The sequence below is a fragment of the Chryseobacterium echinoideorum genome (assembly GCF_007474535.1).
GTDB classification, from domain to species: domain Bacteria; phylum Bacteroidota; class Bacteroidia; order Flavobacteriales; family Weeksellaceae; genus Chryseobacterium; species Chryseobacterium echinoideorum.
The window spans coordinates 57,672-115,342 of record NZ_VKNW01000001.1 but is presented as its reverse complement, the minus strand read 5'-3'; the positions used below and the strand labels follow the sequence as shown (position 1 = coordinate 115,342).

Sequence of the window (57,671 nt, the reverse complement as noted above, 5' to 3'; positions counted from 1 at the left end):
TTCCAGAGCTAAAAACAAAGGATGGCGTTTAGATTACAACTTCACTTCGTATTCACTAAAAGACCAGTTATCCCGCGCTGTGATTTTAAAAGAGGCAGTGCATTCAGATCACTGCCCCGCTTTGGTTGAAATTATGATATAATTGATTGATGCTTTTAACCAATTTTAAATTATTTATTAAAAAAATTATTGATCATGGTTTTGATTCTTTTGCGATCTTCATCCGTAAGATTGGATCCTGAAGGCAAACAAAGACCATCATTAAATAATTTTTCGGAAACATCTGTTCCGTAATAAGGTGCATCAGCGAAAACAGGCTGCAAATGCATCGGCTTCCATAAAGGGCGTGATTCTATATTATCTTCCATGAAAGCCAGTCTTAAATCTTCTCGTGTTTTCCCGGTAATCTCCGGATTTACAACAATTGCAGAAAGCCAATGATTAGAAAAATAATCAGCAGTTGGTTCTGAAAACACTTCAACACCTTCGATGTTTTTAAATATTTCAACATAGAAATCATGCATCTTTCTGCGTGCTTCTACTCTATCATTCAAAACTTCCATTTGTCCACGACCAATTCCCGCTACAATATTGCTCATACGATAATTATAGCCGATGTGAGAGTGCTGATAGTGAGGAGCATTATCTCTTGCCTGAGTTGAAAGGAAAACCGCTTTATCTTTATCTTCCTGGTTATGACAAACCAAAGCTCCACCTCCGGAAGTTGTTATGATTTTATTTCCATTAAAAGATAAAATGCCGAATCGTCCAAAAGTTCCGCAGGATTTACCTTTATAAGTTGATCCTAAAGCTTCGGCAGCGTCTTCAATAACAGGAATTTCATATTCCGAAGCAATTTTTAAAATCTCATCCATTTTTGCAGGCATACCATACAAATGAACAACAATAATTGCTTTGGGCTTTTTCCCTTTAGAAATTCTGTCTTCCACAGCTTCTTTTAAAGCAACCGGGCACATATTCCAGGTATCTTTTTCGGAGTCAATGAAAACGGGAGTTGCGCCGCAGTAAGCGATTGGGTTTGCGGAGGCAGAAAATGTCATTGACTGGCAAATCACTTCGTCCCCATGTTGAACTCCACATTCAATCAAAGCTAAATGCAACGCTGCCGTCCCTGCAGAAAGTGCTGCAACTTTCACATTTTCGTTTAAAAAGGTTTCCAAATCTTTTTCAAAGCAATCAACATTTGGTCCCAAAGGGGCAACCCAATTAGATTCAAAAGCTTCATTTACGTATTTTTGTTCGTTTCCACCCATATGTGGCGAGGAAAGCCATATTTTTGAGTTCATATATTTAATGTGAAATATTACTAATTATTTTTAATTTTTATAATTCTTCCGGGATTCCCAACCACTGTAGCTCCGTCAGGAATATCTTTAATTATAACAGCTCCTGCTCCGATTGTACACCACCTTCCTATTCTTATGCCCTGAATTATATTTGCTCCAATTCCAATATGAGTACCTTCACCTACTTTTACATCACCTGCTAATGCTACATTTGGAGAAATATGTACAAAGTCCTCAATAATACAGTCGTGATCTATCGAAGAGTTGGTATTAATAATGCAATGTCTGCCAATTTTTGATTCAGGATTAATGGTAACACCTCCCATTACAACAGTTCCAATATTGATTACACATCTTTTAGAAATAATTGATCTCGGATGAAATAATTTCATAAAATTCAGAGTAGGATTTGAATCGGCAATTTTTTTTCGAGTAAAATTATTTCCTATAGAAATTATAAAATCTGCATCCATATCAGGAATGCCGTGCAAAACTTTGTATTCTAAAAACTTGGTTTTTAAAACATTTTGATCTATAAATGCGTCTATAGCAATATTATTTTCTTCAGCAATTTCAGCAATTACCTTTCCGTGTCCGCTTGCTCCGTATAAGTACATTATAGGATGTTAATTTAGTTAATTACTTCCATTAAAAGCTTCCATTGTAGCCTGACCTTCCTGTGAAATACCTTCACTTTTAAAAACTTTTTTAAATGTCATCAAAAAAACTTTTAAATCTGTCATGAAACTTAGATTATCGACGTACCAAACGTCCAGTTCAAACTTCTTTGTCCACGAAATAGCATTTCTGCCATTTATTTGTGCCCAACCTGTAATTCCTGGTCTAACTTCATGACGACGCTTTTGAGTATGATTATATAAAGATAAATATTCCGGCAACAAAGGTCTGGGACCAATCAATGACATATCTCCTTTTAAAACATTAATTAATTGTGGAAGCTCATCTAAAGATGTTTTTCTGACAAAAGCTCCTATTGGAGTAAGCCTTTTTGCATCGGAAAGAAGGTTTCCATGAATATCTTTTTTGTCGTTCATTGTTTTGAACTTAATAATATTAAAGATACGATCATCTTTTCCTGGTCTTGCCTGAAAAAAGAATGGTTTGCCGCTATTGGCAAAGTATAAACTCACCATCACTAATACAAATATCGGACTGAGTAGCAACAGCCCAAATAAGGCTACGAAAAAATCGAAAAGGCGTTTAAAATAGTTTTTGTACATCTCTATATTTTTTCTATAATCAGATTATAAGATCTATCAACTAAATATTCTTTCTCTAATAACCTAAATGCATTATTTCCTAAAGTCTGTACATCATCATGTATTAGATTTTTAAGTTTTATCTGCATTTCGGCTTGATCTCCGGCAATGACTTTGTAACCACAATTTGCATCTTCAATGATATCTCCAATATCCGTATTGGGATCTGTAGCTGAAATTACCGGCATTTTCATTTCCAGATAGGATAAGAGGCGAGATGGGAAGTTAGGAATTAAAAAATTTCTGTCCAAAAATATTAAACCTACATCACAGGAAGATAAAAGCTGATCATAATCATCCTTTGGCAAACGTTGCAGGAGTTTTGCATTATACGGTTTTATATTATTAAACCACTCCTGAACTTTTGAAAATTCTGTACCATCTCCTACAATTAAAAAAAATATACTTTCAATTTTAGTTGCCCCAATAGTTTCCAACAGAAAATCTAAACCTTGTGGTTTTCCTAAATTGCCACCATATATCAAAACCTTTTTGTCAACAGGAACTCCATATTTTTTACGAATGGCAATTTTCTGATCTTCTGAATAATTGAAATCTTTAGGCTCAATTGTATTCGGATTCACTTCAACTTTGCTTTTCTCAATCTCCGAATTATGCCTCAAAATAAAATCTGCGTTTGCAGGAGACATACATCCGATGGTATCTGAAATCTTATATAATTTTTTCTCCTTCCTTACAAACTGTCTATGCAAAAAACCATTCTTTTTGATCATATTCATATCTACAGCATTCTGCGGAAAAATATCTTTTAAAAGTAAATAAGACTTTGCATGATCTCTTTTTTTTATATATTCAATTACTTTGACAAATGTAATTGGCGGGGTAGAATATAATACCAAATCAAATTTTTTATTGGCAAGGTGTTTTTTAATCGCTGAAAGATATTGATATTCAATAGCCAAAGTTCCTATACCTTTTTCGATGATATTGGTTTTCTGAATATTAAATGTTTTTACCTGAAGAATAGAAACATTTTCTTTTTCACTGAAATTAGTTGGAATTCCTTTCCTTCTTTCAACAGGTGTTACAATGGTAACATCATGACCTTCATTGCGAAATTTCCGCAACAAATCCTGATAAATACCTCTATCTTCTACAGAATTGATTTCAACTAAAGTCAAAAAAAGTATATTCATTTTTAAATTTCTTCCGACCAAACTGTTCTTTTAATATAATCTGTATAAGAAATGATAATTCTTACCACTTTCTCAGAAACATTCGGCATTGAATAATCAGAGACAGATCTGAAATTTCTCTCCATTCCTACTTTTTGCTGCAAAACCTGCGTTAAACCCTGTAAAATCCTTTCCGGAGACAAACCTACCATCATCACACTTGCTTCTTCCATTGCTTCCGGTCTTTCATGAGCCTGACGAATATTTAAGGCTCTGAAGTTTAATATTGAAGATTCTTCTGAAATAGTTCCGGAATCTGATAAAACAGCGTATGCTCTTTTCTGCAATGCGTTATAATCATGAAATCCCAAAGGTTTTAAAAACTGAATTTCCGGACGCATTTCAATCCGCATCTTATCAATCATGTTTTGAGTACGCGGATGCGTTGATACAATAATCGGATATTGGTATTTTTCGGCAATTGCATTTAATGAAGTCATCAGTCCTCTGAAATTTTTCTCAGAATTGATATTTTCTTCTCTGTGAGATGAAACTACAAAGAATTTACCTTCCTCTAAATTTAATTTTTTAAGAACATTTGACGCATCAATTTGCGGTAAATAATGAGTCAAAACTTCAAACATTGGAGAACCCGTTTTGATGATTCTATCTGCAGGAAGACCTTCTCTTAAAAGGTATTCTCTTGCAATATCAGAATAAGTTAGGTTAATATCTGAAGTATGGTCTACAATTTTACGGTTGGTTTCTTCCGGCACTCTCTGATCAAAACATCTGTTTCCTGCCTCCATGTGGAAGATAGGAATATGTCTTTTCTTTGCAGGAATTGCACACAAACAAGAATTGGTATCTCCTAAAACCAAAAATGCATCCGGTTTTAGTTCTTCCAATAAAGGATCTATTTTAATTAAAATATTTCCTACTGTTTCTGTTGCTGTTTTTCCGGCAGCTTCAAGAAAATAATCCGGTTTACGAAGTCCTAAATCTTCAAAAAAGATCTGATTTAATTCGTAATCGTAATTTTGTCCAGTATGTACAATGATATGTTCTACTGCTTCGGATGCGTCTAAAGCATCTAATACTCTTGATAATCTAATAATCTCCGGTCGTGTTCCAACAACCGTCATTACTTTTAGTTTTTTCATATAGCTATTTGCTGTTATCCTTTGATTCAGCCTTAATTTAAATAAAATTTAAACTTCTACAAAATAAGTATCTGCATTTTCAGGATTGAATGCTTCGTTGATCCAAAAAATTGTGTACAATTCTTCTTCTCCAATATTTTTGATATTGTGCGTGTACCAGACTGGCATATCAACATAAGCAGGCTCATCTCCATCCAAATAAAAATCTAAAACCTCATCAGAATCAATTTTTCTAAGTTGGATTAAAGCTTTTCCTTTGATCACTGCAAATCTTTCAATTTTTCTTGTATGAAAATGATTTCCGCGGGTAATTCCCGGAACGGTTGTTGAAAATGAACATTGTCCGCCAATTCCCAAACGAATGACTTCCACAAAAGCCCCGCGCGGATCTGTATGCTGCGTAAATTTTACCGGATAATGAGTTTTATAGTCAATGTATGAACGATAAGTATTGAATAAATTATGTTCAAACGTATCATTAATTACTGGAATTTCGCCGCCGTCAAAGTATTTCGTTTTATAGTCATTTAATAATGCTAAAACTTCAGAAACTTTTTTTGTTGCGGTAGGTTCAATGAAAAACTCAGATTTGCTGTTGCCTTCTCTTATTTCAGAAATGATGATATCAACCAATTCCTGAACATAAATTAATTTCACTTCTCCATCTGTAGCAATTGTAGGAGTTTCTCCGTGGGTTAATTGATGACAGAAAGTAGCAATGAAAGAATTGTAAAAAGGTTTTCCGAAAGCTCCGAAAACATTGGGAATGATTAATCCTGTAATTTTTCCTCCATTCTTTTCAGCCCAGTCGGCTAAAGTTTCTCTTCCTTCTTTTTTTGATTTTCCGTATAAATTATCTCTTTCTTCCTGAGTTGAAGAAGAAATCATAACGTGAGCTTTTGATGCTGTTCTTACAAGTGAATCAACTAACTTTTTTGCTAAACCAACATTGGTTTCATAGATGAATTCCTCGTTTTCGTGTCGGTTCATTGCAGCAAGATGTACAATAACATCACACTGTTTCACAAATTGATCAAGTTGGTTTTGATCTTCAAAATATTCTTTTTTGAAATCTATAAGTTTAAATTCTTCAGGAAACAAACCTAAAGTATTGTATAAATGTCTTCCGACAAAACCATTCTGACCGGTAATTCCGATTTTTTTCATTTTTTAAATGCTTTTGGCAAACTTAAACTATTGAGAAATATCAATTAGTTAAAAATCTTATGCTTATATATTATTAAAATAATCTAAACTATATCTGTACTCATCACTAATTTCCCCCAAACCATAATCGGCTAAAACCAATAGCTTACTGTCTTCTTCTTTTGACTGAATTGCAGTGATACAGCCGGAAGGAATATGCAGGTAAGTTAATACTTCCTCTGTTAAAAGATATTTCTGAATTGTTAAATCTTTAGACGGATTTTCAAAATCATCTATTCTGATTACAGAAATTTCAAAACTTCCTTTCATACATGCAAACCATCTCTGCTCTACTTTATGACCTTGCCAACCACGAATAAATTCTGTTGAGGTGTTTTCTATAGTGTAAATTCTTTTGATTTGTGATGCATTAAAATCATTATTATAAGTAATGATTCCTCGTTCGTCCTGATGTCTGCTACCAGTAATTTGTAATTGGTTATTGGTCATTAGTTCCTTCGGTTTTTCTTTACTTCTAAATATTTACGCATTCTCATATCTCGTCAAATCCTCAAATACTAATTACTAATCACTAATCACTATTTACCAATCATCAAGTGCTAATAAGGATACTGCATAACATCTTCCCCAAAAACTTCTTTTCGGATCAATGGTAAGGTGGAAATTAGTTTTTTTAATCCTTCTACCCCTTGTTGTTCTGTATTATGAGAGTGATAATCTTCAATCTTTGAAATATCTTCTTCACCTTCAGAAAAATACTGTGCATAATTCAGATCTCTATTATCTGCAGGTATGCGATAAAAATCGCCCATATCTTCTGCTTTAACCATTTCCTCACGTGTACAAAGTGTTTCATACAATTTTTCTCCGTGACGGGTTCCTATTACTTTTACAGGAACTTCTTTACCTGTTAATTCAATTAATGCTTTTGCCAGATCACCAATGGTTCCCGCAGGAGCTTTGTTTACAAATAAATCTCCAGGATTTGCGTGTTCAAAAGCAAACAAAACCAAATCTACCGCATCTTCTAAAGACATAAAGAAACGAGACATATTAGGATCTGTAATGGTAATCGGCTCTCCTTTCTGAATCTGATTCAGAAACAAAGGAATTACAGATCCTCTGGAAGCCATTACATTTCCGTAACGAGTAAGACAAACTACAGTTTCAGAGGTATTTCTGGATTCTGCAACGGCTACTTTCTCCATCATTGCTTTGGAAATTCCCATTGCATTGATAGGATAAGCTGCTTTATCCGTAGAAAGGCAGATTACTTTTTGTACTTTATTCGCAGTAGCTGCACGTATCACATTTTGAGTACCTTCAACATTGGTTTTCACTGCCTGCATCGGAAAAAACTCGCACGAAGGCACCTGTTTTAATGCTGCAGCGTGAAAGATATAATCTACACCTATTGTAGCCGGCTCAACACTGGAAAAATCTCTAACATCACCGATATAATATTTAATTTTATCGTTTTTGTATAGGTTTCTCATGTCATCCTGCTTTTTCTCGTCACGAGAAAAAATACGGATTTCTTTAAAATGGTCGGTTTGTAAAAAACGGTTGAGAACAGCTGTCCCGAATGAGCCTGTACCTCCCGTTATTAAAAGTGTTTTATTTTGTATTTTCATTTATGATTGTTTTGCTATTGTAGATAAAAAATAGAAAGTCTTATCAGAGCATTCTTTCCAAGTATAGGAAATTGAATTATTGTATGAAATTAACGATTTTTGTTGACGAAGTTTCTCATTATCTAACATTTCTTTTAATGCCAAATAAATGGAATTAACATCTAAAGGATCAAAATAAAATCCTCCATCTTTTAGTACTTCTGGCATAGGTCCCATATTAGATGACGAAATAGGTAAACCAGCTGTCATAGCTTCAATTAAAATTATAGGCATATTTTCACATGAAGACGCAAAAATAAAACCGTCCGCATTCTTATAAATAGATGCAAGTTCCTCATAAGGAATTAAGCCTTTATAATTAATACAATTGTATTTATCTGTACTTTTAATTTTGTTTACTTTTTCTAAGGAATCATTTATAAAATCACCCACTAAATCCAACTCCACAGGATATCCCTCTTTATTTAACCTAATTACAGCTTCAGCGACATTCCATTGATGTTTATAAACAGTAACAATCGAAACATATAATAATTTAAAAGGTTGTGTTTTTGAATAAAAACTTATAGGATTCTGTGTTTTTGGCTCATTAAGAAAGTTAAGATTAATACCATGAGGAATAATTTCGTATCTATTCTTTAATTTGATTTTTTTAATTATGTAGTTTTTTGCATAGCTCGTTAAAAAAATAACTGCTTTTGATTTTTTAAAGGTTATTGATTGAGTGAAATAAAGTACTTGAAATCTTAATTTTGTCTTCCAAGCTGTAAATCTGTTTTGTTCCAACTTTTCAAATGGCAACATATTCTGGCTCATTGATACAATCTTTCTAAATGTACCTAAAAAGGTTCCACCAGGTACGAAAATAAGATTACAATTTTCTTTTTTTGCTTTATTTGAGAGAATAAAAATTTGAAAAATGAAAGACCAAAATGATGATTTGTTGAGATAAGGGTGAGTTCTCTTCACTAGCCAAGTATTATCGGGTAGTGCTTTTAAAGTATTATTATTTGACCAGACAATTACTTTATTAATACCAAATTTTTCTGGGTTTCCACATTTAATAATTTCTTTTAGATGTGTCAATCCACCACCTGCTTTTATATTCGAAGCATCTATTCCTAAAATCATTTTCAATAATTTATTATATTATAAGTATGTAAATAAAAAAATCTAAATCACAGAAATAAATGATGCAGCAACTAATTTTGGAGTAATTACAGTAGACTTCTCCAAAGCATTTTTAGCTAAATCTACAAGTTTCTCTTCTTCAAGATTTATAATATAATTTATTTTATTTTTTAATTCTTCAATATTATTAGGATTGATCAGAAAACCATTGAAATTATTTGTAATAAATACTGGCGCAGCACCACATAGATTAGATGCAATTACTGGGAGTCCAGATGCCATAGCCTCTTGTATAACTAATGCCCAAGGCTCCTCTAGACTAGGTAAGATTAAAATTCCATAATTTTTTAATAAGATTGATAATTTTTCTGGCGGAAGAAAATCAATAACTTCTATATTACGCGACAAAATAGTATTTTTCAAACTGCCATTGCCTACAAAAGTTAGGGTTGAATCTTTTTTATCACTAATTGCCTTCCAAGCATCAAGTAATATTTCGACTCCTTTAATTTGTTCTAATCTTCCAACAAAAATAAATTTTTTGGGAACTATTTTTTTTGGAGATTGAAGACTGAATAAAGTGATATCTGCCGATAGACAATTAAAAATAATTTCATTTTTAGTGAAACCTAATTTTCTTGCATACTCATATTGATAAGGTCCAGCGACCCAAATATAACTAAAGTATTTTTTCAAAAACAATTTAAAATAAATCACACCAAGTTTTTGTTTTAATGTTTTTTTTACTTGGGTATCACTTCCTGCTACAATTGGAATTCCTCTTAGTTTTAGAATTTTACAAATTCTCAGATATCCTTTATCCATCCAACCAGAGACGTAAACAATATCCGGCTTAATCTCCGATACCAATTCCTCAAGCGCTATATGTTCATATTTAGATCTTGCATAATAAAATACATCATCAATTTTTGGAGGTTGATACGGTGTTAATTTATTTTTATCCCAGTGAACTACATGAACCTTAGCTTTGTATTGTTCGACGTATTCTTTAAAAACAGGAATTTGGTATCCCATTAGCTCTGCGTAAAGATATAAAATCGTCATACGACTTTTGTTTTTAAAAAGTTTATGTATTTATCAATCATTATTTTTTTACTAAACATTGATTCATAAGAATTTATAGAATTAATGCTTATTTCATTTCTTATTTCTGACTTATTAATTAGCTCTTCGATTTTACATGCGATATTATTTTTGTCGGTACTTGTAAGAAAGCCATTTACATTATTGATAATAATATCATTAAGCCCACCTGATTGTTTTAAGCCCACACAAGGAATTCCAAACGCCATAGCTTCTACAACTACACGCCCAAAACCTTCTGAGAGAGAACATGACAATAAAATATCTGTATTTTCATAAATATTCTTTACATCAGACTTAAATCCTTTGAAATTAATTCTATTATCCAGCTCAAGTTCTTTAATTTTTAGTAATAATTTATTCTTATATTTTTTATCTGAATCTGCTACAGCAAGACCATAAATATTCAATTCTACGTCATATCCTTTTTTAATAAGTGATTTTAAAACTTCTACTGCTAAAATCTGATTTTTATTTTCACTTATATAGCCTACGATTGATAATCTTATTCTATTTTGTTTTTGAAACTGATATTGATACCCTAAGCTTCTATTAATATCAATACCATTATTAATAATTGTTATTTTACTTTTAATAATACCGATATTTTCGAGGATATCTGACTGGTGTTTTGATGTTGCAACAAAATGTTTGATGCTGTTAAATCCTTTTTTAATAAAGTAGCCTGTTTTCCCTTCATAACATCCACCTCTTGAAACAAAAATCCGATTTAAAGGTACAGCTGGTAAAAATCCAAATCCTGAAAATATTAATTCACTTCCTACATTATTTGTAAAGACGATAGTATTTTTTTTATTGAAGCTTTTTAAAAGCTGTCTCACCTTAAAATATGTTTTGAGTGTCTTTATTGGTTTATTTATAGAAATTGACCAATTTGTTTTTAAAACCAAAGGTTTTATTTTATTATTAAATTTCAATACTTCAGCTTCCTTATTTGCTAATACATATACATTATAATTTTCAGTTAATGCTTCTGCTAAATCCATTACGGAATGTATCATCCCTCCTGAAAAATGATTAAATTCAATAGGAAATATTATATTTTTAACATTGCTTTCTTTCAACTCCATACATTTTTATTTTATTAATATCTGCCATAATATATGCCATTATGACAGAAGATAAATATGCTGCAAATGGCAAATATGCAGAAACATTGGTAACAAAATCATTTATTAAAATAATAATAACTAAGAGTAATAACATTTTTGCTTTTTTAGTTTGCACCTTTTTTTTAATACTTGAATATAAATATTTTATTATATAAATATATCTTTTTAAATATATAACAAACCCAATAATTCCTGTAACAATAAGTGTATGGGAAAAAAAGCTATGCTGAACTGAGACACCGTCCCCAATAAACGCCTGAATAGGATTGAATTTTTCGTAGTTTTCGATAAGAGGTTCAATATTAATAATATAAAATCTAGTGTTAATAAGATCATCTCCATAATTACCAGATTTTTTATCAATAAAATCTAATGCCGCATCAGAAGTTTTAATTCCTAGTGTTTCCCATAATAGATATACTATACTTATAAAAAGTACAGGAATAATGATATTTCTTATGTTTCTTTTGTTTACGAAAAGAAATGTCCATACAATTGATAAAATAGAAAGACTGTATGCTGTTCTACTGTAACTGAAAAATATAAAGATTAAAATTACAGCACTAAACATTAGGCTAAATTTTGTATAAATATTACTGATTAAACAGTAAAATGTAAATACCAAAAATAAAACTAAAATATAACCCCAAGTATTTAGATTCAATGAGGATTCAAATAAATCAACGTTTGTAAAGCCAGTATCTATGTTGCTGAGTTTACTTTGCATCTCTCCCCATGTTTTTACTAAAAAAAAACTACACAGAATAATAGTATATATACAGAATGTTTTTATTTTTATTTTATTTTTCAGTATGTATGAATAGACCATAATATATAATACTAAGCTAAAGAAATAGGTTTTAAATATATTCAAAAATCTTCCTTCTAAAAATGTAAAATTAATTAAACCTGAAATTACTAAAATAGCTAAATAAAAAGTCCATAATTTTGAAAATTTATCAAAAGACAAGCCTTTTTTAAACACATCGTTAACAAAAATAATGAATAAAACAAGAAATATAATATCACTATAAGTTACAGTTAATGAAACGTTATTAACATTATATAACGTTAAAAAAATACATAGAAAAATTAACAGTAATTTCAAAACATTACATTTTAATTAATAATTTATCAAATAAAACAGGAAACATTAAATAATATTTATTATATTTTTTTATCCCTTTATTTTCAAATGCTTTAATCTTTGCAGTCATATCACGTTTCTCTTCATTTTTATCGTTGACAATAAGCAATAATTTTTTTGCATTTTTATACCAGTCTAAATTTTCAACAGCATACTCTCTACTTTGTTTTTTAATTTCAGTAATATTTTGTTTATTTTTAATAAAACAAGACATTTTATCTGACAAATCGAATATATCTACTTCATTTTGAGGCCAATAATAACCATCATGACGACTGAAGTATTTCTCTACTCTTACTGTATCGCTAATTCCTTTTTTTACAAACTCGTTCATTGGGCCACAATCAGGAGTTATTATTGGTAAGCCACAAGCAATAGCTTCTGCTACAGTTAATCCTATACCTTCTAATCGAGAGGGATATACATACACATCCCCCAGATGATATAATCCCGGAGCATTAATTGTTTCTTGTATAATTTCAAGTTTTTTTGAACTTATCAAATTATCAATGAGACTGTGTAGATCAGGAAAAAATATTCGCAAATCAGTTTGAGTATGAATAATTACTTTAAATGTATCATTTTGTATTAATGGAATACATTTTAACAACAAATCCGTTCCTTTTCTTAAAGGATTCATCCCACAAGAGTGGAAAAATGTTATATCTTTTTTTGGTTCTGTATAATTTGATTTTGGCTTAAATAAGTTTAAATCTGTTCCCCAAGGTATATACCTTGCACCTTTATGCCATTTAAAAGCCTCAAAGTGCTTTTTTGTATTACAGATTAATAAATCATAACTATTAAATAAGGGGAGCGTTTCTTCGGTATAATAATCAATATATGCAATAGTTTTTATACCTAGCTCTTTACACCATATTAATGGAGGCCACCAATGTTGCTCATTAAATAAAATAATTTCTATTTTATTTCTTTTTATCCATCTTACAAATTCTTTCTTATCGATTACTGTAACGACGAATGGAGAATTTATTTTTTTAGACCAATAGACATTAGGTAAATCCCAAGCAGGATTTCCTATGGCATAAGATTCGCCGGATCGTGCATATATAAAAACATTATGTTCTTGTTGCAATATTTCCATATATTGTTTAGAAACATATGCTGCTCCTCTTTCAAACCAAGTTGTGACAATACCTATATTTTTCTTATCCATAATTTCTAATTATTTTTAGGTTTAAATTTTGATTTCCATTTTAAAAATGGAGATTCAAAGTAATTATAACTTAAGAAGCTCAATAAATATGTAATTAATCCTCGATTGTAAATAATTTTTAGAAAGCAATAAATAAGTAATTAAAAATCCACTTAAAGTCATAAAGAAAAACACTCCCAGTTTTCCTCCTTGCCAATTAAATCCTTGTAAAATGCTTATTATAGAATTATTACCATTCAAAAAAGCTGGCAAATGAAAAAAAACTACAGATAAGCAGGTCACACCTCGTAATGCATCAAGATTTTCAAAATATTTTATCGGTTTTATAGACTTCATTTTATAAATATGCTAATAATATTTTTATTTCTCTTTAATTTGTACATTAGTTTGTACAAAAACGAATTATATTTTTTTGAATTTAAGTAAATGTTTAATTTCTTCAATATCTGTTTTTCTTATTATAAACGACTTTATCAGATTTATAGAAATTACTTTTTTTGTTACAATTAATAAATGTATTGCATTATAAATAGCTCCTATCAAAACAGAAAATGCGGCTCCTTCAATACCGTATATAGGAATTAATATTGATGAAAATAAAAATGTTATAATTAATGATATTGTAAATGTCAATAAAGTTACCATAGGCTTACCTATACTGGAAAATAAATTAGTTAATACTAAAATAATTGATGTAAAAACAATACTTCCACACAAGATTAATAAAGCACCTTTTGCCATTATAAATTCTTTTCCGTATAAAAAAGTAATTACAAAATCCCCGCCCAACAGTACAAGTATAAAACAAATAAATGACAGAAAAGTCAATATTCGTATTGTTTTTTCTACCTGAATATGCAAAACATTAATTTTGGACGAAGCCCATTTAGAATAAATTAAAGGTCCAATACTGCTTGGTAGCATTGTAAAAATATTTATGATAGCAGTCGCTCGAGAATATAATCCGATATCTTCAAATCCATTAGTATTAAAATGTTTTAATAGGAAAACAACAACATTTGACGAAAAAATAAAAACTAAATTTGTAGATGATATTTTAATACCATAAATAAAAATTTTCCGTAATAAAACAAAGTCTAATTTTATTTCTAATCGTATTTGCTTTCTGATAAAATAAATTAATAATAACAATGAGACGATGTTGCTAATTCCTACCAAAAACAGAACTAAATCAATATTTAGACTCGCTAAAAAATAATATAAAACCAAGCCTGTTAAAAGCAAAAAAGAAGATAAAATTGATAGAATTTGGAGTTTTATTACGTCTAAATCAATATACAATATAGGTAAAAGTATATTATATAATAGTAAGGAACCAGCTCCTAAAGAAAATATGAAAAGAGGAAAATAAGAATAATTACCAAAATAATCAGTATTAATATATAAAATATAAAAAAATATAAAAGTAAAAATAATACTAATTATAGAATAGAACTTAAATGTATTAGATACTACTTTACTTTTATTCTCTTTCAAATTATTTACAATATATATCGTAGCATTCCCAAAACCCATTGCCAAAAAAGTTATAGCCATAGTTTGGGATGTAACCATAAGCTGATATTTACCAACATCTGCTACTCCTAAGATTCGTGCCAGTAAGATACTTATAAACAATGTTAAAAATGCTCCTAAAAACTTTCCTACAACAGTTACAAAAGATTTTTGTAAAAAATTCATTATTTAAGTACTATTGTTTTCTTAACTTTTGCCGGAATCCCTACAATTAATGACTCTTCTTCCATTTGAGATAAAACAGTAGAATTAGCTCCTACTATTGAATTTTTTTGAATGACACTTCCTCTGAGAATTTGAACTTGGGAACCAATCCAGACATTTTCTTTTATAATAGTCTCACCAAATAAACTTCCTTGTGAAGCAATTGGGACATCTTTTAACTCTAACCTATGATCCACGTCCGTAATAAAGACTTGGGGACCAATCATTGTATAATTTCCTATTTCTATATAATTTCCACTATCAATAACTGTGGCATAACCTATAAAAACATTAGAATTGATATTTATTACTTTATCTCGTTTATTATGGTTTTGGATTGCTTTTATTCTTACATATGGCTCTACTATACAATTGTCCCCTATTTTAATACTTTTATAAATACACCTTATTGAACATTTTCTAGAAATCCTACAATTCTTACCGATTTGTACCCCAAAAATAAGTTTTAAATAAATTTCAAAAATTTTATCTAAGTAGTAATCTAATTTATTATATACTTTATTCAAAATAATCATCTCAAATTTATTATTTCAAAATCCTCAAACTCTAAGAAAATATAAATCTTATATTTCAATACCTTTTTAATTTTCATATGTGATTGATTATTATAAAACACCTTACAAAAGTTTTTTAAACACTTTTAATAAAATTTACTATTCTTTCACATGCTTTTCCGTCTCCATATGGATTGTGTAAACTACTCATTTTTTGATATTTTTCCTTGCTTTCTAATAAATTAAAACATTCCGAAACAATTTTTTGTTTATCCGTACCCACCAAAATTACTGTCCCTGCATCTACTGCTTCTGGTCTTTCTGTAGTATCTCTCATTACCAAAACCGGTTTTCCTAAGCTTGGCGCTTCTTCTTGCACACCCCCACTATCGGTAATTATTAAGTATGATTTATTCATCAACCAAACAAAAGCCGGATATGCCAAAGGATCTATCAGCTGAATATTTTCGATTCCCGATAAAATTTCGTGAACCGGTTTTTGCACATTGGGATTTAAATGTACTGGGTAAATAATTTGTACATCAGAATTTTTAGAAGCAATCTCTTTTAATGCTTCACAAATATTGATAAACCCCTGTCCGTGATTTTCTCTTCTGTGACCCGTAACAAGAATAAGCTTTTTATTCGCATCAACAATTTTCCTGAGCAGTTCTATTTCTTCATTTTCAATTGTAGAAACTTTTTCAGAGCTTTCCAATAGAGCATCAATCACCGTATTGCCGGTAACCAAAATATTTTTCTCAGAGACATTTTCTTCAAGAAGATTATTTTTTGATTTTTCAGTAGGTGAAAAATGATAATCTGCAATACGTCCTGTAACCTGACGGTTAATCTCTTCAGGAAACGGAGATCTTTTGTCATTTGTTCTTAAACCGGCTTCTACATGACATATTTTTGCACCGCAATAAAACCCGGCTATACTTGCCGCCATTGTTGTTGTTGTATCGCCGTGAACATACACAAAATCCGGCTGAAAATCTTCTAAAACAGATTTTAATTCGGTAATAATATCTGCCGTTAAAGAATATAAATTCTGATTTGGTTTCATTAAATCTAAATCATAATCGGGTGTGATTTCAAAAAAATCAAGTACTTGATCCAGCATTTGTCTGTGCTGTGCCGTTACGCAAACTTTCGTTTCAAAATCCGAATGTTTTTGAAATTCTTTCACCAAGGGGGCCATTTTAATAGCTTCGGGACGTGTTCCAAATATAATTAGATTCTTTTTCAATTTTAATTTTTTTAAAGTATTTAGTTATATGTTTTTTTTATCTTATATCGTCTGATGCATGAACAAGTTTAACTTAATTCATCATAATAACTTACCCTTCAGAAAAATTTAAACTATATTCTCAAATCACTTTCAACCATCTCCCTTACCAAAGCCTGAAGGTCATATTGGGGTTCCCAACCCAGCTGAGTTTTTGCTTTTGTAGGATCACCAATCAAAAGATCAACTTCTGTTGGCCTATAATAATCCGGATCTACCGAAACTACCGTTTTACCAATTTCCAGTTGATATAAAGGATTATTGCATGCTTTAACTTTTGCAATTTCACTTTCATTTTCACCTTCAAAAGATAATTCTACCCCAATTTCATTAAATGCCATTCTTACAAAATCTCTTACCGAAGTGGTTTCTCCCATCGCAATCACATAATCTTCAGGCTTTTCCTGCTGAAGGATTCTCCACATGGCTTCTACATAATCTTTGGCGTGTCCCCAGTCACGAAGTGCATTCAGATTTCCTAAATACAAACATTCCTGCTTGCCTTTGGCAATAGCAGCAACTGCCATGGTAATTTTACGGGTGACAAAAGTTTCTCCTCTTCTTGGAGATTCATGGTTGAACAAGATTCCGTTACAGGCAAACATTCCATAAGCTTCGCGATAATTTTTGGTAATCCAGAAACCATAAATTTTTGCTGCTCCATAAGGTGAACGGGGATAGAAAGGAGAATTTTCGTCATAAAAGCCCGCTGCATTTTTGTTTTCGGGAAGGCCTCCATACAATTCAGAGGTTGAAGCCTGGTAAATTCTTGTTTTCTTTTCCAAACCCAAAATCCTAACAGCTTCAAGAATTCTTAAGGTTCCAATTCCGTCAACATTCGCCACATATTCAGGAGAATCGAATGATACTTTTACATGAGACATCGCCCCTAAATTGTAAATTTCATCAGGCTGTACTTCCTGAATAATTCTGATAATATTGGTTGAATCAGTCAAATCACCATAATGCAAAGTAAAATTCACATTCTGCTCATGCTGATCCTGATATAAATGATCTATTCTTTGGGTATTGAATGAAGAAGCTCTTCTTTTGATCCCGTGAACTTTATATCCTTTTTCCAGTAAAAGCTCTGCTAAATATGAACCGTCCTGTCCGGTAACTCCTGTAATTAATGCTGTTTTCATCTTTTAGATGTATCTGTTATAAAATGATAGTGATAATTGATTTGTTCAACTCTATTTATTACCTCATTTTTACTTCTTTAAAATTGTTGATATTTTGTAAAAACCACTGATAGGTTTTTGCAATTCCGTCTTCAAGTTCTATGGTATGCTTCCATCCTAATTCATGCATTTTTGAGACATCCATCAGTTTTCTTGGAGTACCATCAGGTTTCTCAGAATCCCAAACGATTTCTCCGGTATGACCTGTTACTTTCTGAATTAATTCTGCTAGTTCTTTAATCGTTAAATCCTGTCCTGTTCCCACATTATATAAATGTTCCGGGAGTTTGTTTTCTAATGCGAAAACAACTGATGATGCCATATCATCCACAAAAAGAAACTCGCGCATTGGCGTTCCGGATCCCCATAATATTACCGGTGTGTTGTTATTTTCTTTCGCTTCATGAAATTTTCTTATCATGGCAGGTAGCACATGAGAAGTGTTCAAATCAAAATTATCATGTGTTCCATATAAATTGGTCGGCATCAAAGATACATAATCCTTCCCGAATTGTTTTCGGATAGATTCTACGGCTTTAATCCCGGTAATCTTTGCTACTGCATACCATTCGTTGGTTGGCTCCAAAGAATCAGTGAGTAAATATTCTTCTTTAAGTGGCTGCGGTGCAAGTTTTGGGTAAATACATGATGAGCCTAGAAAAATAAATTTTTCAATATTCATTTTTAATGATGCGTCAATCAGATTATTCTGAATCTGCATGTTTTCCATCAAAAATTGATAAGGATAAGAATTATTAGCTAAAATACCTCCAACCTTTGCTGCCGCATCAATCACTACAGAGGGCTTATTTTTTTCAAAAAAATTCAATACTCCGCTCTGACTTCTCAGGTCTAATTCTTTACTTGTCATTCCTAACAAGTTGGTATATCCTCTCGCTGAAAGCTGTCTCCAGATAGCAGATCCTACCATTCCTCTGTGTCCCGCAATATATATTAATGAATCTTTTGAAATCATACGATTACTATCTTAAAATGGATTGGTATTTTTCCAGCTGATTATATATTTTCTTTACATCCTGAGATTTCTCTTTCTGAAGAATAAGAATTGCATCAGGCGTATGTACCAAAATTGAATTTTTTAGCCCAACAAAAGCCGTGAAAATTTCAGTTCCAACAACCATATTTCCATTCTCATCTACAGGATGACCGGTTGAGCGCAGATAATCATACAATGATTCAAAAGAGCCTAAATCATTCCATCTAAAATGAGCAGAAACTACCTTAATTTTTCTTGATCTTTCCATTACAGCATAATCGATACTGATAGAAGGAATTTTCTGTGAAGCTTCCGCATTTAAGCAACGGTCAACTGATGTATGCCATGCCGCTTTACACTTATCCAATAATTCTGGCTGATGGATTTTTAACTCTTCTAAAAGCACACCCGCTTTAAAACAAAACATTCCGGAATTCCAAAGGAAAGTTCCTCTTTCTAAAAATTCCTGTGCTGTTTCAGTATTGGGCTTCTCTCTGAAAGAAAGAACGTCTTTGCCTTGATATTCAATATATCCATACCCTGTTTCAGGCTTCGAGGGAACAACACCAAAAGTGACCAGAAAGTCTTTTTTTGCTAATTCAATAGCTTCTTTTATTGCTGTTTCATAAGCATCCTGGTTTTGGATGAGATGATCAGAGGGAGTAACGATCAATATATCATCTGCCTCAACGGCTAAAGCAGCAAATGCAATAGCAGCCGTTGTATTTCTGGCTACAGTTTCTGTAATAAAAGTTTTGGGAAGTGAGATATCCTTTAAAAGCTGTTTGCTCCATTCAATATGGTCTGTATTTCCTACAACCATAATTTGATCCACAACTTTTTGATTACGCTCTGCGGTTAATTCAAATAATGATTTACCAGAAAATAATTTGAGGAACTGTTTAGGATGCTGCTTGCGCGAAAGTGGCCAAAGCCTGCTTCCTACACCTCCCGATAAAATTATATTATATATTTTCATTCCAATTAAAAAAACAAAAAGGATTACTTATTGTTTTAATTTTATGATCATCTAAATTAATCAGACCATTGATACTTATCTTACAAAGATAAAATGAATCATTTAAGGTGACTAAACTATAGACGACTGCTAATGATTTCTTTATTTAAAATTCCTTTTACATCGTATATCACTCCATTACCATTCAGTAACTTTTCTAGATCTAACTGCAGAAATTCCTGATGAGATACAGTTAAAACAATAGCATCATATTTTTCATTTTCAGGGAGCGTTGAAAGACAATTCATATTATATTCATGCTTGACTTCATCAGCATTTGCCCAAGGATCAAAAGTGACCACTTGTGCTCCGTATTCTTGTAAATGAGTAATGACATCAATGGCTTTTGAATTTCTTATATCCGGACAATTTTCTTTAAAGGTAATTCCCAGGTTTAGGATTTTCGCCCCTCTTATTCTAATATCATTATTAATCATCAGTTTCACAACCTGAGATGCTACAAAAGCTCCCATTGAATCATTTAATCTTCTTGCAGCTAAAATTAATTCAGAATAATATCCTATTTCCTGTGCCTTTTGAGCAAGGTAAAAAGGATCTACTCCAATACAATGTCCTCCCACCAGACCTGGCTTAAATTTAAGAAAGTTCCATTTAGTTCCTGCCGCCTCTAAAACGTCATGGGTATCAATATCCATTAAAGAAAAAATCTTAGCCAACTCGTTCATGAAAGCAATATTCAGATCACGTTGAGAATTTTCAATCACTTTTGAGGCTTCAGCAACTTTAATAGTAGGTGCTAAATGTGTTCCAGCAGTAATTACTGATTGATAAAGATCATCAACAATTTTTCCAATTTCAGGTGTAGATCCTGAAGTAACTTTTAAAATTTTCTCAACCGTGTGTTCCTTATCTCCGGGATTAATTCTTTCCGGCGAATAACCTACAAAAAAATCCTGATTAAACTTTAAACCTGAAACTTTTTCTAAAACCGGCACACATTCTTCTTCGGTTACCCCCGGATAAACCGTTGACTCATAAATAACAATGTCACCATTTGATAAAACCGATCCAACAGTTTCACTTGATTTGTAAAGAGGATCTAACACAGGACGGTTATGCTTATCTACTGGTGTAGGAACGGTTATGATATAAACATTAGCCTCAGAAATGTCATTTATATCCCATGAGCAATAAAGTCCATTGATTATTCCATCATTTTCTTTTAAAGGGTTTTCTTCTAAAAGAACCGCTCTCAGTAGATGGTCATCAACTTCTAAAGTAGAGTCTTTTCCACTTTGTAGTTCAGCAATTCTATCTTTATTAATATCAAATCCTATAACAGGATATTTTGTAGCAAAAAGTCTCGCCAAAGGCAACCCTACATAACCAAGACCTATTATTGCAATTTTTAACTGATTTTTCATATTTATGGAAAATGACTATATGTTAATACTATTTAAGCATTGCAGTTTATTTTTTGAATAGCCTGCTCCACCAAGATTTTTTAGATTCTGCTCCGTATCCATAACCATATTTATAGCCATAGCCGTAACCACTATGAATTTTATTCACATCATTCAAAACCAAACCTACATTTTTAATCTTTTTATCTTTGATTTGTGTGTTGATAAAACCTAACAATTCTTTTTCTGTATAACCCGACCTGGTAACATATACCGTAACGTCAGCTACATCTGCAATCAGGAAAGAATCCGTTACCAACATGAGCGGTGCTGTATCTAATAATACATAGTCATACATTGGTTTCAAAGTTTCTATTAGTTCCTGATACCTGCCGTTTGACAAGAGTTCAGTTGGATTAGGCGTAATGGCTCCTGAATAAATCACATCACAATGAGGATTAAAAGAAGTGGTATGAATAATTTCAGATGCTTCCATCTGGTTATCATACATAAATTCTGATAAACCAATCAACCCTCTCCTGTTTTCATTGTATCTTTGTAGCTGCGGGTTTCTGATATCAGATCCAATAATAACCACTTTTTTCCTTGGTGTAGCCAAAGTAAGCGCCAGATTTACAGAGGTAAATGTTTTCCCTTCTCCTTTTACCGTGGATGTTACAAAAATAACATTTCCTTTTTTGTTTTTAGGCAGCATAAAATTGATATTGGTAATCAAAATCCTGAATGCTTCTGCTAAAGGCGAAAGATCATTGAGCTGCACAATTTCCGGTTCACCTTTTTCTAAAGAAGGAAGCTCTCCAATTACCGTAGCGCCATCAATCAATTTTTCTACATCGTTTTTGGTTTTTATTTTATTATTAAACAATTCTATTAGATAAATAATAGCAAATGGAATAAGTAAACCTATGATTAAAGCTCCTAAATAAATGATCTGTTTTTTAGGAGATACCGGTGTAGGATTTGTTAACGGATCATCAACAATTCTTGCTTTTGGTGCTGCAATAGCCAGAGAAATTGCAGCTTCTTCTCTTTTTTGTAAAAGTAAAAGATATAATTGCTCTTTAATATTCTGCTGTCTTTCTATACTTCTGAATAATTTTTCCTGCTGTGGAATTTTTGAAATTCTCCCGGATAATCTGCTTTGTTCAGATGCAATGACATTCCTTGAAATTTGTAATGCTGATCTGCTCTTCTGAAGACTCTGTATGATAGAACTTCTCATACTATTGATCTGGCTTGTAACATCCTGAACCAGCGGATTTGCAGAAGTAGAATTTTCAAGCAGCCTGTTTCTCTCAATTATCAATTGATTATACATCGCTATATCTGAAGAAGTACTAGAATCTGACAAACCTACATTCAAAGGTAAAACCTGATAGGATCCTTGTCTGTTGATTGAGTTTAAAAGACTGTTGATTAATTCGAGCTGAGATTCATTTTCAAGTTGCTTTTGTCTTCCTCTCATTTCTGTTTCTAAAGACATTTCTGCCTCAGTCTGAATATCAGCAATATTATTTCTGTATTTAAAATCTTCTTTCTGAGACTCTACCTTTCCAAGCTCCTCACCAATAAGCCTGATTCTATCATCAATAAATTCTGCTGTTTTCTGAGCTTCAGAGTTTTTATCTTTTACAGCTTCACGATTATAATTTACGGCCAAACGTTCCAATATATCTTCAGATTTAGAAGACAAAGGATAGTTGATTGCAATTTTCAAAACGGTAGCTTCCTTCTGAACAAGGCTTACATTTAATATGCTCAGATAATATCTTGCTCTGTTGATTCCAGACATAAACTGCAGCAGATAGGTATCACTGTTTTTTTTCTTGATGTAATCAAACTTAGGATTTTTTTGAAACATGACAACTCCAAAAGGCATAACAACTGATTTATTAAAATCAGCTTCAATACTCTTTTTGAAACTTTCTGATTCAAGGATAATTTTATTTCCTTTAATTTTTGCAGTAACTTGTTTTGACGGGTATTTGCCTTTAGGATTTTCAGTAATAGTTCTTACAATAAAAGGAGCAGAATCTTTATAGAGCTCAGCATCTTTTATATTTCCTTTAGAATAAATATTTGTTTCCAAACCCAATTCACGCACCACGGAAAGCATGAGCTTTTTAGACTTCAGAATTTCAATTTCGTTGTCGATAGAATTGGTTCCCATACCTCCAATACCGCTAAGTTCAGAAATAACTGACATATCCGGCTGTCCCGCACTGGATTTTTTGACTTCTTTAATAAGTAATGTTGATTCCGTACCATAAACAGAAACACTGTACCTTAGAAAAAACCACGCAACAACAACAGCTACTATTGCACCAATAATAAACCAATACCACCTATGAATATAAGGTTTTATAAACTCTCTGATGTTTAAAGATTGTTCTTCTTCCTGCAAATAATTCTCCACAATAAATATAAGTTGGTGATTTAGATTAATTTCTTGTAAGAGCCAAAATACCAATTGCCAAAGATGCTACTACTGATGCAATTGAAATATAAATTCCGGTATTTGGATCTAATCTTGCCGCTCTTTCTCTTGTTGAGTTGGGCTGAACGTAGATTACATCATTCTGCTTAAGATAAAAATATGGTGAATTGATAAATTGTGCACTGGTAAGATCAACCTTGTGTGTTGTTATGGCACCATCTACATTCCTTACAACCATTACATTATTTCTTACTCCAAATACAGTAAGATCACCAGCTAATCCTAATGCCTGCAATAAAGTAGTATTACCATCAGGAACAACATAAGTTCCAGGTCTAGCCACTTCACCCAAGACAGAAACCCTGAAATTAATCAATTTAACATCTACAACAGGATCTTTCACATATTTAGAGATAAGGTTGATAAGTTTATCTCTTAATCCCTCTACATTATCATTCGTGGTACTTATCATTCCTATCTGCGGAAAATCAATATTTCCGTTAAGGTCTACCATATACATTGGTCCTGAAACAGGTATTTGCTGTGGTAAATTGTTGGAACTTGGAGAACTGTATTGTGTGATTGTTGTTGATGATGAATAGTTTTTATTGAAAGGTTTTACCACATCCATATCTTTTGCAGAAACAGTTATAACTAACTGATCACCAGGCTGAAGATTACTTCTGCTGTTTTTTATTGAATTATCCAAAGCAATGTTTTCTATATCTTTCATATAATTCAACTCCTGTCTCGGAGTGCATGAAAATATTGCTAAACTTAATACACCGTATAAAAAATATTTTTTTACAATCATTTCTGATAAATTTTTCACAAAAATAGGACTATTATTTTTTAAATAAAATTTTGTTATAAATTATATTTAAAATCATTCTTAATTAAAATTTTATAAACTTACAAAATTACAAATTCACTGTTGGGTTTTCATTCTCAATTTTATCAAGAATTTCAAACTCAGAATTATTACTGATAAATTCGGGAACTATCGCTTTTAACAACCTTACGACCTGTAGTTTATCTCTGCGCACAGCTGATCTTACTATATGTCTGCATAAAATATTAATTTCATCGAAACTCATTACAGGATCTTTTGAAATCATTATTTTTTCATGGTGTGTAGGAATTGTTGTTGCATTATTGCTTAGGAGCTCCTCGTATAGTTTTTCTCCAGGGCGCAAACCAATAAACTTAATTTTAATATCTTCATCAGGAACAAACCCCGAAAGTTTTATCATTCTCCTTGCCAGATCTAAAATTTTCACGGGCTCTCCCATATCAAATACATAAATCTCTCCACCATTTCCCATCGTTCCTGCCTGAAGCACCAATTCACAAGCTTCAGGAATTGTCATAAAATATCGAATAATGTCGGGATGGGTAATCGTAACCGGACCTCCTTTCTCTATTTGTTTTCTAAAATGAGGAATAACTGATCCGTTAGAGCCTAAAACATTACCAAAACGGGTAGTAATAAATTTTGTTGTATTGCCTTCGGAGTTTTGCAGAGACTGCACAAAAAGCTCAGCTGCCCTTTTAGATGCCCCCATAACATTTGTAGGATTCACAGCCTTATCTGTGGACACCATTACAAAACGGTTAACTTTATATTTTTTAGATAATTGTGCAAGGTTTTTAGAACCCAATACATTGACAAATATAGCTTCGTGAGGATTCTCTTCAATTAATGGAACATGTTTGTATGCTGCAGCATGATAAACCATAGAAAAATTATATATTTCGAATAGTTTTTCTAGTCTTGACTGATTTGAAATATCCGCAAGGACAAACTTGAATCTCTGCTCTGGAAATTTTTCCTGCAAATCAAGTTCTAATTCATATAAAGGTGACTCAGCCTGATCTAAAACTACAATCAAATCTGGATTAAATTGTGAAACCTGACGTACAATTTCACTTCCGATAGAGCCAGCTCCACCTGTTACTAATATATTTTTATCGAAATGCCTTCTTCTTACTTCTTCGTTTTCTATTTTTATAGGCTTCCTATTAAGTAGATCTTCAATCTGGAGTTGTCGGATACCACCTACCAAATCAGAATCACGCATTTTACTAAGTGTTGGAGCTTTAAGAACTTTGAGATCATTATCCAATGCCAAAGTCATCCATTCTTCAAGTTCCTGCTTACCCATGATTTCTTTTATAATCAATACAGCATCAAATTGACTGATAAGGTCTTTACTTTTAAAAAAGTACTCAACATTATAAATTTTATGTCCAAGTAAAATTGCCTTATGAGAATCTGACCTCTTTGTAAGAAAGCCTGCGAGACGGTAAGGATAGTTGGGGTTATGCAGAATAGCTCTCGCTAAAGAAACCGAAGCATCTCCTACTCCTATAACTGCAACTCGTATTTTAGATTTTGCGCCTTTATAATCAATAAGTATATTAAAAAACTGCTTGGTTACCATTCTGAAAAAAAACATCATGGAAACCGATATAAAAAAATAAAAGAACAAATTAGGATATAGAAACAATGGTTTTCCAATAGAAAGCTCTACAATTATGTTGATCAATAGCAATGTTGCCAAAGTTGAACCTGAACACAACAAAATTTTAAAAAAATCAAAAAAAGTAGAGTGTCTAATGATTCCTGCATAGGTTTTAAAGACAAACATAAACAAGATGTTAATAAAAACTAATAACATTCTTTTCTCAAAACGATACTGTACAAAATTGGTTTTTACATTCAGTTTTTCAAGAAACAAATAAAATAAAAATATAGATAATAAAACGATTGTAACATCTATTAGAAGTACAATCCATCTTGGTAAATATCTCAAATTTGTGATTTTCACCACATTATCACCTGTGTATAATGAACTTAAAGCGTCTTTAAGCTTTTTCATTTAACGAATTTAATTTTGCTTATTTTCTGCAAATGTAGTTATATTAATTGTATAAAAAAACAACGGTATAAAACATTAACAAGAAAAATTAGAGTAAAAATCATGCCAATTTATACCACATACCATTAATACGATAAACAAAGAGAAATGATATTTTTTTTAATCTTATTTTTTTAGGATTGCAGAAATTTGTTAGTCTATTTTTCAAGCAATATACTTACCCACTCTTCACGCTGCAATTTCTTTTTCATTGTAAGATTACTGCTCATACATACTTCAAGAATGTCATCCACATCAAAAAAACATAGTCCTGATAATAAAAGCTGTCCGCCATTATTCAGTACAGATACATAAGTTGGAATATCAGAAATCAGTATATTTCTGTTGATATTAGCTAAAATAATATCAAATTTTTCATTCCCTAAATTATCAGCAGTTCCTAACTCAATATCCAGATTAACATTATTTCTTTCAGCGTTTTCTTTGGAATTTTCTACAGACCATTCATCAATATCAATTGCCTTTGTTTCGCCTGCACCTATCTGTTTCGCATAAATTGCCAAAACAGATGTTCCACATCCCATATCCAGAACTTTTTTATCCGTAAAATCCATATCCATCATCTGCTGAATCATCAAATAAGTAGTAGGATGATGCCCCGTCCCGAAAGACATTTTAGGCTGAATGACAATTTCATGCATTTCAGGAACAGATTTATGAAACTCTGCCCTTATTAAAACTTTATCATCAATATTGATGGGTTCAAAATTCTTTTCCCATTCTTCGTTCCAATTGATATTCGGCATCTCAGTAAATGAAAACTCAATCTTTACCTCCTGATTTTGGAAGAGCGGAAGACTTTTAAGCTGATTATCATCGAATAAATCTTTTTGAATATATCCTAGAATACCGTCATTCTCTTCTGTAAAGCTATCAAAACCGATTTCAATAAGCTCTGCCATTAATATTTCATTCCAAGGCTGAAGCGGAAATACTTTAAAACTGAATTCAAGATAATTTTGCATAAAAATTTTTATGCAAAAATAGCTTTTTCAATTTTTATAATTCCCAAATAACAAATGATAAATGACCAAATGTACGTTCGGCAGATTTTTTGCAAACAAAACATTATTCAAATACTATAAATATGAAAACAACAGTTGCAATCATCGCCATCGCTTCTCTCGCTTTTGGAAGCTGTGCAGATAAAAAAGAAAACAGAGAAGAATTTAAGGAAGAGCACAATAAAGATTTTATGAGAAATAATATGGGCGAAACTGCCGCATCACATTCGGAACAGTCAGCTTACCCCGATACAGACACCCCTAAAGCGCTCAGAGATACTGCCGCATCTGCTACTGACTATAAAAGTAAAGAAACAAGACCCAATACATCGGTAGGAGGTTCCAGATAAAAATTCAGTCCGCAAATGATTTTGTGGATTTTTTTTGTTTTACATTTGATATTATTCATTTTAAGAGAATATTTTTTTTAACATAATCATTACATTTGTATCCAACAAAAAAAAATTCATGAAAAAAACAGCAATACTTTCATTTTTCTTCTTTGTCGCATTATCATTTGCACAAGGAATTAAATTTGATGAAGGAAACTTCAAAACTCTTTTGGCAAAAGCAAAAAAAGAAAACAAACTTATATTCATTGATGCTTATGCTGTCTGGTGCGGACCATGTAAGTTAATGGTAAAAAACATTTTCCCTCTTCAGTCTGTAGGTGACATTTACAACAGTCGTTTTATCAATGCTAAAATTGATATGGAAAAAGGAGAAGGTATTGAACTTGCAAAAAAGTACAACGTAAAAGTCTTCCCTACATACCTCTTTATTGACGGTGACGGAGAAGAAGTTCACAGAACAATAGGTTATGTAGAAGAAAACGATTTTATCCAATTTGCAAAAGATGCAGAAGATCCTGCTAAAAGACTTACCTCGTTAAAACAAAAGTTTGAAAATGGAGAAAAAGATCCTGCTTTTTTGTTAAATCTTGCAGAACTTACAGTTTACAGCGACACCAAATTATCTAACCAAGTTTTAGAAAGATATTTTGCTGAAAATCCTGAATTAAGTCAAAACAATCTTCAGTTGCTTTTTCAGGCAATGAAAAGTACCGATGACTCATCTTATAGAATTTTTAAGGCTAAAAGAGAAGAAATCCTGAAAATGATGCCCGAAAAAAACTATGATAACATCAACAAAAATGTAAAAGTAAATACAGCTATAAGTAAATCTTATAATGCAAATACAAAAAAATTTGATGATAGCTATTTTTTAGCTGAAACTCAAAAATTCATGAATAAAGAAGATGCTGAAAAATTACTGATTAAAGTAAAATCCAGCAGAGCTTTAAAAGAAAAAGATTTTGCAACCTACGAAAAACTTACTTTAGAAAATTATAGAGAGTATTCTTCCGCCTCTTCAGAAGAACTTAATTCTATTGCATGGAACTTTTTTGAAAATATCAAAACAAAATCATCTTTAGAAACTGCCGTAAAATGGGCTCAGGAATCAGTAAAGAAAAATGAAAATTTTGCCAATACAGACACTTTAGCCAATTTATATAATAAAATAGGTGATAAGAAAAATGCAAAAATATGGGCAGAAAAATCTATCGACCTAGGAAAATCTACAGGTCAGGATACCGCTGATACAGAAAAATTATTAAAGAGCTTATAAATAATTTTCTCTTTTTAATTATATAAATTAAATCGCAATGCATTATTTTTCATTGCGATTTTTATTCCTCAGAATTACATCAATGTTGTTTTTATTGAAAGTACAATTTCAACTTCTCTATAAAACTTTCTACAAAAAAACCGTTCTACAAAAAATGTAAAACGGTTGAATATTGATAAAGAAATTATTCTTATGCTTCCTCAGCAGGAGTTTCTTCTTTTTTAGCAGGAGCAGCTTTAGGAGCTTCTACTGGTGCGTCTGATACAATATCAAACTCGAAGTTGTACTCTACATTTCTGTGCAATCTGATATTTGCAGTTGCTTTACCAGTTCTCTTGATAGTGTTACCAGGAATCTTGATATATTTTTTCTCAACAGAAACTCCAGCTTTCTCAAGAGCAGCAGAAAGATCTGCATTGTTGATAGAACCGAATAATCTGTCTCCAGAACCTACTTTTGCAGGAATAGTAATAGAAATTTTCTTTAATTGCTCTACTTTAGTATTAGCATCAGAGATCAATTTAGCTTCTTCTTCTTTTCTTGCTTCCAAGGTAGCTTCAAGAGCTGCTTTATTTTTTGGAGTAGCCAAAACTGCATACCCTTGCGGCAATAAGAAGTTTCTAGCATAACCAGGTTTTACGTTTACCGTGTCAAATTCAAGACCTAAGTTTTCTACGTCTTTTTTTAGGATAATGTCCATTGTTGTTGTCCTTTTTTAGATGTTAGAAATTAGATGTTAGAAGTTAGAAGTTAGACTTTGTCTGTTATCTGAAATCTATTATCCGAAATCTAAATCAAGTTAGAATTTAATTATTTATTCAGCAACAAAAGAAGAGATTGCTCTCTTCTTTTATTTATTTTTTGTCTTATTATTTCAATAAGTCAGCTACATAAGGCATCAAAGCAAGGTGTCTTGCTCTTTTGATCGCAGCAGAAACTTTTCTTTGATATTTTAAAGAAGTTCCTGTGTATCTTCTTGGTAAAATTTTACCTTGCTCGTTGACGAACTGTAATAGGAAATCAGCATCTTTGTAATCAACATGTTTGATTCCGTATTTTTTAAATCTACAATATTTCTTTTCAGATTTTGTATTGATATCAAGCGGAGTAAGGAATTTCACTTCAGATTCTCCTCCAGCTGAGGCTTGTTTAGCCATATCATCTATTGCCATATCTTTGTCTTTTAAATTGTGGGTTAATAAATTAAGCTTTCGCAGCCTTAAGTTTAGTTCTTCTAGTTACCGCATAGTCTACCGCATGCTTGTCTAGTTTTGTAGTAAGGTAACGGATCACTCTTTCGTCACGTTTGAAAGCCAATTCAAGATCAGCTACTACAGTACCTTCTCCTTTAAACTCAATTAAAGTATAGAATCCGTTCTTTTTCAATTGAATAGGATAAGCTAATTTTTTTAAGCCCCAATTTTCTCTGGTTACAATTTCGCAGTTCTTTTCTTTTAAAAGATCTTCGAATTTTTTCACTGCTTCCTCCACCTGAGCGTCAGATAGAACGGGAGTTAAAATGAAAACAGTTTCGTAATTGTTCATAATGTAAATAAATTTGTTAATTATTTCGAGGTGCAAAAGTATGAATTAAAATAATAACACGCAATAAATCAATTATGTTTTCATTCAAAATTTATAAAAATATGTGATATTATATTTTTTAATTTCAGAATTTATATATGCATCAATTCATTATTTTTAATATAAAAAAACTGTCCCATTTCTGAGACAGTTTAACTTTTTATTTTAATATATTTACAATTGTACCATTTCCGTCACCTCTACATCATAACCGCCAACTTGAGGTTTAATATTGGGATTCTGGGTAATTACTTTAAACTTATTAATTCCCAAATTTTTCAAAATCTGCGTTCCGATTCCATAGTCTCTGTAGTTGAATGCCAGAGTCGGATGCTGCTGTTGTCCGTCCTGATAATTCAGAAACTGCTGCAGTTTTCTTAGCGTGTTTTCAGAGTTTGATACATTGTTGATAAAAATAATAGCCCCTTTTCCTGCTTCGTTCACCATGTTGGTTACTTTTTCCAGTAATGGTTTTTCTCCGTTATTCAATCTTGTTAAAACATCGAAGTAAGAATCAGATGACTGAACTCTCACCAAAACAGGCTCATCAACGGTCCACGAACCTTTCGTTAAAGCAAAATGAATTTGATCATTGGATGTTTCTCTGAAAGCGAAGAAATCATATTCACCGTAAGCTGTTTTCACTTTTCTTTCTTCAATTCTTTCGATAAGATTCCCTTTTTTAAGCTGATAATGAATCAAATCCTCTATAGAAACAATTTTCATATCATGCTTCTTTGCAAAAGCATAGAGTTCCGGCAAACGGGACATAGAACCGTCTTCATTCATAATCTCGCAGATTACGCCTCCTTCTTTTAAGCCCGCAAGACACGTCAAATCAATGGCAGCTTCTGTATGTCCAGCTCTTTTTAAAACCCCTCCTTTGCGTGCTCTTAAAGGGAAAATGTGACCCGGACGCATAAAATCAGTCGGTTTCGATTTTTCATCCATTAAAGCTAAAATTGTTTTTGCTCTGTCGCTTGCTGAAATCCCTGTAGAAGTTCCGTTTCCTAAAAGGTCGACAGAAACAGTAAAAGCGGTCTCCTTTGGATCGCTGCTTCTGCTCACCATCACTTCAAGACCCAATTCGTCACATCTTTTTTCGGGAAGCGGCATACAGATAAGCCCTCTTCCGTGAAGTGCCATAAAGTTGATGATTTCAGGGGTTGTCAATTCTGCAGCACAAAGAAAGTCACCTTCATTTTCTCTGTCTTCATCATCCACTACTATGATTATTTTACCATTTTTAAGGTCTTCAATTGCCTCTGGAATAGTATTTAATTTAATATCAGACATTTTTACTTTAAATTTTTGCAAAGATACTCATAAAATAAGCATCTCCCAATTATGATAAGGGTTTGTTATTATTTAAGCACAGCCTCCTGTGCTTTTCTGAAAATCGTGTAAGATTCCAGTCTTTTCTGATGATCATAAATATGAGAATTAATCATCAATTCATCTACATTAAATCTTTCCTGAAAACTTTTAAGTTTATCTTCAATTTCAATCTGATTTCCGATAAAAGTAAATTTTAGTTTTTGTAACACCATAGATTTTTCTATGGGTGACCAGATATCATCCATATCATCAACAGGCGGAGCAAATGGCCTTCTATCATTTCTGACAATATTAATAAAAGCCTGAAACAGAGTTGTCGAAATTCTGTGTGCTTCTTCAGAAGTTTCTGCAGCGATTCCGTTGATACAGGCTATGAGATACGGTTTATCCAGATATTTTGACGGTTCAAAGTGTTCTCTGTAAATATTGAAAGCCATTTCCATCTGTTCCGGTGCAAAATGTCCTGCAAAAGCATACGGAAGTCCTAATTCCGCAGCGAGAAATGCACTGTCTGTACTTGAACCCAATATATACATTGGAATATCCAACCCCTCTCCCGGAATGGCCCGAACCAGCGCATCCGAATTTTCCTTAGAAAAATATTTTTGCAATTCTAAAATCTGCCTTGGAAACTGCTCGTTGATGATTGCAGGATTTCTTCCTAATGCCTGAGCCGTTAAACCATCCGTTCCGGGCGCTCTTCCCAAACCAAGATCTATTCTTCCGGGAAATAGCGATTCTAATGTTCCGAATTGTTCGGCAATAACCAGTGAACTGTGATTAGGGAGCATAATACCTCCTGATCCTACCCTTATCTTTTGAGTTCCATTAGCAATAAAGCCAATCAAAACCGAGGTGGCAGAACTTGCAATGCTCTCCATATTATGATGCTCGGCAAGCCAGAACCTTTTATAATCCAAATTTTCAGCGTGTCTTGCCAAAGATAAACTGTCCTGATAGGTATCGTGAACGGTTTTCCCTTGTTTCACAGGTGCGAGATCAAGTATTGATATTTCAAAATTTTTCATGTAATCCTATTTGAAAAGCAAATGTAAAACTATTTATTTACATTAGTTACTTTTTGTAATTGATAGGATTGATGAGACATTCAGAGAAAAACTATTAATAAAAAAGCTGCATTACACATGAGATCAAGAATAAAAAAATCCGTTTCACAACTAATGAAAACGGATTTTTTTTAGATAAAGTATTTAAAGCAGTATTACTGAAATTATATTTATATTATTGTCTATTTTTTACTTGACAAAAATACTAATTTCAAACTGCTGATTGACAGGAATACCATAGATTTTAGCAGATGTCCATGTATTGAGTTCATGTTGTTTAAATGCTTTTTCAATCGCATTTTTAGTGTTGATATCAGTAAACTTCAATACCTCAATTTTCTCTATACTATTAGAAGTTCCAATGATTACTCTTACACGGTTTTCTCCCTGTCTTGCATTTTTTGGAAGCTTAATGCTTTTAAACAGCTCAATTCTAAACTGGGCAATACCGTTTTTAAAATCAGCCCAAAGCTCCTTATTACATGCATCACAATATAATCCTCCTTCTTCAAGGCACTTTTCTGCGTTTGTATAAAAAGCATCAATTTTTGCGGAATCTGATTTATTGGAAGCAAAAAGTTTCATATTTTCTAATCCCGCCGACAGATAAAATTCTGTCTGCTTTCTATTTGTAGTGCAGTTTGCTAAAACGCATAACATCAAAACAAGTAAATATGTCTTCATTATTTAGGGTTCATGGTGATATCCGTTAAACCTCTTATATACCAAAATTCTATTTTCTCTATAAACAACCTTTTTAAAAGACATTTTCTTTACTGCTTCGTAAAAATTAAATCCTTCGTTACAGGAAGATAAACTTTCTTATCTGTACCCGGCGGACAGGTTGCAGAATCTATTACTAAGCTATTAGGATTATATTCCCAAGATAACTGAGTCGAATTTAGCTTTTTTAATCTAATTTCTCCCCAACCTATACCACAGTTTGTGCCTCCATATATTAATATTACAAAATTTTCTTGAGGTACACTCTTAACACTGTATATAGTGAACCTGATTTGATTTGGTTGGAATACCGTATTTTGAGTATCCTGTAAAGTTAACCCCGATAAATCCTTAACTATATAACGTACAGATAATACATCTTGGTAATAGCTTTTTGAATGTGATTGGATTAATTTTTCATATTCTTTAGTAATATACAAGGTTATTGACTTATCTTGGTAAGTAGAGGTATAGATTCCAATAAACTTGTTCAAGTCATTATCTAGATCTTTCAAATATGCATTTTGAGCTGCATCCTTCAATTTGGTATTTAATGGTTGAATGACCTGTGCTTTGCAAGACAAAGCATTTGCAATTACCCCTATAAATAATGTTACTTTAAAAATTGTTTTCATAGCTTAAGGACATGGTGTGGCGGTTGTTCCGCCGTTATTATTTTCTATTATATTCTGTATCGTTCCGTCGTAGTCTACTCTCTGCAAAATTACTTTTCCATTTAAGCCCATATTAGATAATGTGTCAAAAAATAACTTTTGTAACCCGTTACTGTTGAGGGGTCCGAATTTATATTTTGCATAAGATAAATCTTCAGACAAATCAATTCTTGTTTTTTGATAATCACTAATTAGTATATCATCATCCCAGTTCGTATTATAAAGAAACTGAGTAAGTTCAGTAATAGTACCACTAAATCGTATTATATAGTTATGATACATAAAGCCATTCTCACAAGATGGTGCATTTCCGGTACAAGGTTCAGAGCCAACCATTCCAAAAAATGCATTACTAATATTTCCGTTAGGCTGAGATATTGCATAGTTAAGCAATTTTTTGATATCAGGCGGTGACAGCATTTTTACTCCTGTAGGAGTATGATTATGATAACCACCTTGGTAGCCTGCTGTATCTCCCATTTCTACTTCATGAGCTCCGCCAGAAATGGTATCAGATGTTGTGCCATCTGCTTTTATATTTACGCCTATCTCACCACCAATTTTAGATTTATCTTTCATCAGTTTAATTTTAGCCTCTACATCAGGACTTTCCAGCAATGCTTTTGTTTTTTCGCAGGGGTTGGTTCTTACAATCGGCTCAGACGGCATTCCTATATAGCATCCCGTTGGGCTTACCAAGCCCACTTGTGTAGGGTCTGTAGCGGCAGAAGTGCATTCATAAGGTGGATTTTGCCCTCCTTCTTCCGGGCTTACACCACCTCCGCCTCCGCCTCCGTCAATAGGAATGGGTGTAGGCATGAATGTCTCAGGTTCTTCGCCAAAGCAGTCATAAAGAACGATTGATCCCCAGTAAGCTCTATCATTACCCTCTAGCGGACAGCCTGCCTCTCCCGGCATATGATGTTCCGGACCAACACAAGCTACAGGAAACGAATAATAATACGGGACACAAATTTGTTTTTGGGTAAGCGAAGAAAGATTGATCCCCGCCAACTCGGTTACCTGCTGTTTATTTTTGTAATCTACATATTCTCTGTTGGCAATCTTGGCTTTGTCTGCTTCCGTAAGATTGAGAACAATATGAAACACCCTGTAGCTTCCGTCTGTATTGGGAGTCATGAGAATATTTTCTACCGGTGCATTGGCAGGTGCGTTGTCACGGATGACGCTAAAGGTGTAAGTGTGATAATCGGGACCGTTTTCCATATAGATCACCTCATCGGTATCAATCGTAATTCCGTTTCCGATATTTACCGATTTACCCTGCATATTAAGTTTTTTCTTCTCTATTGCTGTTTCTGCTTTTTCAAGATCGGGAAGAAGCTGGGTTCTGTGCTTAGCTTGGCTGAGAGAAATTCTTTGGGAAGTCAATCGCAAACCTGCGTTGCCGTGGGTTTCTTCCTCGTTGTGAAATTCTTCGGTTCGGCAGGAGAACGCCGAGAAACCGACCAGGAACATCAGGCAGAGCCTGAGAAATAGATTTTTTTTCATCGTGTACTGAAAAATTTTATGGTTAAAGATATGTTTTTTTAATTATTCCACATCATGTGGATTTGATTTTGTAAAACTAAAAAAGATTTTTCTCTAACATCATTAATATTTTAATATTTTTGATTAAAATTTTAATATTATGAGTTTAGGAACTAAGGTGAGAAGATACCGTGAAGCGAAAAGCTGGTCTCAGGACGATCTTGCACTGCGATTGGATGTTACCCAAAGCACCATCTCCAATATAGAATCTGACAAAAGCATTCCTAATTCTATGCTGCTGAGTAAAATTGCCAGAGAACTTGAAGTAGATATTAACGAGTTATTTAATGAATCCGCTAACAATATTATGTCAAATAATGAATTCAGTGATCATGCTGTTGCAGCAGTAAATCAGTATAATCCTGTTTTTAATATACAATCCCCTGAAATTACCGAAAGTATATTAAAAAATCAGGAACAGATCGCTAAGCTAATAGAAGCACAAAGCAAGCTTATAGAAAGCCTTTTGAAGAAATAAACATACTGATCTTTTGATCTTTTTAAAAATTAGACGTGTAAACCGATAAATTTACACGTCTCATTTGTTTAAATAAGACGTGTAATTTTCTACAATGACACGTCTTATTTTTTTAAACATCATTCGTATGGTATAGATTTTTATCTACAAGGCAATAACGAGAGGTTATTTTTTGTTACATTAGTACATACAATAACAAATGTTTAACACTAAAAACTGAAAAAAAATGCCTATTACATTTAATGTTATCCAAAAAAGAAATCCTCAAAACCCTACAGCTCCAGAAAAATTCTACGCCGATATAGTAGGAGACGGGCAGACCACCCTCGATGATCTTGCCAAATATGCTTCTACGGTTTCCACCGTCTCAAAAGCCGACATTCTTGCCGTACTCGAAAGCACGTTTTCTAAAATTGCCGATGATGTAGCCGATGGTAAGATTGTGTATGTAGGTGAGTATTTCACTTTACAGGCAGGCGGTTCCAGCGAGGGTAAAGACACGGCAGAAGAAGTAAACGCTTCCAGCATCAAAACGGTAAAAACCATCTTCCGGCCGGGTAAGATGATTAAAGATGCTCTGAAGCTTGCAGAATTTAAAAAGAAAGCATAAACCAACAAAAATAATCCTCCTGAAAATTCGGGAGGATTTAGTTTTTTACATAAAGAGCCAATTTAAAACATCGTCACGGCAAGATAAGTAAGACCAGCAACAATTGCCGAGATCGGAATGGTAAGAACCCATGCCCAAAGCAAACTTACTGTAATCCCCCATCGTACTGCCGAAATTCTTTTGGTAAGACCTACCCCGATAATAGAACCCGTAATCGTATGGGTAGTAGAAACCGGAATCCCAAAGTGATCGGTAATAAAAAGCGTTATAGCTCCTGCAGTTTCTGCACTCACCCCTTCCAATGGAGTTACTTTGGTAATTTTAGTACCCATGGTTTTGATAATTTTCCAGCCTCCGCTCATCGTTCCCAATGCAATTGCAATAAAAGAAACCAGAGGAACCCACATATAATGTTCTGAAAAATAATTGAAACGCTCTGCCGTAGGAATCTGAAGGTAAACAGGATCCTGAAGCATATTAACATGATAATAGATCAATGCCGCACCAATGATACCCATTACCTTCTGTGCATCATTAAGACCGTGTCCTAAACTGAATAAAGCTGAGGAAGCCAACTGCATTCTCTTGAAAGCTTTATCAGCTTTATGAGGATTTGATTTCTTATAAATATGCACGATAATGAGAGTGATAATAATAGAAATGATCATCCCGATAATCGGAGCAAGAAATATAAAGAGAAAAATAGGTATTACCTTGTTGAACTTCACCACATTCTGCTGAGCTAACTGAGTGAAAGCTTCTTTGACAGTTTCAAAGAACCCAAGCTCAGGAGAGGCAGAGGCTACATCATGATAATCCATCATGAAAGCATGCATTAAAGCTGCTCCCAAAAATCCACCGATCAAAGTATGGGATGATGACGAAGGAATACCAAACCACCAGGTAAGAAGATTCCACGCTATTGCGGCAATCAGTCCGGAAAATATCACTTCGAGTGTGATAAAGTTTTCGTTGACGGTCTTGGCAATCGTATTACCGATTTTAAATTCTCCGATAATATAAGCTGCGATAAAAAATGCTGCAAAATTCCACACAGCTGCCCAAAGTACCGCCTGAAAAGGCGTAAGAACTTTTGTGGAAACAATGGTTGCAATAGAGTTTGCCGCATCATGAAAACCATTGATGTAATCGAAGATTAAGGCTAAAGCAATAATAACCGTAAGTAAAATAGGAAATTCCATTTTTGTTATCTTGTTTTATGCGTACTTAATCATGATGTTTTCAATCGTGTTGGCAACATCTTCAGCTTTATCGGTTACTACTTCAAGATAATTCAATACAGATGAAACTTTAATGATGTTGATTGCATCATTGGTCTCAAACAATTCTACCATAGAATTAGAAAGAAGATCATCCGCAATATTTTCAATAGAATTTACTTTAATACAAGCTTCTTTTACCTGCTCCATATTTTTGAATCCTTTCAGATTTTTCATAGCATTCTGAATTTCCAGACATGCTTTGTGGATCAGCAAAGAAAAATCTGCATAAGCCTTCATTCTCGGAGATTTGTAGAGGAAAATATATTTTGCCGAAGCATAGATATAATCTGCAATATCATCAAGACCGGTAGCCAAAGTGTGGATATCTTCACGGTCAAAAGGTGTAATGAAATTTTTCCCAAGCTCAACAAAGATCTCGTGGGTAAGCTCATCATTCTTATGCTCATAATCGCTCATCAGTTTAAGCATAGAATCGTCATTAAGATCAAAATCTTTGATTCCGTGATTAAACTCATTAGACATAGCAACCAAATTATCAGTAACTTTCTCGAAAAGCACAAAGAAAATTTTATCTTTAGGTTGAAAAGCGTGGAAAATATTACCAATTCCCATATATAGTGTTTATAAATTTCGAGTGCAAATTTCTTAAAAAAGGATTGTTGAATGAAGCTTCTAACATTAATTTTTGTTAATATTGAAATGATATTATCCCCGAAAACAAAAAACCGACATTACTGCCGGCTTTTATATATCTTTAGAAATGTTTAGTTAGCTTCTTCAGCTCTCATTTCCTTTCCTTTAAACTTCATAGAAGAAATATTTCCTAAAAGTTCTCCTTTAAAAGATTTTTCTACTTCAAAGAATGAGAATTTTTCAAGAATCTCAATATTTCCGATCTCAGCACGCTTGTTTCCTTTGCTTGAAGTTGCTTTATTGATAATTTCAAGAACATCAATTTTCTTCAGCTGATCTTTTTTACCAAGATTGAAGAAAAATCTCGTCATATTTTCATCGCGCTGTCTTGGTTTTCCACCTCTTCTTTCGCCACGGTCACGATCTCTTCCTCTATCTCTGTCGCGATCTCTTCCTCTGTCACGATCTCTTCTGTCGCCTCTTCCGCCTCTGTCATCATCTCTGCTGCTTAGTTTTTGCTCTACCAGATCATGTCTGTCTTTGTAATACAGCGCAAGATCTTTCAGCTGAAACTGAAGTAATTTGTGAACGAGCTCTTCTTTTGAAAATGCCGACAAATCAGGAATCAGCGAATTATCAAACTCGAAGAAATCTTCATGTACTTCAAATAGGCTTTCAAAAACTCCTCCAACCTGTGCTTTTACGATGTCTTCACCAGTAGGGATTTTACCTTCGTTGATCTCTATTTTGGTTACCGATTTTATCTGCTTCAGTTTTCTGCTTTCCTCAGGCTTTATCAATGCGATAGAAATACCGTCTTTCCCTGCTCTTCCTGTCCTTCCGCTTCTGTGAACGAAAACTTCAGGATCATCTGGTAAAGAATAATGTACAACGTGGGTAAGAGAATTCACATCCAAACCTCTTGCTGCAACATCTGTAGCAACCAGGATATCAATATTTTTTAGTCTGAATTTCTTCATCACCGTGTCTCTCTGTGCCTGAGAAAGGTCGCCATGAAGCGCATCTGCTGCATACCCATTCTGCATCAAGAAATCGGCAACTTCCTGAGTTTCCATTCTTGTTCTGCAGAAAATGATAGAATATTGATTAGGGTTAGCATCAATCAATCTCTTTAGAGCTTCTTTTTTATGACGGTAACCTGCAACATAATATTCGTGCTTGATGTTCTTTTTAACTTCGTTAATAGAACCTACCGAAATTCTGTGAGGTTTTGTAAGATAATTTTTAGAAATTCTTTCTACTTCTTTGCTCATTGTAGCCGAGAATAAGAACGTCTGCTTGGTCTCAGGAGTTTCTCTCATGATGGTTTCCAATTCGTCTTTAAAACCCATCGAAAGCATTTCATCTGCTTCATCTAAAACCAACCAGTGAATAGCCGAAAAGTCTAAAGCTTTTCTGTTAATCAAATCAATCACCCTTCCAGGAGTTCCTACAATAATCTGTGGCTTTTCCTTTAAAGAACGAATCTGATCCATAATACTGCTACCACCGTAAACTGCCGTAGTTTTGATGTTTTGCATGTATTTTGAATAATTTTTGATGTCTTTTGTAATCTGAAGACATAATTCCCGTGTCGGACAAAGCACCAAAAGTTGGATTTTGCGACTCGTATCGTCAATCATATCCAAAATCGGAAGCGAAAACGCTGCTGTTTTGCCTGTCCCTGTCTGCGCAAGTGCGATCAAATCGCGAATATCTGAAAGAATAAAAGGGATAGTCTGTTTTTGGATTTCTGTCGGGCTTTCGTAACCCAGTTCGCCAATTGCCTTAAGTAAATCAGGACTTAAATTGGTCTCCGTAAATAAATTCATTAAATATTATAAAATTTTTGCAAAGGTACAATATTTATTTCAATCTTCAATTATATAATATTAACGAATTGATAATTTTAATTTGCAAAACCTTAATCATTTTTACAATTACACAGAAAAACTACAACTTTTTTATTTTTAATTTAAAAATTTTTCAACAATAATGATTATTCAAATTGCAATCAATATCAATCTGTGAATTGTAAATTCATAAAAACACCTCTCAATCTTTATACATTTATTATTTATCTTTGATAAAAAAACAAATGGCTACTTTTATCTCTGCTAGAATCATTGCTTTTCTACGTAATCTCGAAAAAAATAATAATCGCGAATGGTTTAGCGAAAACAAGACATTATATACAGAGGCTTTATCAGATTTTCAAAATTTTGTAGAAGAACTGATGAGCGAAATGGGAAAATTTGATGAAAACATTTTAAAAGCAGATCCTAAAAAAACACTATTCAGAATTTACCGCGACACAAGATTTTCAAAAGATAAAACTCCGTACAAAACTAATTTCGGAGCATCTTTCGGAATGGGGAAAAACGGAAAGAAATCCGGATATTACATTCATATAGAACCGGGAAAATCTTTTCTGGCAAGCGGAATCTACCTGCCGGAATCATCCATTTTGAAATCAGTAAGAAAAGAGATTTCGTTGTTTAAAGATGATTTTTTAAAAACTATCGAAGACAAAGCTTTCAAACAATATTTTGGTGAACTGGATCAGGATAATCAATTAAAAAAAGTACCACAAGGTTTTGAAAAAGAAGATCCAATGTCTGAATATCTGAAATTAAAAAGCTTTATTGGTATTTACCATTTAACTGACAACGAATTGTCTCAGCCTGATGCTGCTCAAAAATTTTCTAAGATATTTGCTGCTGCGAAACCGTTGAATGACTTCTTGGAGAATGCAATCACCAATAATTGAACTTGGCAACATTCTTGCACCCAAAAAGTCAATTAACCAAACTTTATTATTATGAAAAAATTATTTTTTACAGGAACTTTGGCAATGTTTATTGCGGTTACATCTACTTCATGCTCAAAAACCGAAAAATCCGGCGGGTCTGCTGAAATTGAAAATACCGATGTTGTGCCTTCCGGGAAATATACAGGAACCGCAAAAGAAGTAGATGCTGAAGAAAAAGAAATCTATGTAGAAACTGCTGACGGAAAAATCCTGGAACTATACCTGAAAGATTATACTGCCATCACCAAAAACGGACAGCCTGCCATGTTCTCTGACCTGAAACAAGGCGGAAAAGTAGAAGTTACCGTTGAGAAAATGGGTAATAAATTAGATCCGAAAGCAGTTAATATTTTAGAATAAAAATGAAGGAAATACCAACAATGTTTCGCACAGAACTGTACCATGCAGTTTCTGTGCATTTTCCTATTGCTATATTATGTCTTTGCGCAATTATTACTATTCTTTATTTAATTTTCCGAAATAATAAAATTGGAAATAACCTGAGGTTTACTGTTTCCATTCTTCTATTGTTTGGCTATCTTTCCTTCTGGATTGCTTATTACACAGGGAAAAATGCTTATCCGATGGTGGTAAGAGAAATTTGTGATCCTTCTGTTCTCAAAAATCATTTATATTGGGTGTATGTTTCCGGATATTTTTTCGGAGGAGCTTTGATTTGTGATATGATCTATAATTTTAATTCCGTGAAAAAGCTTAAATTCTATTTTAACATTATTACTTCTCTACTCATTCTTTCCGGAACCGGTTTTCTGGCTTATGCAGGTCATCTGGGAGCCGAAGTTGTCTATCAGCAAGCAGGTGGTGTTTATATTCCTGATGAAAAATGCAGGGAGTTTTAGATCTGTCTATTTCTTTATAGATCATAAATCATATAATTTTATGTATTTTTGTTGGTTCTTTAAGATTTAAACCAATGTCTTTATACCAGCAATTAGCAGAAAATCTGCAATATATCAGCCCAAGTTTTTACAAGCAGAGATATTTTAAGAATTTAAAAAACCTCAGCAAAGAGAACTTTTCGGATAGAAATGTAGAACCTGAACTGGTATGGATAAAAGATTTCCTAAGCAAAGATGCAACTGTTTTCGATATTGGTGCCAATGTAGGAACTTTTCTTTATCAGTTTGAAAATCGATTACAACACGAGAATATTTATGCTTTTGAGCCTAATAAAAAACTCAATATTAAACTGAAAAGACTTTTTCCCAAAATGAAAATTTCTTCTGTTGCGCTTTCTGATGAAAATACAACCGCCGAATTTAAAGTTCCATTTATTAAAGGAAAAATGGTAACATCCAGAGGAACACTTAATACTTCCTATAAAGAAAAAGGCGAAGAAAAAAGCTATACAGAAATTGTTGATGTTGTAAAACTGGACGATTGGGTGAAATCAAACCCAATAGAAAAATTAGATTTTATTAAAATTGATGTAGAAGGTAATGAAATGAAAACTTTAATGGGAGGAAAGAATACCATTTGTAAGTTTAAGCCCGTTCTGATGGTAGAAATGGAACAGCGCCATCACCAAAACCCAATCTGGAAAAAAATTGAAGAAATTGAAAACTGGGGATTTGAGGCACATTATTTAAACAGAAAAACATTTACCCCCGAATTGCTGTCTGAAGAAATCCTGCTTAAAAACATTCAGGACGAAAAAAATAAAAACGAATATATCAACAACATCATTTTCATTCCAAATAAATAATCCTGAATATGAGTGTAGTTGCAAGACAAGGTTTTAAATATTCTGTTATTGGATATACCGCAACCCTTATCGGGATGTTTTCTATTTTCATTTTCACCAATGATCTCTTCTTTTACGGAACTTTAAGATATATTATGTCGGCAGCAGAAATGCTGGTTCCGTTTGTTGTTTTAGGCATTTCGTATTCTAATGTAAAGTTTTTCGGAAAAGCTCACGAAGACAGAAAACATCAAAATATGTTATCGCTTTCTTTGGGTTTGGTCATTGTAAATTTTATGGTTTTTCTGGCTGTTTTTTTTATTATTCCTTTTTTCTTTCCAGAATTTACCAAAATGAAAATCTGGGAGAGCAAAAAATATATTCTCCCCCTTGTTTTAACGCTTTCGCTGTGTGCAGTTTTCAATAAATATATTTCCAACTATAAGCGAATTGTTGTTTCTAATATTTTTGACAATCTTTTACCTAAACTGGCAAATCTGGGTTCGTTTTCCCTTTTCTTCTACTTTCAGTTTTCTGAGCAGGCTGCACTGGCATTTTTCTTCGGAATGTTTGCTTTAATGCTTTCAGGATATATTTATTATACCAACAAACTTGAAAAAGTGCACCTTGATTTCAGCAGAGATTATTTCAAAAAAGATAACTTTTATAAAGAATTTGCGTCTTACAGTTTTTTTGGATTTCTCGGGACTTTCGGTAATCATATGGCGATTAATAATTATATGATTGGCGAATTTATCGGTGAAGAAGAAACTGCAATTTACAGTATTTTACTGGCTTTGATTTCCCTGATTTCTATTCCACAGTTAGGTTTGTTTAATATTTCTGCACCCCTTATCAGAAAAAATTTAGCTGATGGGGACATGGAAGAGCTCGATAGATTTCACAAAAAAACCTCACTCTCAATTTATTTTTTGGGAGCAGTTTTATTTGGTTGTATTATGGTAGGATTTCCTTATCTCACTCATTTTATGCCCAATAAAGGAGATGTACTCAGAATGTATGAACCCGTAATCTGGATTTGGGGTTCTGCTGTGCTGATGGATTTGGCAACCGGTTTCAACGGAAACATTATATCGCTTTCCAAATATTATAAATTTAACATTATTGTAATGCTTCTTTTAGCAGGATTAACCATTGGGCTCAACTGGTATTTCATCCATTACACTGCACTTTCACTGATCGGAATTGCTTTGTCGACAGCGATTTCGGTAAGCGTTTATAATATGATCAAAGTTATTTTTAATTATTTTGTATTCAAAGTCTCACCCTTCTCCATTGAAATGATCTTTGTTTCAATTATCTGCACTTTAGCAATTACGGTAGCGATTGTTCTGCCCGTTTTCGAGAATAATTTCATCAATATGGTATACAAGCCGGCAGTAGTTCTATTGCTTATTTTCATAGGAAATTATTTTACTAAAATTTTCCCTGTTGAGCAGTATATCAATAGGCAATTTATTAAAAGTCTATTGAAGTTTAAGTAAGATCGGAAAGCATATTCTGTAGTTTTTGAAGTACAAGATCTCTATTATATTTTTCCTGAAAATCACATCTAAAGTCCTTCAAATTCTGAAACTGCTGTATTACATTTTCTTCTTCTTTGATAATAAAATCAGAAGTTGAAGAATAACTTTCAGGGAAAACAGCCACTTTACCAAACTTAATGGCATCGCCAATATTGCCTGTCATTTTGGTTTTGCCATAAACCTCTCTCTGACTAAAAAATGTTGTTTCCTGCTGAATGGGACACCAGAGAATATCGGCTTTTTTCATCCAGATTTCAAATTCCTGCTGAGAAATACGTTCGGTAAAATATGTGATACGCACATTTTCAACTGATTGTTCTAAATCAACAATTTGCTTTAATTCAGTCCCCGAAGCTTTACCGAGAAAAACAAAATCCATTTTTTTTGCTTCTTCAGAATTTCTAATAACATTGATGATATGAAGATAATCTCTTCTTTTTTGTGAAACTCCTCCAGGAATTACTATAGTTAAAAATTCATTTTCTGTTTTATTATATTTTTTGGTATAAAACAGAGGCAAAAAATGATGTTTTTCTGATGTTAAATTTTCGTCTAAAACAAAAAGGCGCTCGGCATTCATGTAAACTTTTGCTGCATTTAGCAAATCTTCTTTTAATAAAAGCTTAAGACGATACACAATATCTTCTTTAAAAATGTTTTTAAAGAAAACTAATGAAGATGTTTTTGAAAAATTGAGATTATGAACAATTACCGCAGTTTTATATTGTTGGGTAATGGATAAAAAAGTACTGAAATAACGATGAACAGTTCCGATAATGACCAACTCATATTTATTTGCTCTGAGCTGATCAAGAATCATAGACTGATCTGATAAAAAAACATCATCAGACTTTCTTTGAATCCTGTTTTTGATCTTTTTAGAAAAATAATAATCTACAGAAAACTCTTTGGAATCTTCCATTACATTCATAAAATCCTCAGCAATTTCTGCGTGAGTATCAATTTCTATGTAGGCTATTCTTTTCAAAATCCTAACCATTTCTTTTTAAACTGATTCCACCGTTCCTGATTAATGACCACCTGTTCATCTTTAGAAATTTTAAGCTCAAGATTCTGAGACTTACACCTTTCGTAAGAGTTGATAATCTGCATTAGAAATAATGGAGACTTAATCTTCATTGCTTCTTTGGCTGCTGCAACATACGTCAGAAAACGGTTTAGACCTAAAAAATAAAAGTATTTACCATAATAGTCTGCCGGTTTTATGGTATAATCAGAACCTTTTACTTTAATAAGTTTTACATGTAATTCAGGAATTACCACTTCTTTCCAGCCTAAATTTTTCAGAAGGATGGCATCAATATTATCCCAACCCAATGTTTCGCGCAAACCGCCCATTTGCTGAAAACATTCTTTACGATAAGCTTTCATCGGACCGCGGACATGATGCCTGTTTGAATTGCCTTCATACACCCATTCTCCATTTTTTTCCACGTATAATAATCCTCCCACCAAACCATAATCAGGATTCTGATCAAAAGCCTGTTTTACTATTTCCAAATAATTTTCCGAAACAATAATATCCGAATCAAACTTGCAGATCACTTCAAAGGCTTCTATATTTCGTATTTCAATACCTTTGTTGAAAGCAGCAACTACTTTTGAGCCAGGCTGATGAGCCGACTTGTCAAGACTAATGCTGTAAAATCTGGAATCATTTTCAATGTAATTTTTGATTACATCGGATGTTCCATCACTTGAACCATCATTAACAATCACCACTTCAAAATCCTTATAGCTTTGCTGTTGTAAGGAATCTAAAGTAAACGGAAGATTTTTTTCTTCGTTGTGCGCAGGAATTATTATTAAAAATTTCAAAACAAAATTTATAACTGATAAATGATTATTGTTGATATATTATTTATAATGAGGAGTAAGCATATTTTTGGGATCAAGAATTTCGTCTAATTTCTCCTGCGAGAGCAAACCATGCTCAAGAACCAGATTATAAACACTCTTACCCGTTGCTAGAGCTTCTTTTGCAATTTTTGTGGATTGTTTATATCCAATATAGGGGTTGAGTGCAGTTACAATTCCAATGCTGTGCTTTACCATATTCAGGCAAACTTCTTTATTAGCGGTAATTCCCACTACACATTTCTCACGAAGCGTATCCAGTGCATTACACAGAAATTGAATATTTTCCATAATGGCATGAGAAAGAACCGGCTCCATAACATTCAGTTGCAGCTGTCCTGCCTCAGCTGCAAAAGTTACGGTCAAATCATTTCCTATAATTTTAAAGCAAACCTGATTAACCACTTCAGGAATTACAGGATTTACTTTTCCGGGCATAATTGAAGAACCAGGCTGCATCGGCGGAAGGTTGATTTCAGATAAACCAGCTCTGGGACCTGAAGCAAGCAATCTCAAATCGTTGCATATTTTTGATAATTTAACTGCCAAACGCTTCATTGCAGAAGAATAAATCACATAAGAACCTGTATCCGGAGTGGCTTCTACCAAATCAGGAGCAGAAACAATAGGATATCCTGTAATTGCTGCAAGATTTGCTGCACAAAGCTGTGCATAGCCGATTGGGGCGTTAATTCCTGTTCCGATTGCAGTTGCCCCCATATTGACTTCAACAAAAAGATTAGCATTGTTATTCAATTTTGAAATATCTTCTTCCAGAGTGGCTGCAAATGCCTCGAACTCCTGCCCCATCGTCATCGGAACTGCGTCCTGAAGCTGAGTTCTTCCCATCTTTATAACATTGCGGAACTCCATTCCTTTTTCCCGGAATGCTTCCACAATATTCTGCAGTTTTTTCACTAGATTTTCGTTCATCTGCAACAATCCCAGTTTGATTGCTGTAGGATAAGCATCATTGGTTGATTGCGAAAGATTGATATGATCGTTTGGTGAGCAGAATTCATATTCACCTTTATTTTTACCTAGTTTTTCCAAAACGCGGTTTGCAATTACTTCATTCGCATTCATATTGATTGAAGTTCCTGCTCCGCCCTGAATCATGTCTATCGGAAATTCGCTGTGAAATAAACCACCAATCAATTCATCGCAGGTTTCAGCAATTTTAAAATAAAGATTTTCTTCTAAAAGACCTAATTCATAGTTGGTTTTTGCTGCGGCTTTTTTTACGAAAGCCAAACCTCTGATAAACTCAGGATAAGAAGAGAGCAGCTGTCCCGAAATTTTAAAATTATCTATAGCTCTTTGAGTCTGAACCCCGAAATAAGCATCTAACGGAACATTTAATTCTCCTAAAAGATCACTTTCTTTTCTGAAATTTCCCATGTAAATAAAATTGAATTGTAAATTAAGATGGAGACTAAAAATTTAACAATAACACAGCTATAACTTTTAGCCTCTTTCTTAAACTTATTTTGAATATTTTTGATTTAATGCCTGAAGAATAGCCCAGGTTTCGGCATCCATTATTCCGTCATAATTTTGAGGACGGAAATGGTACTGAAATGCCTCAATCGTTTTTTTGGTTGCATCATCCCATCTTCCGTTCGGAAAAATATCATATCCGAATTTCTGAAGCGCAGTCTGCGCCAGAAAAATGAAAGCAGTATCATTGTATCTTGAAGGAAGGTCTGCTTCAGAAGAAACCATCAATGTCTGTTTTGCTGCGTCATCATACCACATTCCGATCTGATATTCATCATAAAGTTTTTTCCATGGGAAAAGAGGACCGGGATCCTGTTTTCTTGTAGGAGCAATATCAGAATGAGCCAACACATTGGTCGGAGCAATATTATATCTTACAACAATGTCCTTAGCTAAAGCAGCCACTTTTTTGATTTGCTCATCACTAAAAGGCTGAAATATTTTTTTACCCGTTGCATCAGCTTTATAGCCCGGATTTACAATTTCGATCCCTATAGAAGTATCATTCAGATTCTTATCTGATCTCCATGCGCTCACTCCTGCGTGATAAGAACGTTTATTCTCATCGACAAGCTGATAAATTTCATTATTTCCCAGATTATTTACAAGATAATGTGCACTCACATTCTGCTTGGTGAGTACTTCTATGGATTTATCATCCGGTAAAACAGTATAATGAAGAATCAAATATTTTTGTCTGAAATTTTGAGCAACAGCAGGAAAATACGTTTTTACAACATTGTAACCTGCGGGTTTGGCAGATACTATTGATCCATAGCTTGCGGTATTATCATTCTTGGTAATATCTGCAATATTGGTGGTATAAAATTCTACTCCGTGATTTTTTGTAATCTGAGGTTTTTGCTTTTGTTCACTCACCGTATTATTTACCGGTTTAGCTTGTGCTACTGCGGTTTTCGGGCGGTAAGTCGTTTTTTTGGTATTTTTTTGAGGAGTACATGAAAACACAAAAACACTTAAGCCGATGATATATAATGTTTTACGCATTTGTCTAAATTTTCAATTGTTTATTAGCGTAAAAATACGCAATTTTTTCTTGTAATTTATTTGGTAAATAAAGAAATCTATTCTATATTTGCACTCGCAATAACAGAACAAAGATCTTTAAGATATAAATAAAAAAGGAGGGTTGCCGGAGTGGTTAACGGAGCAGTTTGCTAAACTGTCGACGCGAAAGTGTCGCAAGGGTTCGAATCCCTTACCCTCCGCATTTTATTTACTCGGGGCGTAGCGTAGTCCGGTCATCGCGCCTGGTTTGGGACCAGGAGGTCGCAGGTTCGAATCCTGCCGCCCCGACAGTTTTCGATATCAAAATTACAAATGGGTGCGTAGCTCAGCTGGATAGAGCATCTGCCTTCTAAGCAGACGGTCAAAGGTTCGAATCCTTTCGCGCTCACTTGATTATCAAAGAGTTATAGCTTCAAAAGTTGTAACTCTTTTTTACTTGCAAATGATTTGCAAGTTTCCTTCACTAATAATGGCTACAAACAGTTTATTTTGGTTTCTTGGAAATTACCTTATCTATTCTCATACATTCATCAAAAGTCTACACAAATTTCTATTTCTTATCTGAAATATTTACAGTTCTGAAATCATAAACTGAATTATTGATTCAAAACCCGATCCTTTAAGACAAAAAAAGTATAAATTAGTTTTTCACAGATCAAAGGGAGTTTTAAATCAATAAGAATAGAGAAACTGGAACTGAGATAGAAGACACGAAGTTTTTGATTATTCAGCTTTTATTTGGTAGTTAATCGTATGGCTAATGTCTTGAAAACAAAAAAGAAATCATATACAGATTTATTAGACAAAATCACCAATTATATGAACCGTCTCATAAATGAGGCGGTTTTTTTGTAGTTGATTTTTAGTTTTTTTCCGGCTTCAATACTCACTTTCTAAATTTCTTTCATCATTATGAGAATTTTTTTCTTTCATTGCTTGATTAAATTTCACTTTCATTTATCATTATCCAGCCCCTAAAAACTATAATTATATCCCACAGTACAGGTCATTTCATTTAGATTTGGGTTCTCAATTGCCTGATCTGTATTTCTGAACATTTGGATAAAGTTCAGATTAAAATTATGCTTTTTCCAAGGCATATAATTTGCACCCAATCTAAAATTCATTACGTTGATATTAGCAGTTGAACTTCCCGAATGGTTATAGGATGCTCCAAAATTAGTTTTTAGCTTTTCATCTTTCAAGAAAGATTTGGTTACATTTATACCAGGCCCCCAAATGGTTGAAATTTGTGAAGCGGCGTATGTATGGGTAAAATTAAAAGAAGTCGCAATATTCATTTTCTTTTCAGGAAAACCTAAATTGTAATTCACATTGGCATTATGAAATCTCGACAATCCGCCTCTTCTTACGATACCGTTTTCTCTATTAACCATATCATTCAATGAGTAATTAAAATTAATATTCTGAACTTTTTCTTTCGTGTTGGAAAGGATATAATTTACATTGATATTCGTATTCTGTGAAATCTGTTTGTAATCAATTGAGTCTTTTGGCTGTTGGATGATTAATGGATTATCATTGATGGTGTTGAACTGATTCAGTTGTCTGCTGGTAAACATGGTAAAATTAGAATAACTTGCGGTAATCATCAATTTATCAGAGGCTTTCAGATTGGCATTAATCGCACCTACCCAACGGCTGGTCTGCTTGTTTTTTTTATTATCCAGATTATCTCTTTGTCTTCCGATATTGGCAGAAAGAGACAGCTTATCTTTCAGCATTGTAAAAGAAGAATTAAGCGTAATGTTTTCTAAATCATTATTAAAATAGTATGCTCCCAAAGTTCTGTATCCGGCATCTATCATTTCATATTTTACGCCTACCATTCCTTTTTTAAGTTTAAGATTAACTCCTGCATTATAAGCAGAATAGCTTTCCACAGAAGAATTGGGTGAAAGAAATTTAGAGGCAATTCCTTTTTTTATCGCACCATTTGGTGTCGCTCTTAGATCATTTACGACGGAAGTATTGGCATATTCTCCAAATGCCTCAAGATTTTTATCGAGTTTAAAACTTCCGGTCATTGAAAGCACCAAATTTTCTTGTGGTAAAACACCTTTTGCATCAGGTGCTGTCCTCAGAGAACCCACATCATCTTTTGCATAGAATCCAATTAATCCCAATTTATATTTATCTTTTTCCCATTTCAGATGAGCACCATATCCCATTCTTTTGTACGCAGGAATGGTGTTGGGATTACCGTCATCTTCCACCGCCTTGTTGAGCCGTCCTGTCATCAATGCAACTTTCAAAGGAATCTTAGGTGTCAATTCCAAACCAGCTCCGGTAAATAAAAGTCCATTAAATGTGTAGGGAGAAAAAGTCATATTCACATCTCCAATATAAGCTTTTACCCACTTGTATTTTGGGGCAATACTAATACGATTAAACTTAAATGGCACCTGATAACCCAATTGGCTTCCCTGATTGGTAAAGCTGTATGATATGGGCATTGACCATTTGTACAAGCCGAGGTTCAGATTTCCGTTCAGGAAATACGTAAACGGTTCTCTTCCGCTGTATACATTTGAATTATAAAAAACAGAATTAGCCGAAATCCCTCCACTGATCTTAAAAGGATTTTTCTTCAGTTCTTCTTTTGTTTTTTTTCCTAAATTTTCTAAATCTACTTCCTGGGCTTTATAAAAAGTAGAAACTGAAATTAACAATAATAATGCAATCCTTTCCGTATAAATCTTCTTCATAAAAAACATTATGGTTGTTTTTGAACTTTAATATCAACTAATATGTATGAACTTACTCCTGCCTGTACAAAATCTTTAATTTTTATTGCTCCTTTTCTGCCGTCCTCTGTTTTAAACAAAACCACTCTTGGAACTACTGTACTATTAAAAGGTGTTTTTCCTGCATTAGTTTCATTTATAGTAATGGAATTAAAGTCACTTCCTTGATTAATCGCACCAAATCCTGCGCTTGAAAGTTGTGTTCCTACCAATTCTTGTGAATTGACGATTTTACTATGGTTAGCATTCGGAATTGAAGCAAACGCTGTATTCTGAACTTCGTCCGGAGATACAAACTGATTGTAACTAAACGAAGAATTTAATCCGAAAAAACCAAAATCTATTTTAGAGCCGTTTGCCGCAGTAACCTCTCCTTGTTTAATAACTGTGCCAAAATAGGACGAAAAGAAACACCCTACCGTAGAATGAGCAGTACTAATTCCTAATTTTATGTTGCTGAATGAAAGCAAATTGGTATTTGGCTGTATGGTCACTTGCTTTTGCAATATTTTCGTTTCTTTATCATTCGTCGCTTTCAAAATAATCGTGTATGTTCCGGCACTGCTAAAATTAATATCAGGATTAGTCGCTGTAGATAAAGAGGGTGTTGCTCCTGCTATTTCCCATTCATAAGTATATGCATTAGTTGACAAATTATTCAGATGAAGCAACAGAGGTGCTTCATAGTCATTGTCAATAGGATCTACACTCCAGTTGAAATCTACCGTCATTGCGGGTTTTACATTGACCGTTTTTTGGATAGAATAGGTTTCTAATCCATTAGAAATTGTCAGCTTAATAGTATGATCTCCGGCTGAAGTAAATACTACACTTGGATTTTGAGCATTAGAAGTTGCTGGATTTCCGCCATCAAACTCCCATAAATATTGCGTAGCTCCTAATGATTTGTCTACCATCTGCAAAGTTACCGGAGAAATATCACTTCCCTGCATCTGCCATTCAAAATCTACTTTCATAGCAGCATCAGCCTTTACTTCAATGATCTTTTCGTCTTCATTGCCATCTTTGTTAGAAACCTTCAGCTTTATTTTATACACTCCTGCAGCAGCATAAGTAATAGGTTGTGGATTTTTTTCTGTGGAACTTGTAACCGTTGCTCCTTCGAATGACCACTCATAGGTATCCGCTCCCGTAGATTTGTTGGTGATTTCTACTTTCACAGGTACTGAGTAATCATTGTTAACCACTTTTATGGTGAAATCTGCCTTTACCGGAATTCCTTCTTCAACTGCACATGAATTGAATGTGATAGCGAGAATCACAAAAAGAATAACAGAATATATTGTCTTTAAATTTTTATAAAAATTCATGGTTTGCATTTTATCTTTAATCATCAATTATTTTTATTGTACAAGCATTCTTTTTACCAATACTTCATTACCTGTTTCCAATATAACCAGATAAGTCCCCGCAGGAAGGGATGTGTTGAATGGTACAACGAAATACGCAGCTTTCGGTTGGGTAACCGCAGGATAGGCTTCATGAGAAACCATATCCACAATTCGGATTTTGATAGGATTTTGTACTCCCAGACCTACTAAAACTTTAAATACCCCATTATTCGGATTTGGCAAAAGTGTGAATTCTGTTATATTAGATGCTTTTGTTGGGTTAAGTGTAACTCCTGAAGTGTTTTCTTCAACAATCACTTTTTTGTAAAACGTTTTCACACATTCGCCCTGAATGCCTTTCAGTCCTATCTCATAAGAACCCGGAACTGAGAATTTAAGTTCTAAAAGGTTATTTGTTTTCTGAACAACCTGAATATTATTACTTGGAGGAATTATCCATTCTACCGCTTGCGGTTGTGTTGGCGATGTATTAACCAGTACCACACTGGCTTCTGAATAAGCGTGAGTAGCCAACATAAATTGAGGGTTCAACACTTCAGATGAATTCTTAATCTTCACACTATCTGTAGCCGTACAGCCTTTAGAATCTGTAATGATTACAGTATATGTTCCTGCCGCAGATAAAGTAATGGTTGCCGAATTACCAATCACATTTCCGTTCTGGTCTTTCCACTGGTAAGTAGCAAGAGGATCGTTAATTGCAACGTTATAGGTTTGTGCATCTCCTAAACATAAGGTAACATCTGCACCTAAATCTACGGTAAGCTGCACAGGATCAATTAAATCATATTGTTTAGTTGAAATACATCCATTCGCATCGGTAACTGTCATCGTATAAGTTCCTGCTGGAATTCCGATATTGTCTGCTGTGGCAGCTCCGTTAGACCAACTAATGGTATAAGGTGCTTTGCCTCCTGTAATATTGGTTTTAATTTCTCCGTTACTTGCTCCAAAGCAGATAGGATTTTGAACCAAAACATCTGTAATAATAATTTGGTCAGGCTGAATAACCTGTACATTACCTTTCACTTTGCAGTTTTTGGAATCGGTCACCAACACAAAGTAATTTCCTCCTGGCAATCCTGTAACCGTTGGCGTGGTGTGCATTGTGTTCCATTCATAAGATAAACTTCCTGTTCCGCCTGTTGCATTCACCGAAACCATGCCTGTATTCTGATTGTAGCACGAAATGGTATTGGCAGACATCGTAATGGCTAATTGTGGAGGAAAGGCAAAAGTATAGGAAGCATCTGCTGTATTATTATTGACATCGTGTACCAGAACCTTGTAGGTTCCGACAGATTGGTTGCTTAAAACGGACTGTGTGGCTCCAGGAATATCTTGGAAAGTTCCTCCATTGAGTACCTGCCATTGATAGGAATACGCTCCTACACCTCCTGTAACAACCGCTTTCAATTTGCCATCTTCAGCTTCATCAGGAATTCCATTATTGTCTATATCTAACTTATAAGGGTAATCATTCGCCAAGTTACAAGAGATTTGCTTTTCGATTTCAATAACAGCTACTAAAGGTTCCGGTTGCTCGACAATAAATTCCTGCGAAATAATGCCACAATTGCCTAATTGGGAAGTAGCATTGACGTAATTTTTATCTTTTACGGTTAGGTAATAATTTCCGGCAGGAAGATTTGCGAGTTTTATGGTGTATGGATTATTTACCGCATCGGTTGTAATTCCTGTAGAGATAATAGTTCCGGTCGGGCTGTCTTTTCTCCATTCAAAATTATAGCTTCCATCGGTATTTGGTGTTCCACCTGTTACTCTTACCGAAATATAGCCATTGCTTAGTCCAAATCCTGTAGGCTGAACGATTTCAATATCCGCCGAAGGAAGAGCAATTGCTTGTGAAGGTTGAGTAATGGTAACTGTAATTTCTTTTTCAATACTAGAATTAGCAGGGTCTTTTGCAACACATTGGTTAGAATCTCTTACTTTTATTTTATAGATTCCTGCACTCAAATTCTGAATTGCAGTATTATTTCCATTACTAAAATTCGTCCAATCTAAGAATGGTTGTCCGTCTTTGATAACTTTATACTGGTATTGATTTTGTCCACCACCTGCGGTAAGATTTATAATACCGTCATTCCCCTGAAAACAATACACATTGGTTTGTGAAGTCATAGAAAAAGTAACCGGTGTAGGTTTTGTAATCTCAAAATTGATGGTATGGGTAGGACTGTCGGTATACGTTGCATTACCATTATATGTACCGAGTATATCCAATTTATACGTTCCCGGAGGAAGGTTTTGCAAGGTGTAAGAAGTGCTGGTCTGTAAATTACTGGTAATATCCTGATTAAGAACAGCTGCTCCTGTTACGGTATTGACCAAAGAGATTTTTAACGTTTCGCCCAGAATTAATACTCTATCAAAATTCAGCGTTGCCGTACCATCTGTGGTATCAAAACATTTTGTTGGTGTTACAGAACTGGTAAGAATATGCGGAGCAGACTGAATGAGTGTTAACACTACAGGAGAAGAAACGGACTGATATACCCCATTAGATAAACAAGATGCCACTCGGAAATAAATGTTTTGTCCCACATACTGCGAATAATTTGCTCCGAGAAGATCTTTTGCTGAAACACTTAATTTATTTAAGGTAGATAGAGAGGCATTAATATCCACCCAAGTCACATTATCTAAACTGTATTGATAATGATAAAGATTAGCCGCAAAACCTTGTTTGGCGTAGAGATTTACTTTATCATCACTAGGTAAAAAAGTATTTGGGCTTCCCGCATCCGTTAAAGATACCAAAGTGTGAATGGGCGTTGCTTTCATCTTAAAAGAGATCCAAGACATTCTCGGACTGTGAGTGTCTACATTGTAATTGCCCTCATTACAGATATTAATCGCATCATATTGGTCATACCAAGCATCTGTACCAGTTCTAAAATTCACAAAACCTTCTGTACGAACTGTAACAGGTACCTTTGAAGACGTTCTTGGAGGGCTCATCGCCCAGTTGTTTTCATTATCCCCATCATTGGCTATAGGTCTGAAATACAAATCTTCCGTTGAATTATCATTATATATAGCCGTAATCGTTACATGGGAACTCGTACTATTCTTTACTCCTGCATTAACACTATAGTTAAGCCCATACAATTCAATCTTATATTCTGCCTGTCCTCCTTGTCCCCAAAGGAAAGCAGTATTTAGAATCAATAATAAAAATAATATCTTTTTCATATTGGTGTTTTTAATATTCTACAGTAATTTTTTCAGTTTTTGCAACCTGATTATTTTTTAGCATCGGTTTTAGAAGATAAGTATAAGCATTCCCTGTTTGTACCGATTTGTCTTCCAAGAAATTCTGAGAACCTGTTAATGTTCCCCAATGCGTTGGCTTTTCATTTCCTTTTTGGCGGTAGACCAAAATTTCTCCAACATTTTTATCTTCTATCTTCCAAATCAATTCTATCTGTTTTTTATTTCTGTTGGCAGAACCTGATAAATTGGTTAAAACAGATTGTGCTTCAAAGCTGTTGCTCCTTAGCGTAATTTCGGGTGATTTGTCAGATTTCAATTTGTTTTTGTCAATCGCTAATAGATAATAAGCATATCGTTTATTGGCTTCTACATTTTTATCGGTAAAAGTGAAATTGG

Annotated in this window: 54 protein-coding genes and 3 tRNA genes (2 of these 57 cut by a window edge); 13 read left to right on the top strand and 44 right to left on the bottom strand. The window is 33.5% G+C overall.

Translation table 11 applies throughout. The features are described 5' to 3' along the window. Positions 1 to 142, top strand: partial view of an exodeoxyribonuclease III gene (locus FOL89_RS00555; protein WP_144280901.1) — the 3' end only. The gene continues 623 nt to the left of window position 1, outside the view; 142 of the gene's 765 nt are visible here — the last part of the coding sequence; its start codon lies beyond the left edge, outside the window; the stop codon is at positions 140 to 142. 28 nt (positions 143 to 170) lie between these two features. Here FOL89_RS00555 and FOL89_RS00550 read toward each other — a convergent pair whose 3' ends face one another. The 25 genes from FOL89_RS00550 to prmA all read right to left on the bottom strand — a co-directional run bounded on the left by FOL89_RS00550 (position 171) and on the right by prmA (position 27,853). Beyond that, positions 171 to 1,307, bottom strand: a complete 1,137-nt coding sequence (locus tag FOL89_RS00550) for an aminotransferase class I/II-fold pyridoxal phosphate-dependent enzyme (RefSeq protein WP_144280900.1) — start codon at positions 1,305 to 1,307, stop codon at positions 171 to 173. Positions 1,308 to 1,327: 20 nt separating this feature from the next. Continuing rightward, a complete protein-coding gene (locus FOL89_RS00545) occupies positions 1,328 to 1,924 on the bottom strand; it encodes an acetyltransferase (RefSeq protein ID WP_144280899.1) in 597 nt (198 codons plus the stop codon). 18 nt (positions 1,925 to 1,942) lie between these two features. Then, entirely contained in the window at positions 1,943 to 2,548 is a 606-nt protein-coding gene (locus FOL89_RS00540) for a sugar transferase (protein WP_144280898.1), read from the bottom strand. Positions 2,549 to 2,550: 2 nt separating this feature from the next. After that, positions 2,551 to 3,744 (bottom strand): glycosyltransferase family 4 protein, encoded by a 1,194-nt coding sequence (locus tag FOL89_RS00535; RefSeq protein WP_144280897.1) that lies wholly within the window; start codon positions 3,742 to 3,744, stop codon positions 2,551 to 2,553. A gap of 2 nt (positions 3,745 to 3,746) precedes the next feature. Next, entirely contained in the window at positions 3,747 to 4,886 is a 1,140-nt protein-coding gene (gene wecB / locus FOL89_RS00530; RefSeq protein WP_144280896.1) for a non-hydrolyzing UDP-N-acetylglucosamine 2-epimerase, read from the bottom strand. Between the two features lie 48 nt (positions 4,887 to 4,934). Continuing rightward, positions 4,935 to 6,053, bottom strand: coding sequence for a polysaccharide biosynthesis C-terminal domain-containing protein (locus FOL89_RS00525; protein WP_144280895.1), 1,119 nt, complete (start codon positions 6,051 to 6,053; stop codon positions 4,935 to 4,937). Between the two features lie 63 nt (positions 6,054 to 6,116). Beyond that, positions 6,117 to 6,542 carry a WxcM-like domain-containing protein gene (locus FOL89_RS00520; RefSeq protein ID WP_144280894.1) on the bottom strand — a complete coding sequence of 142 codons (426 nt, stop codon included), beginning with the start codon at positions 6,540 to 6,542 and terminating at the stop codon, positions 6,117 to 6,119. A 110-nt stretch (positions 6,543 to 6,652) separates the two neighbouring features. Beyond that, on the bottom strand, positions 6,653 to 7,687 hold the full coding sequence (locus FOL89_RS00515; RefSeq protein WP_144280893.1) for a polysaccharide biosynthesis protein: 1,035 nt from the start codon (positions 7,685 to 7,687) through the stop codon (positions 6,653 to 6,655). Continuing rightward, positions 7,688 to 8,818: a glycosyltransferase family 4 protein gene (locus tag FOL89_RS00510; RefSeq protein WP_144280892.1), complete on the bottom strand. Its 1,131-nt coding sequence runs from the start codon at positions 8,816 to 8,818 to the stop codon at positions 7,688 to 7,690. 42 nt (positions 8,819 to 8,860) lie between these two features. Further along, positions 8,861 to 9,883 (bottom strand): glycosyltransferase family 4 protein, encoded by a 1,023-nt coding sequence (locus tag FOL89_RS00505; RefSeq protein ID WP_144280891.1) that lies wholly within the window; start codon positions 9,881 to 9,883, stop codon positions 8,861 to 8,863. Next, positions 9,880 to 11,013: a glycosyltransferase family 4 protein gene (locus FOL89_RS00500; protein ID WP_144280890.1), complete on the bottom strand. Its 1,134-nt coding sequence runs from the start codon at positions 11,011 to 11,013 to the stop codon at positions 9,880 to 9,882. The genes FOL89_RS00505 and FOL89_RS00500 overlap by 4 nt, the downstream gene beginning before the upstream one ends. After that, entirely contained in the window at positions 10,988 to 12,163 is a 1,176-nt protein-coding gene (locus FOL89_RS00495) for a hypothetical protein (protein ID WP_144280889.1), read from the bottom strand. Before FOL89_RS00495 ends, FOL89_RS00500 begins: the two co-directional genes overlap by 26 nt. A 4-nt stretch (positions 12,164 to 12,167) precedes the next feature. Continuing rightward, positions 12,168 to 13,379: a glycosyltransferase family 4 protein gene (locus FOL89_RS00490; RefSeq protein ID WP_144280888.1), complete on the bottom strand. Its 1,212-nt coding sequence runs from the start codon at positions 13,377 to 13,379 to the stop codon at positions 12,168 to 12,170. 63 nt (positions 13,380 to 13,442) lie between these two features. Continuing rightward, positions 13,443 to 13,715 carry an acyltransferase family protein gene (locus FOL89_RS00485; RefSeq protein ID WP_144280887.1) on the bottom strand — a complete coding sequence of 91 codons (273 nt, stop codon included), beginning with the start codon at positions 13,713 to 13,715 and terminating at the stop codon, positions 13,443 to 13,445. Between the two features lie 66 nt (positions 13,716 to 13,781). After that, complete coding sequence (locus tag FOL89_RS00480; RefSeq protein WP_144280886.1) at positions 13,782 to 15,080, bottom strand: oligosaccharide flippase family protein; 1,299 nt, start codon at positions 15,078 to 15,080, stop codon at positions 13,782 to 13,784. After that, positions 15,080 to 15,655 carry an acyltransferase gene (locus FOL89_RS00475; RefSeq protein ID WP_144280885.1) on the bottom strand — a complete coding sequence of 192 codons (576 nt, stop codon included), beginning with the start codon at positions 15,653 to 15,655 and terminating at the stop codon, positions 15,080 to 15,082. Before FOL89_RS00475 ends, FOL89_RS00480 begins: the two co-directional genes overlap by 1 nt. Before the next feature lie 115 nt (positions 15,656 to 15,770). Then, positions 15,771 to 16,886, bottom strand: a complete 1,116-nt coding sequence (gene wecB / locus FOL89_RS00470; RefSeq protein WP_144280884.1) for a non-hydrolyzing UDP-N-acetylglucosamine 2-epimerase — start codon at positions 16,884 to 16,886, stop codon at positions 15,771 to 15,773. A gap of 113 nt (positions 16,887 to 16,999) precedes the next feature. After that, positions 17,000 to 18,070 (bottom strand): GDP-mannose 4,6-dehydratase, encoded by a 1,071-nt coding sequence (gmd, locus tag FOL89_RS00465; RefSeq protein ID WP_144280883.1) that lies wholly within the window; start codon positions 18,068 to 18,070, stop codon positions 17,000 to 17,002. A 58-nt stretch (positions 18,071 to 18,128) separates the two neighbouring features. After that, the gene (locus tag FOL89_RS00460) at positions 18,129 to 19,085 is read right to left on the bottom strand and encodes a GDP-L-fucose synthase family protein (protein WP_394344709.1); all 957 of its coding nucleotides are present in this window, start codon (positions 19,083 to 19,085) and stop codon (positions 18,129 to 18,131) included. 7 nt (positions 19,086 to 19,092) lie between these two features. Beyond that, complete coding sequence (locus FOL89_RS00455) at positions 19,093 to 20,085, bottom strand: mannose-1-phosphate guanylyltransferase (protein WP_144280882.1); 993 nt, start codon at positions 20,083 to 20,085, stop codon at positions 19,093 to 19,095. A 116-nt stretch (positions 20,086 to 20,201) separates the two neighbouring features. Beyond that, on the bottom strand, positions 20,202 to 21,509 hold the full coding sequence (locus tag FOL89_RS00450; protein ID WP_144280881.1) for a nucleotide sugar dehydrogenase: 1,308 nt from the start codon (positions 21,507 to 21,509) through the stop codon (positions 20,202 to 20,204). A 46-nt stretch (positions 21,510 to 21,555) separates the two neighbouring features. Next, positions 21,556 to 23,925 carry a GumC family protein gene (locus FOL89_RS00445; RefSeq protein ID WP_228444831.1) on the bottom strand — a complete coding sequence of 790 codons (2,370 nt, stop codon included), beginning with the start codon at positions 23,923 to 23,925 and terminating at the stop codon, positions 21,556 to 21,558. A 25-nt stretch (positions 23,926 to 23,950) separates the two neighbouring features. Continuing rightward, positions 23,951 to 24,760 carry a polysaccharide biosynthesis/export family protein gene (locus FOL89_RS00440; protein ID WP_144280880.1) on the bottom strand — a complete coding sequence of 270 codons (810 nt, stop codon included), beginning with the start codon at positions 24,758 to 24,760 and terminating at the stop codon, positions 23,951 to 23,953. A 106-nt stretch (positions 24,761 to 24,866) separates the two neighbouring features. After that, on the bottom strand, positions 24,867 to 26,828 hold the full coding sequence (locus tag FOL89_RS00435) for a polysaccharide biosynthesis protein (protein WP_144280879.1): 1,962 nt from the start codon (positions 26,826 to 26,828) through the stop codon (positions 24,867 to 24,869). Positions 26,829 to 27,025: 197 nt separating this feature from the next. Then, complete coding sequence (gene prmA, locus FOL89_RS00430) at positions 27,026 to 27,853, bottom strand: 50S ribosomal protein L11 methyltransferase (protein WP_144280878.1); 828 nt, start codon at positions 27,851 to 27,853, stop codon at positions 27,026 to 27,028. Positions 27,854 to 27,975: 122 nt separating this feature from the next. On the opposite strand from prmA, the gene FOL89_RS00425 reads away from it, so the two are divergent. Together FOL89_RS00425 and FOL89_RS00420 are read left to right on the top strand one after the other, a co-directional pair. After that, positions 27,976 to 28,242 (top strand): hypothetical protein, encoded by a 267-nt coding sequence (locus tag FOL89_RS00425; protein WP_185146878.1) that lies wholly within the window; start codon positions 27,976 to 27,978, stop codon positions 28,240 to 28,242. 118 nt (positions 28,243 to 28,360) lie between these two features. Continuing rightward, a complete protein-coding gene (locus tag FOL89_RS00420) occupies positions 28,361 to 29,521 on the top strand; it encodes a thioredoxin fold domain-containing protein (protein WP_144280877.1) in 1,161 nt (386 codons plus the stop codon). Positions 29,522 to 29,711: 190 nt separating this feature from the next. Here FOL89_RS00420 and rplI read toward each other — a convergent pair whose 3' ends face one another. From rplI to FOL89_RS00380, 8 genes are all read right to left on the bottom strand, one after another. After that, entirely contained in the window at positions 29,712 to 30,221 is a 510-nt protein-coding gene (gene rplI, locus FOL89_RS00415; protein ID WP_144280876.1) for a 50S ribosomal protein L9, read from the bottom strand. 169 nt (positions 30,222 to 30,390) lie between these two features. Beyond that, complete coding sequence (gene rpsR / locus FOL89_RS00410; RefSeq protein WP_056215709.1) at positions 30,391 to 30,693, bottom strand: 30S ribosomal protein S18; 303 nt, start codon at positions 30,691 to 30,693, stop codon at positions 30,391 to 30,393. Between the two features lie 31 nt (positions 30,694 to 30,724). Further along, on the bottom strand, positions 30,725 to 31,066 hold the full coding sequence (gene rpsF, locus FOL89_RS00405) for a 30S ribosomal protein S6 (RefSeq protein ID WP_144280875.1): 342 nt from the start codon (positions 31,064 to 31,066) through the stop codon (positions 30,725 to 30,727). Between the two features lie 213 nt (positions 31,067 to 31,279). After that, positions 31,280 to 32,401 carry a 3,4-dihydroxy-2-butanone-4-phosphate synthase gene (gene ribB / locus FOL89_RS00400; protein ID WP_144280874.1) on the bottom strand — a complete coding sequence of 374 codons (1,122 nt, stop codon included), beginning with the start codon at positions 32,399 to 32,401 and terminating at the stop codon, positions 31,280 to 31,282. A 68-nt stretch (positions 32,402 to 32,469) separates the two neighbouring features. Then, entirely contained in the window at positions 32,470 to 33,471 is a 1,002-nt protein-coding gene (locus FOL89_RS00395) for an LLM class flavin-dependent oxidoreductase (protein ID WP_144280873.1), read from the bottom strand. A 228-nt stretch (positions 33,472 to 33,699) separates the two neighbouring features. Next, on the bottom strand, positions 33,700 to 34,194 hold the full coding sequence (locus FOL89_RS00390; RefSeq protein WP_144280872.1) for a hypothetical protein: 495 nt from the start codon (positions 34,192 to 34,194) through the stop codon (positions 33,700 to 33,702). A gap of 89 nt (positions 34,195 to 34,283) precedes the next feature. Then, the gene (locus FOL89_RS00385; protein ID WP_144280871.1) at positions 34,284 to 34,868 is read right to left on the bottom strand and encodes a DUF6705 family protein; all 585 of its coding nucleotides are present in this window, start codon (positions 34,866 to 34,868) and stop codon (positions 34,284 to 34,286) included. Between the two features lie 3 nt (positions 34,869 to 34,871). Continuing rightward, positions 34,872 to 36,419 carry a hypothetical protein gene (locus tag FOL89_RS00380; RefSeq protein WP_144280870.1) on the bottom strand — a complete coding sequence of 516 codons (1,548 nt, stop codon included), beginning with the start codon at positions 36,417 to 36,419 and terminating at the stop codon, positions 34,872 to 34,874. Positions 36,420 to 36,558: 139 nt separating this feature from the next. On the opposite strand from FOL89_RS00380, the gene FOL89_RS00375 reads away from it, so the two are divergent. Then, the gene (locus FOL89_RS00375) at positions 36,559 to 36,936 is read left to right on the top strand and encodes a helix-turn-helix domain-containing protein (protein ID WP_144280869.1); all 378 of its coding nucleotides are present in this window, start codon (positions 36,559 to 36,561) and stop codon (positions 36,934 to 36,936) included. A 226-nt stretch (positions 36,937 to 37,162) separates the two neighbouring features. After that, positions 37,163 to 37,546, top strand: coding sequence for an HU family DNA-binding protein (locus FOL89_RS00370; RefSeq protein ID WP_144280868.1), 384 nt, complete (start codon positions 37,163 to 37,165; stop codon positions 37,544 to 37,546). 62 nt (positions 37,547 to 37,608) lie between these two features. Here FOL89_RS00370 and FOL89_RS00365 read toward each other — a convergent pair whose 3' ends face one another. From FOL89_RS00365 to FOL89_RS00355, 3 genes are all read right to left on the bottom strand, one after another. Continuing rightward, entirely contained in the window at positions 37,609 to 38,748 is a 1,140-nt protein-coding gene (locus tag FOL89_RS00365) for an inorganic phosphate transporter (protein ID WP_144280867.1), read from the bottom strand. Between the two features lie 15 nt (positions 38,749 to 38,763). Beyond that, positions 38,764 to 39,402 (bottom strand): DUF47 domain-containing protein, encoded by a 639-nt coding sequence (locus FOL89_RS00360; protein WP_130913977.1) that lies wholly within the window; start codon positions 39,400 to 39,402, stop codon positions 38,764 to 38,766. Positions 39,403 to 39,554: 152 nt separating this feature from the next. Continuing rightward, positions 39,555 to 41,255, bottom strand: a complete 1,701-nt coding sequence (locus tag FOL89_RS00355) for a DEAD/DEAH box helicase (RefSeq protein WP_144280866.1) — start codon at positions 41,253 to 41,255, stop codon at positions 39,555 to 39,557. 266 nt (positions 41,256 to 41,521) lie between these two features. Between FOL89_RS00355 and FOL89_RS00350 the strand changes: the two genes are divergently transcribed. The 5 genes from FOL89_RS00350 (at position 41,522) to FOL89_RS00330 (ending at position 45,445) form a co-directional block, all read left to right on the top strand. Beyond that, positions 41,522 to 42,193: a DUF2461 domain-containing protein gene (locus FOL89_RS00350; protein ID WP_144280865.1), complete on the top strand. Its 672-nt coding sequence runs from the start codon at positions 41,522 to 41,524 to the stop codon at positions 42,191 to 42,193. 51 nt (positions 42,194 to 42,244) lie between these two features. Continuing rightward, entirely contained in the window at positions 42,245 to 42,595 is a 351-nt protein-coding gene (locus FOL89_RS00345; RefSeq protein WP_144280864.1) for a hypothetical protein, read from the top strand. Between the two features lie 2 nt (positions 42,596 to 42,597). Continuing rightward, positions 42,598 to 43,095 carry a hypothetical protein gene (locus tag FOL89_RS00340; RefSeq protein WP_144280863.1) on the top strand — a complete coding sequence of 166 codons (498 nt, stop codon included), beginning with the start codon at positions 42,598 to 42,600 and terminating at the stop codon, positions 43,093 to 43,095. Between the two features lie 74 nt (positions 43,096 to 43,169). Then, positions 43,170 to 43,961, top strand: a complete 792-nt coding sequence (locus FOL89_RS00335) for an FkbM family methyltransferase (protein WP_144280862.1) — start codon at positions 43,170 to 43,172, stop codon at positions 43,959 to 43,961. Between the two features lie 8 nt (positions 43,962 to 43,969). Further along, positions 43,970 to 45,445 (top strand): lipopolysaccharide biosynthesis protein, encoded by a 1,476-nt coding sequence (locus tag FOL89_RS00330; protein ID WP_144280861.1) that lies wholly within the window; start codon positions 43,970 to 43,972, stop codon positions 45,443 to 45,445. On the opposite strand, the gene FOL89_RS00325 is transcribed toward FOL89_RS00330, so the two are convergent. The 4 genes from FOL89_RS00325 to FOL89_RS00310 all read right to left on the bottom strand — a co-directional run bounded on the left by FOL89_RS00325 (position 45,438) and on the right by FOL89_RS00310 (position 49,873). Then, positions 45,438 to 46,475 carry a hypothetical protein gene (locus tag FOL89_RS00325; RefSeq protein ID WP_144280860.1) on the bottom strand — a complete coding sequence of 346 codons (1,038 nt, stop codon included), beginning with the start codon at positions 46,473 to 46,475 and terminating at the stop codon, positions 45,438 to 45,440. The two genes, FOL89_RS00330 and FOL89_RS00325, sit on opposite strands and share 8 nt — an antisense overlap. After that, on the bottom strand, positions 46,472 to 47,326 hold the full coding sequence (locus FOL89_RS00320) for a glycosyltransferase (protein ID WP_144280859.1): 855 nt from the start codon (positions 47,324 to 47,326) through the stop codon (positions 46,472 to 46,474). The genes FOL89_RS00325 and FOL89_RS00320 overlap by 4 nt, the downstream gene beginning before the upstream one ends. A 39-nt stretch (positions 47,327 to 47,365) precedes the next feature. After that, positions 47,366 to 48,766 carry an aspartate ammonia-lyase gene (gene aspA, locus FOL89_RS00315; RefSeq protein ID WP_144280858.1) on the bottom strand — a complete coding sequence of 467 codons (1,401 nt, stop codon included), beginning with the start codon at positions 48,764 to 48,766 and terminating at the stop codon, positions 47,366 to 47,368. A gap of 84 nt (positions 48,767 to 48,850) precedes the next feature. Then, positions 48,851 to 49,873 (bottom strand): N-acetylmuramoyl-L-alanine amidase, encoded by a 1,023-nt coding sequence (locus tag FOL89_RS00310; protein WP_144280857.1) that lies wholly within the window; start codon positions 49,871 to 49,873, stop codon positions 48,851 to 48,853. Between the two features lie 136 nt (positions 49,874 to 50,009). On the opposite strand from FOL89_RS00310, the gene FOL89_RS00305 reads away from it, so the two are divergent. The 3 genes from FOL89_RS00305 to FOL89_RS00295 all read left to right on the top strand — a co-directional run bounded on the left by FOL89_RS00305 (position 50,010) and on the right by FOL89_RS00295 (position 50,282). Next, positions 50,010 to 50,094 (top strand) — tRNA-Ser (locus FOL89_RS00305). 13 nt (positions 50,095 to 50,107) lie between these two features. After that, a tRNA-Pro gene (locus tag FOL89_RS00300) sits at positions 50,108 to 50,182 on the top strand. Between the two features lie 26 nt (positions 50,183 to 50,208). Then, positions 50,209 to 50,282 (top strand) — tRNA-Arg (locus FOL89_RS00295). 586 nt (positions 50,283 to 50,868) lie between these two features. On the opposite strand, the gene FOL89_RS00290 is transcribed toward FOL89_RS00295, so the two are convergent. The 4 genes in view from FOL89_RS00290 to FOL89_RS00275 are tightly spaced (at most 33 nt apart) and all read right to left on the bottom strand, a layout consistent with a single transcriptional unit that may run on beyond the window. Beyond that, a complete protein-coding gene (locus tag FOL89_RS00290) occupies positions 50,869 to 52,623 on the bottom strand; it encodes a TonB-dependent receptor (protein WP_144280856.1) in 1,755 nt (584 codons plus the stop codon). A gap of 8 nt (positions 52,624 to 52,631) precedes the next feature. After that, positions 52,632 to 53,993, bottom strand: a complete 1,362-nt coding sequence (locus tag FOL89_RS00285) for a PKD domain-containing protein (RefSeq protein ID WP_144280855.1) — start codon at positions 53,991 to 53,993, stop codon at positions 52,632 to 52,634. Positions 53,994 to 54,026: 33 nt separating this feature from the next. Then, entirely contained in the window at positions 54,027 to 57,254 is a 3,228-nt protein-coding gene (locus tag FOL89_RS00280) for a hypothetical protein (RefSeq protein ID WP_144280854.1), read from the bottom strand. Between the two features lie 10 nt (positions 57,255 to 57,264). Then, positions 57,265 to 57,671, bottom strand: the 3' portion of a protein-coding gene (locus tag FOL89_RS00275; RefSeq protein ID WP_144280853.1) for a fibronectin type III domain-containing protein. 1,699 nt of this gene lie beyond the right edge of the window; the window shows 407 of its 2,106 coding nt (coding positions 1,700–2,106); its start codon lies off the right edge, out of view; it ends in the stop codon at positions 57,265 to 57,267.

Coding starts and splice junctions, on each gene's coding strand:
- FOL89_RS00550 (WP_144280900.1), bottom strand. CDS start 1,307: ATGAACTCAAAAATATGGCTTTCCTCGCCACATATGGGTGGAAACGAA.
- FOL89_RS00545 (WP_144280899.1), bottom strand. CDS start 1,924: ATGTACTTATACGGAGCAAGCGGACACGGAAAGGTAATTGCTGAAATT.
- FOL89_RS00540 (WP_144280898.1), bottom strand. CDS start 2,548: ATGTACAAAAACTATTTTAAACGCCTTTTCGATTTTTTCGTAGCCTTA.
- FOL89_RS00535 (WP_144280897.1), bottom strand. CDS start 3,744: ATGAATATACTTTTTTTGACTTTAGTTGAAATCAATTCTGTAGAAGAT.
- wecB (WP_144280896.1), bottom strand. CDS start 4,886: ATGAAAAAACTAAAAGTAATGACGGTTGTTGGAACACGACCGGAGATT.
- FOL89_RS00525 (WP_144280895.1), bottom strand. CDS start 6,053: ATGAAAAAAATCGGAATTACCGGTCAGAATGGTTTTGTCGGAAGACAT.
- FOL89_RS00520 (WP_144280894.1), bottom strand. CDS start 6,542: ATGACCAATAACCAATTACAAATTACTGGTAGCAGACATCAGGACGAA.
- FOL89_RS00515 (WP_144280893.1), bottom strand. CDS start 7,687: ATGAAAATACAAAATAAAACACTTTTAATAACGGGAGGTACAGGCTCA.
- FOL89_RS00510 (WP_144280892.1), bottom strand. CDS start 8,818: ATGATTTTAGGAATAGATGCTTCGAATATAAAAGCAGGTGGTGGATTG.
- FOL89_RS00505 (WP_144280891.1), bottom strand. CDS start 9,883: ATGACGATTTTATATCTTTACGCAGAGCTAATGGGATACCAAATTCCT.
- FOL89_RS00500 (WP_144280890.1), bottom strand. CDS start 11,013: ATGGAGTTGAAAGAAAGCAATGTTAAAAATATAATATTTCCTATTGAA.
- FOL89_RS00490 (WP_144280888.1), bottom strand. CDS start 13,379: ATGGATAAGAAAAATATAGGTATTGTCACAACTTGGTTTGAAAGAGGA.
- FOL89_RS00485 (WP_144280887.1), bottom strand. CDS start 13,715: ATGAAGTCTATAAAACCGATAAAATATTTTGAAAATCTTGATGCATTA.
- FOL89_RS00480 (WP_144280886.1), bottom strand. CDS start 15,080: ATGAATTTTTTACAAAAATCTTTTGTAACTGTTGTAGGAAAGTTTTTA.
- FOL89_RS00475 (WP_144280885.1), bottom strand. CDS start 15,655: ATGATTATTTTGAATAAAGTATATAATAAATTAGATTACTACTTAGAT.
- gmd (WP_144280883.1), bottom strand. CDS start 18,070: ATGAAAACAGCATTAATTACAGGAGTTACCGGACAGGACGGTTCATAT.
- FOL89_RS00460 (WP_394344709.1), bottom strand. CDS start 19,085: ATGATTTCAAAAGATTCATTAATATATATTGCGGGACACAGAGGAATG.
- FOL89_RS00455 (WP_144280882.1), bottom strand. CDS start 20,085: ATGAAAATATATAATATAATTTTATCGGGAGGTGTAGGAAGCAGGCTT.
- FOL89_RS00450 (WP_144280881.1), bottom strand. CDS start 21,509: ATGAAAAATCAGTTAAAAATTGCAATAATAGGTCTTGGTTATGTAGGG.
- FOL89_RS00440 (WP_144280880.1), bottom strand. CDS start 24,760: ATGATTGTAAAAAAATATTTTTTATACGGTGTATTAAGTTTAGCAATA.
- FOL89_RS00435 (WP_144280879.1), bottom strand. CDS start 26,828: ATGAAAAAGCTTAAAGACGCTTTAAGTTCATTATACACAGGTGATAAT.
- prmA (WP_144280878.1), bottom strand. CDS start 27,853: ATGCAAAATTATCTTGAATTCAGTTTTAAAGTATTTCCGCTTCAGCCT.
- FOL89_RS00425 (WP_185146878.1), top strand. CDS start 27,976: ATGAAAACAACAGTTGCAATCATCGCCATCGCTTCTCTCGCTTTTGGA.
- FOL89_RS00420 (WP_144280877.1), top strand. CDS start 28,361: ATGAAAAAAACAGCAATACTTTCATTTTTCTTCTTTGTCGCATTATCA.
- rplI (WP_144280876.1), bottom strand. CDS start 30,221: ATGGACATTATCCTAAAAAAAGACGTAGAAAACTTAGGTCTTGAATTT.
- rpsR (WP_056215709.1), bottom strand. CDS start 30,693: ATGGCAATAGATGATATGGCTAAACAAGCCTCAGCTGGAGGAGAATCT.
- rpsF (WP_144280875.1), bottom strand. CDS start 31,066: ATGAACAATTACGAAACTGTTTTCATTTTAACTCCCGTTCTATCTGAC.
- ribB (WP_144280874.1), bottom strand. CDS start 32,401: ATGTCTGATATTAAATTAAATACTATTCCAGAGGCAATTGAAGACCTT.
- FOL89_RS00395 (WP_144280873.1), bottom strand. CDS start 33,471: ATGAAAAATTTTGAAATATCAATACTTGATCTCGCACCTGTGAAACAA.
- FOL89_RS00390 (WP_144280872.1), bottom strand. CDS start 34,194: ATGAAGACATATTTACTTGTTTTGATGTTATGCGTTTTAGCAAACTGC.
- FOL89_RS00385 (WP_144280871.1), bottom strand. CDS start 34,868: ATGAAAACAATTTTTAAAGTAACATTATTTATAGGGGTAATTGCAAAT.
- FOL89_RS00380 (WP_144280870.1), bottom strand. CDS start 36,419: ATGAAAAAAAATCTATTTCTCAGGCTCTGCCTGATGTTCCTGGTCGGT.
- FOL89_RS00375 (WP_144280869.1), top strand. CDS start 36,559: ATGAGTTTAGGAACTAAGGTGAGAAGATACCGTGAAGCGAAAAGCTGG.
- FOL89_RS00370 (WP_144280868.1), top strand. CDS start 37,163: ATGCCTATTACATTTAATGTTATCCAAAAAAGAAATCCTCAAAACCCT.
- FOL89_RS00365 (WP_144280867.1), bottom strand. CDS start 38,748: ATGGAATTTCCTATTTTACTTACGGTTATTATTGCTTTAGCCTTAATC.
- FOL89_RS00360 (WP_130913977.1), bottom strand. CDS start 39,402: ATGGGAATTGGTAATATTTTCCACGCTTTTCAACCTAAAGATAAAATT.
- FOL89_RS00355 (WP_144280866.1), bottom strand. CDS start 41,255: ATGAATTTATTTACGGAGACCAATTTAAGTCCTGATTTACTTAAGGCA.
- FOL89_RS00350 (WP_144280865.1), top strand. CDS start 41,522: ATGGCTACTTTTATCTCTGCTAGAATCATTGCTTTTCTACGTAATCTC.
- FOL89_RS00345 (WP_144280864.1), top strand. CDS start 42,245: ATGAAAAAATTATTTTTTACAGGAACTTTGGCAATGTTTATTGCGGTT.
- FOL89_RS00340 (WP_144280863.1), top strand. CDS start 42,598: ATGAAGGAAATACCAACAATGTTTCGCACAGAACTGTACCATGCAGTT.
- FOL89_RS00335 (WP_144280862.1), top strand. CDS start 43,170: ATGTCTTTATACCAGCAATTAGCAGAAAATCTGCAATATATCAGCCCA.
- FOL89_RS00330 (WP_144280861.1), top strand. CDS start 43,970: ATGAGTGTAGTTGCAAGACAAGGTTTTAAATATTCTGTTATTGGATAT.
- aspA (WP_144280858.1), bottom strand. CDS start 48,766: ATGGGAAATTTCAGAAAAGAAAGTGATCTTTTAGGAGAATTAAATGTT.
- FOL89_RS00310 (WP_144280857.1), bottom strand. CDS start 49,873: ATGCGTAAAACATTATATATCATCGGCTTAAGTGTTTTTGTGTTTTCA.
- FOL89_RS00290 (WP_144280856.1), bottom strand. CDS start 52,623: ATGAAGAAGATTTATACGGAAAGGATTGCATTATTATTGTTAATTTCA.
- FOL89_RS00285 (WP_144280855.1), bottom strand. CDS start 53,993: ATGAATTTTTATAAAAATTTAAAGACAATATATTCTGTTATTCTTTTT.
- FOL89_RS00280 (WP_144280854.1), bottom strand. CDS start 57,254: ATGAAAAAGATATTATTTTTATTATTGATTCTAAATACTGCTTTCCTT.